At 71.3% G+C, this 56421-nt stretch carries 52 protein-coding genes (2 of these 52 cut by a window edge); 29 read left to right on the top strand and 23 right to left on the bottom strand.

Going from position 1 to position 56421, the window contains the following annotated elements:
- The 4 genes from ABD978_RS12445 to ABD978_RS12460 form a co-directional block, all read left to right on the top strand.
- Positions 1-368, top strand: partial view of a TadE/TadG family type IV pilus assembly protein gene (locus ABD978_RS12445; protein WP_345353204.1) — the 3' portion only. Its footprint begins 55 nt before the window's first position; the window shows 368 of its 423 coding nt (coding positions 56-423); the start codon falls outside the window, past its left edge; its stop codon occupies positions 366-368.
- A gap of 71 nt (positions 369-439) precedes the next feature.
- A complete protein-coding gene (locus ABD978_RS12450; protein ID WP_345353206.1) occupies positions 440-901 on the top strand; it encodes a TadE family protein in 462 nt (153 codons plus the stop codon).
- The gene (locus ABD978_RS12455; protein ID WP_345353208.1) at positions 898-1338 is read left to right on the top strand and encodes a TadE/TadG family type IV pilus assembly protein; all 441 of its coding nucleotides are present in this window, start codon (positions 898-900) and stop codon (positions 1336-1338) included. The genes ABD978_RS12450 and ABD978_RS12455 overlap by 4 nt, the downstream gene beginning before the upstream one ends.
- Before the next feature lie 143 nt (positions 1339-1481).
- Positions 1482-4535, top strand: coding sequence for a BTAD domain-containing putative transcriptional regulator (locus ABD978_RS12460; RefSeq protein WP_345353210.1), 3054 nt, complete (start codon positions 1482-1484; stop codon positions 4533-4535).
- Positions 4536-4654: 119 nt separating this feature from the next.
- Here the strand turns inward: ABD978_RS12460 and ABD978_RS12465 are convergent, their stop codons facing one another.
- The 5 genes from ABD978_RS12465 to ABD978_RS12485 form a co-directional block, all read right to left on the bottom strand.
- Positions 4655-5764, bottom strand: coding sequence for a YncE family protein (locus ABD978_RS12465; protein WP_345353212.1), 1110 nt, complete (start codon positions 5762-5764; stop codon positions 4655-4657).
- A 135-nt stretch (positions 5765-5899) separates the two neighbouring features.
- Positions 5900-6328, bottom strand: a complete 429-nt coding sequence (locus ABD978_RS12470; RefSeq protein ID WP_345353214.1) for a type II toxin-antitoxin system VapC family toxin — start codon at positions 6326-6328, stop codon at positions 5900-5902.
- 5 nt (positions 6329-6333) lie between these two features.
- Positions 6334-6627 (bottom strand): type II toxin-antitoxin system Phd/YefM family antitoxin, encoded by a 294-nt coding sequence (locus ABD978_RS12475; RefSeq protein ID WP_345353216.1) that lies wholly within the window; start codon positions 6625-6627, stop codon positions 6334-6336.
- Between the two features lie 77 nt (positions 6628-6704).
- A complete protein-coding gene (locus ABD978_RS12480) occupies positions 6705-6920 on the bottom strand; it encodes an acyl-CoA carboxylase subunit epsilon (RefSeq protein WP_345353218.1) in 216 nt (71 codons plus the stop codon).
- 11 nt (positions 6921-6931) lie between these two features.
- Positions 6932-8536: an acyl-CoA carboxylase subunit beta gene (locus ABD978_RS12485; protein ID WP_345353220.1), complete on the bottom strand. Its 1605-nt coding sequence runs from the start codon at positions 8534-8536 to the stop codon at positions 6932-6934.
- Between the two features lie 155 nt (positions 8537-8691).
- Between ABD978_RS12485 and ABD978_RS12490 the strand changes: the two genes are divergently transcribed.
- Both ABD978_RS12490 and ABD978_RS12495 read left to right on the top strand, forming a co-directional pair.
- A complete protein-coding gene (locus tag ABD978_RS12490; protein WP_345353691.1) occupies positions 8692-11268 on the top strand; it encodes a phosphoenolpyruvate carboxylase in 2577 nt (858 codons plus the stop codon).
- A gap of 311 nt (positions 11269-11579) precedes the next feature.
- The gene (locus tag ABD978_RS12495; RefSeq protein WP_345353222.1) at positions 11580-12041 is read left to right on the top strand and encodes a GNAT family N-acetyltransferase; all 462 of its coding nucleotides are present in this window, start codon (positions 11580-11582) and stop codon (positions 12039-12041) included.
- Positions 12042-12115: 74 nt separating this feature from the next.
- On the opposite strand, the gene cydC is transcribed toward ABD978_RS12495, so the two are convergent.
- Genes cydC through ABD978_RS12515 form a run of 4 tightly spaced genes read right to left on the bottom strand, consistent with a single transcriptional unit; the run spans position 12116 to position 18015 of the window.
- Positions 12116-13870, bottom strand: coding sequence for a thiol reductant ABC exporter subunit CydC (gene cydC, locus ABD978_RS12500; RefSeq protein ID WP_345353224.1), 1755 nt, complete (start codon positions 13868-13870; stop codon positions 12116-12118).
- Between the two features lie 11 nt (positions 13871-13881).
- Positions 13882-15540, bottom strand: a complete 1659-nt coding sequence (gene cydD / locus ABD978_RS12505) for a thiol reductant ABC exporter subunit CydD (protein WP_345353226.1) — start codon at positions 15538-15540, stop codon at positions 13882-13884.
- The gene (cydB, locus tag ABD978_RS12510) at positions 15537-16583 is read right to left on the bottom strand and encodes a cytochrome d ubiquinol oxidase subunit II (RefSeq protein WP_345353228.1); all 1047 of its coding nucleotides are present in this window, start codon (positions 16581-16583) and stop codon (positions 15537-15539) included. The genes cydD and cydB overlap by 4 nt, the downstream gene beginning before the upstream one ends.
- Positions 16584-16605: 22 nt before the next feature.
- Positions 16606-18015: a cytochrome ubiquinol oxidase subunit I gene (locus ABD978_RS12515; RefSeq protein WP_345353230.1), complete on the bottom strand. Its 1410-nt coding sequence runs from the start codon at positions 18013-18015 to the stop codon at positions 16606-16608.
- A gap of 264 nt (positions 18016-18279) precedes the next feature.
- On the opposite strand from ABD978_RS12515, the gene ABD978_RS12520 reads away from it, so the two are divergent.
- Positions 18280-19260, top strand: coding sequence for an NYN domain-containing protein (locus tag ABD978_RS12520; RefSeq protein WP_345353232.1), 981 nt, complete (start codon positions 18280-18282; stop codon positions 19258-19260).
- Between the two features lie 16 nt (positions 19261-19276).
- On the opposite strand, the gene ABD978_RS12525 is transcribed toward ABD978_RS12520, so the two are convergent.
- Positions 19277-20044 (bottom strand): SDR family oxidoreductase, encoded by a 768-nt coding sequence (locus ABD978_RS12525; RefSeq protein WP_345353234.1) that lies wholly within the window; start codon positions 20042-20044, stop codon positions 19277-19279.
- A 74-nt stretch (positions 20045-20118) separates the two neighbouring features.
- On the opposite strand from ABD978_RS12525, the gene ABD978_RS12530 reads away from it, so the two are divergent.
- The 8 genes from ABD978_RS12530 (at position 20119) to ABD978_RS12565 (ending at position 28337) form a co-directional block, all read left to right on the top strand.
- Positions 20119-20994, top strand: a complete 876-nt coding sequence (locus ABD978_RS12530; protein ID WP_345353236.1) for a sigma-70 family RNA polymerase sigma factor — start codon at positions 20119-20121, stop codon at positions 20992-20994.
- A gap of 200 nt (positions 20995-21194) precedes the next feature.
- Positions 21195-22181: a hypothetical protein gene (locus ABD978_RS12535; RefSeq protein ID WP_345353238.1), complete on the top strand. Its 987-nt coding sequence runs from the start codon at positions 21195-21197 to the stop codon at positions 22179-22181.
- Positions 22182-22300: 119 nt separating this feature from the next.
- Positions 22301-23158: a biotin--[acetyl-CoA-carboxylase] ligase gene (locus tag ABD978_RS12540; protein ID WP_345353240.1), complete on the top strand. Its 858-nt coding sequence runs from the start codon at positions 22301-22303 to the stop codon at positions 23156-23158.
- 104 nt (positions 23159-23262) lie between these two features.
- Entirely contained in the window at positions 23263-23523 is a 261-nt protein-coding gene (locus ABD978_RS12545; RefSeq protein ID WP_345353242.1) for a hypothetical protein, read from the top strand.
- Positions 23524-23601: 78 nt separating this feature from the next.
- Positions 23602-26151, top strand: coding sequence for an FtsK/SpoIIIE domain-containing protein (locus tag ABD978_RS12550; RefSeq protein ID WP_345353244.1), 2550 nt, complete (start codon positions 23602-23604; stop codon positions 26149-26151).
- Positions 26152-26164: 13 nt separating this feature from the next.
- Positions 26165-26797, top strand: a complete 633-nt coding sequence (locus tag ABD978_RS12555; RefSeq protein WP_345353246.1) for a hypothetical protein — start codon at positions 26165-26167, stop codon at positions 26795-26797.
- Between the two features lie 49 nt (positions 26798-26846).
- A complete protein-coding gene (locus ABD978_RS12560) occupies positions 26847-27356 on the top strand; it encodes a PH domain-containing protein (RefSeq protein ID WP_345353248.1) in 510 nt (169 codons plus the stop codon).
- Positions 27357-28337: an adenylate/guanylate cyclase domain-containing protein gene (locus tag ABD978_RS12565; RefSeq protein WP_345353250.1), complete on the top strand. Its 981-nt coding sequence runs from the start codon at positions 27357-27359 to the stop codon at positions 28335-28337.
- Positions 28338-28414: 77 nt separating this feature from the next.
- Here ABD978_RS12565 and ABD978_RS12570 read toward each other — a convergent pair whose 3' ends face one another.
- On the bottom strand, positions 28415-28948 hold the full coding sequence (locus ABD978_RS12570; protein WP_345353252.1) for a YbhB/YbcL family Raf kinase inhibitor-like protein: 534 nt from the start codon (positions 28946-28948) through the stop codon (positions 28415-28417).
- A 93-nt stretch (positions 28949-29041) separates the two neighbouring features.
- Between ABD978_RS12570 and ABD978_RS12575 the strand changes: the two genes are divergently transcribed.
- From ABD978_RS12575 to ABD978_RS12585, 3 genes are all read left to right on the top strand, one after another.
- On the top strand, positions 29042-29746 hold the full coding sequence (locus ABD978_RS12575; RefSeq protein ID WP_345353254.1) for a GntR family transcriptional regulator: 705 nt from the start codon (positions 29042-29044) through the stop codon (positions 29744-29746).
- Positions 29747-29858: 112 nt separating this feature from the next.
- Positions 29859-31928 (top strand): RNA degradosome polyphosphate kinase, encoded by a 2070-nt coding sequence (locus ABD978_RS12580; RefSeq protein WP_345353256.1) that lies wholly within the window; start codon positions 29859-29861, stop codon positions 31926-31928.
- Positions 31918-32796 (top strand): NUDIX hydrolase, encoded by an 879-nt coding sequence (locus ABD978_RS12585; protein ID WP_345353258.1) that lies wholly within the window; start codon positions 31918-31920, stop codon positions 32794-32796. The genes ABD978_RS12580 and ABD978_RS12585 overlap by 11 nt, the downstream gene beginning before the upstream one ends.
- Before the next feature lie 10 nt (positions 32797-32806).
- Here ABD978_RS12585 and ABD978_RS12590 read toward each other — a convergent pair whose 3' ends face one another.
- Positions 32807-34282 carry an MDR family MFS transporter gene (locus ABD978_RS12590; protein ID WP_345353260.1) on the bottom strand — a complete coding sequence of 492 codons (1476 nt, stop codon included), beginning with the start codon at positions 34280-34282 and terminating at the stop codon, positions 32807-32809.
- Positions 34283-34396: 114 nt separating this feature from the next.
- On the opposite strand from ABD978_RS12590, the gene ABD978_RS12595 reads away from it, so the two are divergent.
- Together ABD978_RS12595 and ABD978_RS12600 are read left to right on the top strand one after the other, a co-directional pair.
- Positions 34397-35143 carry a TetR/AcrR family transcriptional regulator C-terminal domain-containing protein gene (locus ABD978_RS12595; protein WP_345353262.1) on the top strand — a complete coding sequence of 249 codons (747 nt, stop codon included), beginning with the start codon at positions 34397-34399 and terminating at the stop codon, positions 35141-35143.
- Positions 35144-35353: 210 nt separating this feature from the next.
- The gene (locus ABD978_RS12600; RefSeq protein ID WP_345353264.1) at positions 35354-35530 is read left to right on the top strand and encodes a hypothetical protein; all 177 of its coding nucleotides are present in this window, start codon (positions 35354-35356) and stop codon (positions 35528-35530) included.
- A 339-nt stretch (positions 35531-35869) separates the two neighbouring features.
- On the opposite strand, the gene ABD978_RS12605 is transcribed toward ABD978_RS12600, so the two are convergent.
- Positions 35870-36724, bottom strand: coding sequence for a helix-turn-helix domain-containing protein (locus ABD978_RS12605; protein ID WP_345353266.1), 855 nt, complete (start codon positions 36722-36724; stop codon positions 35870-35872).
- A gap of 175 nt (positions 36725-36899) precedes the next feature.
- Between ABD978_RS12605 and ABD978_RS12610 the strand changes: the two genes are divergently transcribed.
- Both ABD978_RS12610 and ABD978_RS12615 read left to right on the top strand, forming a co-directional pair.
- The gene (locus ABD978_RS12610; protein ID WP_345353268.1) at positions 36900-37397 is read left to right on the top strand and encodes an ATP-binding protein; all 498 of its coding nucleotides are present in this window, start codon (positions 36900-36902) and stop codon (positions 37395-37397) included.
- Complete coding sequence (locus ABD978_RS12615; protein ID WP_345353270.1) at positions 37394-37675, top strand: hypothetical protein; 282 nt, start codon at positions 37394-37396, stop codon at positions 37673-37675. The genes ABD978_RS12610 and ABD978_RS12615 overlap by 4 nt, the downstream gene beginning before the upstream one ends.
- Before the next feature lie 311 nt (positions 37676-37986).
- Here the strand turns inward: ABD978_RS12615 and ABD978_RS12620 are convergent, their stop codons facing one another.
- Positions 37987-38658 carry a class I SAM-dependent methyltransferase gene (locus ABD978_RS12620; protein WP_345353272.1) on the bottom strand — a complete coding sequence of 224 codons (672 nt, stop codon included), beginning with the start codon at positions 38656-38658 and terminating at the stop codon, positions 37987-37989.
- A 223-nt stretch (positions 38659-38881) separates the two neighbouring features.
- Between ABD978_RS12620 and ABD978_RS12625 the strand changes: the two genes are divergently transcribed.
- Positions 38882-39448: a pentapeptide repeat-containing protein gene (locus tag ABD978_RS12625; protein WP_345353274.1), complete on the top strand. Its 567-nt coding sequence runs from the start codon at positions 38882-38884 to the stop codon at positions 39446-39448.
- A 25-nt stretch (positions 39449-39473) separates the two neighbouring features.
- Here the strand turns inward: ABD978_RS12625 and ABD978_RS12630 are convergent, their stop codons facing one another.
- From ABD978_RS12630 to ABD978_RS12645, 4 genes are read right to left on the bottom strand one after another with little or no spacing between them, the layout of a single operon-like run.
- Positions 39474-39902, bottom strand: coding sequence for a hypothetical protein (locus ABD978_RS12630; RefSeq protein WP_345353276.1), 429 nt, complete (start codon positions 39900-39902; stop codon positions 39474-39476).
- A 49-nt stretch (positions 39903-39951) separates the two neighbouring features.
- Positions 39952-41139 carry a DUF2786 domain-containing protein gene (locus ABD978_RS12635; protein WP_345353278.1) on the bottom strand — a complete coding sequence of 396 codons (1188 nt, stop codon included), beginning with the start codon at positions 41137-41139 and terminating at the stop codon, positions 39952-39954.
- On the bottom strand, positions 41136-41615 hold the full coding sequence (gene bfr, locus ABD978_RS12640; RefSeq protein ID WP_345353280.1) for a bacterioferritin: 480 nt from the start codon (positions 41613-41615) through the stop codon (positions 41136-41138). Before bfr ends, ABD978_RS12635 begins: the two co-directional genes overlap by 4 nt.
- A 52-nt stretch (positions 41616-41667) precedes the next feature.
- A complete protein-coding gene (locus tag ABD978_RS12645) occupies positions 41668-41871 on the bottom strand; it encodes a (2Fe-2S)-binding protein (protein ID WP_345353282.1) in 204 nt (67 codons plus the stop codon).
- Positions 41872-42028: 157 nt separating this feature from the next.
- Here ABD978_RS12645 and glgX point away from each other — a divergent pair, with 157 nt between their 5' ends.
- From glgX to treZ, 3 genes are read left to right on the top strand one after another with little or no spacing between them, the layout of a single operon-like run.
- A complete protein-coding gene (gene glgX / locus ABD978_RS12650; protein ID WP_345353283.1) occupies positions 42029-44122 on the top strand; it encodes a glycogen debranching protein GlgX in 2094 nt (697 codons plus the stop codon).
- Entirely contained in the window at positions 44115-46388 is a 2274-nt protein-coding gene (gene treY, locus ABD978_RS12655) for a malto-oligosyltrehalose synthase (protein WP_345353284.1), read from the top strand. The genes glgX and treY overlap by 8 nt, the downstream gene beginning before the upstream one ends.
- Positions 46385-48109: a malto-oligosyltrehalose trehalohydrolase gene (gene treZ, locus ABD978_RS12660; protein WP_345353285.1), complete on the top strand. Its 1725-nt coding sequence runs from the start codon at positions 46385-46387 to the stop codon at positions 48107-48109. Before treY ends, treZ begins: the two co-directional genes overlap by 4 nt.
- Positions 48110-48122: 13 nt before the next feature.
- Here the strand turns inward: treZ and ABD978_RS12665 are convergent, their stop codons facing one another.
- From ABD978_RS12665 to ABD978_RS12670, 3 genes are all read right to left on the bottom strand, one after another.
- Entirely contained in the window at positions 48123-48593 is a 471-nt protein-coding gene (locus ABD978_RS12665) for a hypothetical protein (protein WP_345353286.1), read from the bottom strand.
- A 338-nt stretch (positions 48594-48931) separates the two neighbouring features.
- The gene (locus tag ABD978_RS43855) at positions 48932-49216 is read right to left on the bottom strand and encodes a GntR family transcriptional regulator (RefSeq protein WP_364407665.1); all 285 of its coding nucleotides are present in this window, start codon (positions 49214-49216) and stop codon (positions 48932-48934) included.
- Positions 49213-49578, bottom strand: coding sequence for a hypothetical protein (locus ABD978_RS12670; RefSeq protein ID WP_345353287.1), 366 nt, complete (start codon positions 49576-49578; stop codon positions 49213-49215). Before ABD978_RS12670 ends, ABD978_RS43855 begins: the two co-directional genes overlap by 4 nt.
- A 244-nt stretch (positions 49579-49822) precedes the next feature.
- Between ABD978_RS12670 and ABD978_RS12675 the strand changes: the two genes are divergently transcribed.
- Together ABD978_RS12675 and ABD978_RS12680 are read left to right on the top strand one after the other, a co-directional pair.
- Positions 49823-51271 carry an NsdA family TPR-like regulatory protein gene (locus ABD978_RS12675; RefSeq protein WP_345353288.1) on the top strand — a complete coding sequence of 483 codons (1449 nt, stop codon included), beginning with the start codon at positions 49823-49825 and terminating at the stop codon, positions 51269-51271.
- A gap of 150 nt (positions 51272-51421) precedes the next feature.
- Positions 51422-51844 (top strand): NUDIX domain-containing protein, encoded by a 423-nt coding sequence (locus ABD978_RS12680; RefSeq protein WP_345353692.1) that lies wholly within the window; start codon positions 51422-51424, stop codon positions 51842-51844.
- Positions 51845-52204: 360 nt separating this feature from the next.
- Here ABD978_RS12680 and ABD978_RS12685 read toward each other — a convergent pair whose 3' ends face one another.
- Positions 52205-52828 carry a hypothetical protein gene (locus ABD978_RS12685; protein WP_345353289.1) on the bottom strand — a complete coding sequence of 208 codons (624 nt, stop codon included), beginning with the start codon at positions 52826-52828 and terminating at the stop codon, positions 52205-52207.
- A 508-nt stretch (positions 52829-53336) separates the two neighbouring features.
- Between ABD978_RS12685 and ABD978_RS12690 the strand changes: the two genes are divergently transcribed.
- A complete protein-coding gene (locus ABD978_RS12690; RefSeq protein WP_345353291.1) occupies positions 53337-55709 on the top strand; it encodes an ATP-binding protein in 2373 nt (790 codons plus the stop codon).
- Here the strand turns inward: ABD978_RS12690 and ABD978_RS12695 are convergent, their stop codons facing one another.
- Positions 55710-56421, bottom strand: the 3' portion of a protein-coding gene (locus ABD978_RS12695; RefSeq protein ID WP_345353293.1) for a GlxA family transcriptional regulator. Its footprint extends 260 nt past the window's final position; only the last 712 of its 972 coding nucleotides appear in the window; the start codon falls outside the window, past its right edge; it ends in the stop codon at positions 55710-55712. It lies immediately after the preceding gene.

Below are 56421 nucleotides of genomic sequence, written 5' to 3' on the forward strand. Positions count from 1 at the left end.
CGGTCCTTCTTCTCGTCATCCTGCTGGTGGTGCAGTTCGCGATGGTCTACCACGCCCGGCACGTCGCGCTCGCCGCCGCGCAGTCCGGCGCGCGGGTCGCGCGCGAGAGCGGGACCGGGAGCTGGAAGGAACAGGCGGAGGCGAAGGCGCGCGAGTACGTCCAGCAGATCGGGCCGGAGCTGCTGAGCGGGGTGACCCCGCAGGCCGACGGCGACCAGAACCAACGGTGGGTCACCGTCACCGGCACGGCCGTACGCGTCGTGCCCTTCCTGACGTTCCACGTCAGCCAGCGCTCCGGCGGGCCCATCGAGTGCTACCGGCCCGACGTCGGCGCCGGCGCCACCTGCGGGGGCGGGCCGCAGCCATGAGCCCGCGCACCGCAACGAATCCCCGCGGGCCGCGGGCCGTCGCCTCGAGCCCCGGCACCGCGACGAATCCCGTGGAGCCGCGGGCCGTCGCCTCGAGTCCGCGCACCGCGACCGATCCCGTGGGGCGGCGGGCCGACGCGGGCACGATGTCGCTGGAGCTCGTGCTGCTCACGCCGGTCCTCGTGGCGTTCATGATGCTGATGGTCGGGCTCGGCCGGATCGTGGAGGCGCAGAGCCAGGTCGACGGTGCCGCCCGCGACGCCGCCCGGTCCGCCTCGGTCTCCCGCGACCGTGGCAGCGCGCGGGTCGCCGCGGACGACGCGGCGAAGGCGACCATGAGCGGGACCAAGTGGTGCCGGGGCGGGCCGCGCACCGACCCGGACTTCCGCGACTGGCGCCAGGGCGGCCAGGTCACGGTCACGGTGCGCTGCGACATCGACCTGGGCGGCCTGTCACTGATCGGGCTGGGCGCTTCCAAGACGATGGTCGGTACGGCGACCGCTCCCCTCGACACGCTGCGGAGGATCGATTGACGCGGTGGCATCGGGCGGTGGCCGAAGGCCGCGACCGGGGGACGGTCGCGATGTTCACCACGATCTTCGCCCTGTTCGTGATCGTGCTGGCCGGGCTGGTCGTCGACGGCGGGCTGGCGATCCACGCCCGCCAGCGCGCGGCGGACATCGCCGAACAGGGCGCCCGCGCCGCGGCCGACGACATCGACCAGGACGTCCTGCGGCAGACGGGGCAGGCCCGGATCACCGACCCGCGGGCCGCCTGCACCCGCGCCGAGCGCCTCGTCGCCGCCTACCCCGAGGTGACGGGACGGGCCAAGTGCCAGATCGAGGGCGGCCGTACCGCACGGGTCGTCGTGCAGATCAAGGTCCGGCTGCAGCTGCTCGCCATCGTCCCCGGCTTCAGCGACTTCACCATGACGTCCGCGGCGACCGCCCACCCCCAGGAGGGGATCTGATGACGAGGGAGGCCGCGTGAGCGAGCGAGCCATGGACGCAGCGTTTCTGGGCACTCCTCCGGCGAAGGAGGGCGCGTGAGCGAGCGGAGCGAGCGAGCCATCAGCGCAGTGTCTCTGGGCACTCCTCCGACGAAGGAGGGCGCGTGAGTACTTTTCGGCGGCAGCCCGTGCGGATCGACCGCGGACGCGGGCCCGGTGACGTGGCCGTCGGCGTGCTCGCGCTCGCCGCCCTCGCCGCGCTGCTGGTCGGTGTGCCGTTCGCGCTGGTCACCTTCTTCGGCTCGCCGATTCCCAGCAGGCCTCCGTCGATGGAGACGCTGACGCAGCGGCTGGACACCACGGCGCTGATGCGCATCCTCGTCATCGTCGTATGGCTGGCCTGGCTGCAACTGGCCGTCTGTGTGCTCGTCGAGGTGTACGCCGGGATCCGCGGCGTCGGCGTACCGGCCCGGGTGCCGTTCGCGGGCGGTCCGCAGGCGGTGGCGCACCGGCTCGTCGTCGCCGCGCTGCTGCTGTTCACCGCCACCACGGTGGTGGTGCCCGCCCTGACGGCGCCCCGCGCGACGCACGTCCAGGTCAAGGACCCGCCGCGGCAGCAGCAACAGCCGAGGCCGGCCGCCGAACACGCCGAGGCGCCCGCCACCCGGCAGGCCCCTTTGGAAGAGGACGCCGGGCCGGCGGCACCCATGGACCAGAACGCCGTCCGCAAGATCTACCGGGTCCGGCCACCGGAGGGACGGCACCACGAGAGCCTCTGGGAGATCGCCGAGAAGTGCCTCGGCGACGGCCGCCGGTACCGCGAGATCTACGCGCTGAACAAGGGCAAGGTGCAGCCGGACGGTACCCGGCTGACCATGGCGAGCCTGATCCGGCCCGGCTGGGTGCTCGACATGCCGGCCGACGCGACGCACGTCGAGGTGGTCCACCGGGGCCCGCACGACGGGCAGCACGAGCACGGCGTGCCGCACTCCCAGGTGCCCGGAGGCGTACACCACAGCGGCTCCGTCAACACGGAGAAGCAGGCCGTGGAGGCGGCCCGGCGGGCGGCCCAGGAGGAGGCACGGCAGCACCAGGCCGGTCACGAGGCCGGCCAGGGCACCCAGGGTTCCGATCGGCAGGGTGGGTCCGAGGCGGCTCGGCCGCCGGCCGCGCAGTCACCGCACGCGACCGCGCCCGATACGGCTCCGTCGGGACGGCCGTCCGCCCAGGCGTCGCCGCGGGCCGCGCACCCCACGCCGGCGCGGCCGGAGCACTCCGGGCACCCGTCCGAGCAGCAGCGGCCGCCCGCCGAGCAGCACCGGCCCGCCGAGCGGCAACCGGTCCACCTGCCGGCGTTCGGCTGGCCGGAGGAGCTGGCGGTGGCGTCGCTGCTCGCCGCCGGAGTCCTCGCCGTACTCGGCCGCCGGCGGCGCGAGCAGCTGTGGCGGCGGGCGTTCGGCACCAGGATCGCCCGGCCGGACGGCGAGGCCGCGCTCGCCGAGCAGGCGCTGCGCATCGGCGCGGACACCGACGCCACCCGCCTGCTCGACCTCGGTCTCCGGCAGATGTCCCAGGCTCTCGCGGCCGAGGGGCGCACGCTGCCCACCGTGTACGGCGTGCACCTCGGCGCCGACAGCCTCGACCTGTGGATCGCGCCCGCCGACCGTAACCCGCCGGCGCCGTGGGAGGAGTACGACAACGGGCAGGTCTGGCGCCTGAACGCCGGCGCCCTCGACGAGGTGGCCACCGCCGACCTCGCCGACGTCCTGGCGCCGTACCCGGGGCTCGTCTCGATCGGCACGAACGACACCGGCCGGATCCTCGTCGACCTGGAGACCGCGCACGGGCTGATCTCCCTGCAGGGGCCCGACGAGGCCCGCCGCGCCGTGCTCGCCGCGGTGGCGGTCGAGCTGGCGACCAACCGCTGGTCCGACCACATGCGGATCACGCTCGTCGGCTTCGGCGAGGAGCTCTCGCTGATCGCCCCGGACCGCATCCGTACCGTCGCGACGCTCGCCGAGGCCCTGCCGGAGCTGGAGAGCCGGACCGAGGAGGTGCGGCAGGCCCTCGCCGCGTCGGGCGTGGACTCGGTGCTCACCGGCCGCTGCCGCGGCGTGTTCGGCGAGGCGTGGATGCCGCACTACCTGATCATGGCCGATCCGCCGACGCCCGAGGAGGCCGAACGCCTGGTCGCCTTGGCCCGCACCGGTCAGCGGATGGCGGCCGGGTACATCGTCGCGGGCGAGACGCCGGGCGCCACCTGGACCTGGGACGTCACGGCCGACGGGCGGCTCCGCGCCGGGGTCCTCGGCTTCGACGTCGAGGCTCAGCTCGTGCCCGAGCGGCACTACCGGGCCGTCCTCGAGCTCTTCCGTACCGCCGGGCGGGCGGACGGCGTTCCGTACGGCGGGATCGACGAGGAGCCGGTGGCGCCACCCGCGATGGGCGAGGTACGGCCGGCCGTCGACATCCGGATCCTGGGGCCCGTCGAGGTGGACGCGCCCGGCGTCGTGGAGGAGAGCCGCCGGGCGCTGTGCACCGAGGTGCTCGTCTACCTGGCCACGCACCCCGAGGGCGTGCACCCGACCGTGCTGGGCGGCGCGGTGTGGCCGCGCGGGGTGTCGGCGCCGGTGCGCGACGCGACCGTCGCCCGCGTCGCCGACTGGCTCGGGCGTGATTCGCGCGGCCGCCCCAACCTGTACCACGACGAGCGCGGCCGGATCCGGCTGGGATCGGAGGTCCGGGTCGACTGGGAGATGTTCCGCTGGCTCGTCTGGCGGTCCGCCGCCGAACCCGCCTCCGAGACGGCCTACCTGTCCTACGCCCTGGACCTCGTACGGGGTCCGCTGCTGGCCGGCCGCCCGCGCGGCCGGTACTCCTGGCTGGCCGCCGAGGACCTGGAGTACGAGGCGACCGCGCGCGTCGCGGACGTGGCGCACCGGCTCGTGCTGATGCGCCTCGACGACGGTGACGCCCGCGACGCGGTCTCGGCGGCCCGTGCCGGGCTGCGGCTGGCGGTGGACGACGAGGGCCTGTGGCGCGACCTGCTGCGCGCCACCCACGCCACGGGCGACCAGGCCTCGGTCCACGGCGTCGTCGACGAGCTGAGCGACCGTGTCAGCGCCGACCCGTTCGCCGCGCAACTGCAGCCGGAGACCGAGGCCCTGGTCGAGGAACTGGTCCCCCAGTGGCGCGGCGTCGCCGAGGGCGCCGGCTGAGCCCACGACGGAGCGTCGCCGAGGCAGCACGTCCGTGAGGTGCCATGATCCCTGGCGTTCACTGCGCTCTAAGAGCAGTGAACGCCAGGGAATCGCACCGGAGGCCGGAAGAACGCGTCCTAGCGGTAGATGCCGGTGTGGCCCAGGGAGAACCGGCCGGGCTGCGGGAAGACGCACAGGCCGTGCGGGGCGGGTCCGGCGGGCAGCCGCCGGATGATCCGTCCGGTGTCCGTCGAGACGGCGAAGACCGTGCCGGCCTGCCGGGCGGACAGCCACAGCACCCGGCCGTCCGCCGACACCCCGCCCATGTCGGGTACGGCCGGGAGCCGCCACCGGTCGGTCACGCGGTGCTCGGCGACGGAGATCAGGGAGACGGCCCGCGCGGCACCGTCGGTGACGTAGAGGGTCCCGGCGTCGCGGCTGAGGTACAGGCCGTGCGCGCCGCGTCCGGTGGCGATGAAGTCGGTCGGCCGGAGGTCCGTCGCGCCGACCAGCCACACGCCGCCGCGACCGGCGTCGGCGACGTAGAAGGTCGATCCGTCCGGGGCCAGCCGGACGTCCTGGGGTCGCGTGTTCTCGGCGAGCCGGGCCGTCTCAGTGGCCGACCGCCGCGCGAGGTCGACGCGGACCAGCCGCCCGCCGGCGCACCCCACGACCATCGTCGATCCGTCGGCCGACAGGTCGGCCGCGGCCGGGTCGGGGCAGGGCAGGCGGATGGTCGACCGGAGCCGCAGGGTGCGCGGGTCGCGGATCTGCAGGCGTCCCGGCCGCGCGCCCAGGACCAGGGAGTACCGGCCGTCGAGGGTGAAGTACAGATCGACGGGATCGGGGAACGGCACCGCACGGCCGACCGCGCCGGTCCGCGCGTCGACCGGCACCAGACCGGCCGCCTCGGTGACCCACAGCGTCCGCAGATCCCACGACGGGACGACCTGCCGTGGCGCCTGGCCGACCGGAATCCGGCGGATGGGCCGGTACGTCCGGGCATCGACGACCTGGACCGCGGTGCCCCCGCTGACCGGGACGTACACCCGCGGCGGCAGGCGCCGGGCGACCGGACCGAGCATGCCGGCCCGCGTCGCGGCGTAGACGCCGGGCCGCCGGTCGGGCGACCTGACGGGTCGGCTGAGCGGAGGAGGCGGCGGCGTCGCGGACGGCCGGACGTACGGCGCCGGCCCGCCGAGCGCCAGCACCGGCGAGTCGGGTCCCGGCCGGCCCCGGAACGGCACCGACTGACACCCGCAGAGCACTACGCATCCGACGGCCAACGTCACGACGACTGCGAAGCTGCGGCGCGACGCCGGTCTGCACCCCTCCATAGCCGCCGGACTCTAGTCGCCCGAGGGCGGATCGTGAGCGGATAATTACGAAGAGGTTGCCATCGGCTCGAACGGGTTGAGCGTGCGCACCCCGGTCCGCTCGACGTCCTTGACGTTCCGGGTGACGAACGTCCAGTCGTTGAGGTATGCCGTCGCCGCCATCAGCCCGTCGGCGACGGGCATCGGGGACGCCGCTTGCCATCGTCCCCAGATGATCGCCGTCGCCGTGTCGACCGGGACGATGCGCGAGGCGTAATGCTCCTTGATCCCGGTCAGCCAGGCAGCGAGCCTGGTCGCCTTCGGAAGGTCGCGCTTACCGAGCTGATGGACGCCGCGAGTGAGCTCTCCGATGACGAGTGAGCTGAGGTACTTGGTGGAGCCTTGGGTGGAGTCGTACCAGGCACGTACGCTCGGGTCGGAGTTGCGCCCCTTCCGGAGCTCGGAGACGACGTTGGTGTCGAGAAGGTAGGACACTCCCCTCACTCCTCGAAGAGGAACGACACGTCGCGCCCGTAGTCCTCGTCGCGCTTGATGAGGTCGTCGAAGTCGTCCGGGAACGAGGGTCCGGACAGCAGGTAGTCGTGGAAGCTCATCTTCCTCACCTGCGTGTGACGGTATTCGCTCATGTCGATGACCACCGCCACCTCTTCCCCGTGCCTCGTGATGATCTGGGGGCCTTCGTCGTGGGCCCGACGCAGGACCTCACTGAAGCGCTGCTTCGCCTCCTGGACCTGCCAGTGCTGCACTGGCTCGCCGTCGTGTGCCGTGGTCATACGACCCCCTCCTCTGTCCAGACAGTCTAGACCAGGGAAGCGTCGTGTGTTCGCTCGAATACCGAACGTGTCGGTTCCTACGGCAGGGCGCTGGTGCGCCAGGCTCCCGGGCCGTGGGGGAGGGGGCGGCGGAGTTGCCGGGAGCGGTCGGCCCAGGCCGAGCGACGGGCCGGGGGCGTCGTCCGGACCGCCGAGGCGGCCCGGGCCCGGGCGGTCAGCACCGCGACCAGGGCGGCGATCTCCTCCGGCGTCGCGTCTCCGCGCACCACCTGCAGGAAGGGGCGCTCGCTCATGTGGTCCTCTCCTACAGGGGGATGTTGCCGTGCTTCTTGGGCGGCAGCGTCTTGCGCTTGTCGCGGAGCGCGCGCAGCGCCTTCACGACCTGACCGCGTGTCTCGGACGGCTTGATCACGGCGTCGACGTAGCCGCGCGAGGCGGCGATGTAGGGGTTGGCGAGGGTGTCCTCGTACTCGGTGATGAGCTCCGCCCGCCGCGTGTCCGGGTCCTCGGCGGCGGCCAGCTCGCGGCGGTACAGGATGTTCACCGCGCCCTGCGCGCCCATGACGGCGATCTGCGCCGTCGGCCACGCCAGGTTGATGTCCGCGCCGAGGTGCTTGGAGCCCATGACGTCGTACGCCCCGCCGTACGCCTTGCGGGTGATCACGGTGACGAGCGGCACGGTGGCCTCGGCGTAGGCGTACAGCAGCTTGGCGCCGTGCCGGATGATGCCGTTCCACTCCTGGTCGGTGCCGGGCAGGAAGCCGGGGACGTCGACGAAGGTCAGCACCGGGATGTTGAACGCGTCGCAGGTGCGGACGAACCGTGCGGCCTTCTCCGACGCCTCGATGTCCAGCGTGCCGGCGAAGTGCATCGGCTGGTTGGCGACGATCCCGACCGAGCGGCCCTCGACGCGGCCGAAGCCGCAGACCATGTTCGGCGCGAACAGCGCGTGGACCTCGAGGAACTCCTCGTCGTCGAGGACGTGCTCGATGACGGTGTGCATGTCGTACGGCTGGTTCGGCGAGTCCGGGATCAGCGTGTCGAGCTCGAGGTCCTCGTCCGTGATCTCCAGCGCCGCGGCGGCGTCGTACGCGGGCGGGTCGGACAGGTTGTTCGACGGCAGGTAGGACAGCAGCGCCTTGACGTACTCGAGCGCGTCCTGTTCGTCCGACGCCTGGTAGTGCGCGACGCCGGACTTGGTGTTGTGGGTGTGCGCGCCGCCGAGGTCCTCGAACGTCACCTCCTCGCCGGTGACCGTCTTGATGACGTCCGGCCCGGTGATGAACATGTGCGAGGTCTGGTCGACCATGACGATGAAGTCGGTGAGGGCGGGGGAGTACACCGCGCCGCCCGCGCAGGGGCCCATGATCAGGGAGATCTGCGGGATCACGCCCGAGGCGTGGGTGTTGCGCTTGAAGATCTCGGCGTACAGGCCGAGCGCGACCACGCCCTCCTGGATGCGCGCGCCACCGGAGTCGTTGATGCCGATGACCGGGCAGCCGGTCTTCAGTGCGTGGTCCATGACCTTGACGATCTTCTCGCCGAACACCTCGCCGAGCGAGCCGCCCGCGACCGTGAAGTCCTGGGAGAAGATCGCCACGGGCCGGCCGTCCACCGTGCCGTGGCCGGTGACGACGCCGTCGCCGTACGGGCGGTTCTTCTCGACGCCGAAGCCGTGCGCGCGGTGCTGGGCCAGTTCGTCGAACTCGACGAAGGACCCTTCATCGAGGAACGCGTCGATCCGCTCCCGGGCGGTCATCTTGCCCTTGGCGTGCTGCTTCTCGACCGCACGCGCGGAACCGGCGTGGACCGCCTCGTACCGGCGGCGCTCCAGGTCGGCGATCTTGCCCGCCGTGGTGTGGATGTCGATCTCGTCCGCGGGCAGCGGCTCAGGAGCTTGCGTGGCCATGAAGGCCAGGTTAGCCAGCGCCCGGAACCGCGTGCCAGGAGGGGCACGATCTTAGCGTCGGCTGCGGCTTCTCAGCAGGCGAGACGGACTCGGATCGCCTTGCGGGACGAACTACCCTGAGGTGCGTGTCGACACGAAACTCCGCTCGGCAGGAGATGCCCGAGCCACTGCGCCGTGACGTCCGGTTGCTCGGTTCCCTCCTGGGCAACGTTCTCGTCGAATACGGCGGGCAGAGCCTGCTCGACGACGTCGAGGCCCTACGGCACGCGGTCATCGCCGCGCGCCGGGGCGAGACCTCCGTCGATGACGTCGCCGCGATCGTCGGCGGCTGGACGATCGACCGCGCGGAACTGGTGGCCCGCGCGTTCACCGTGTACTTCCACCTGACCAACCTCGCCGAGGAGCACCAGCGCATCCGTACGTTGCGGGAGCGGGACACCGGCGAGACGCCGCAGCGCGAGTCCGTCGCCGCCGCGGTCGCCGAGATCGGCGCGGACCGCGTCCGCGAGCTGCTGGACGATCTGGAGCTGCGCCCGGTCCTGACCGCGCACCCGACGGAGGCGCGCCGCCGCGCGGTCGTCACCGCGATCCTGCGGATCAGCGGGCTGCTCACCGAGCTGAACGACCCGCGCGCGGCCGCCGGGGAGCGCGAGGAGCTCATCCGCCGGCTGGTCGAGGAGATCGACCTGCTCTGGCGCACCTCGCAGCTGCGCCGCACGAAGCCGGACCCGCTCGACGAGGTCCGCACCGCCATGGCCATGTTCGACGAGACGATCTTCCGCGTGGTCCCGGCGATCTACCGCTCGCTCGACGCCGCGCTGGCGCCCGGCACGGGCGAGCGCGCGCCGCTGGCCCGGCCGTTCCTGCACTACGGCAGCTGGATCGGCGGCGACCGGGACGGCAACCCGTACGTCACCGCGCAGATCACGCGGGAGGCCATCGGCGTCCAGTCCGACCACATCCTGCGCGCGCTGGCCAACGCCTGCGTCCGGATCGGCCGCACGCTGACCGTGCACGAGACGACGACCCCGCCGTCGGAGGCGCTGCGGGGCGCGCTCGCCGCCGCCCGCGCCGCCCAGCCCGAGCAGGTCGCCGAGATCGCCAAGCGCTCGCCGGGCGAGCCGCACCGCCAGTTCCTGCTGTACGCCGCCGAGCGGATCCAGGCGACCCGGCTGCGCCATGCCGACATGGCGTACCGCAGCCCCGCCGACCTGCTGGCCGACCTGCGCCTCGTCCAGGACTCCCTGGTGGCGGCGGGGGCGCGGCGCCAGGCGTACGGCGAGCTGCAGCACCTGGTCTGGCAGGTCGAGACCTTCGGGTTCCACCTGGCCGAGCTGGAGGTCCGCCAGCACTCCGCGGTGCACGAGAAGGCCCTCGCCGAGGTCCGCGCCGGCGGCCCGCTCAGCGAGCAGACCGAGGAGGTCCTGGACACCCTGCGGGTGATCGCGTGGGTGCAGGAGCGGTTCGGCGTGAACGCCTGCCGCCGCTACGTCATCTCCTTCACCCGCACCGCCGACGACGTGGCCGCCGTGTACGAGCTGGCCGAGGCCGCCGCGCTCGGCGGCCGGGCGCCGGTGCTCGACGTCGTGCCGCTGTTCGAGACCGGCGAGGACCTCGACCGGTCCCCGGCCGTGCTGGACGGCATGCTGCACCTCGCGCCGGTGCGCCGCCGCCTGCTGGAGACCGGCCGCCGCATGGAGGTCATGCTCGGCTACTCCGACTCGGCCAAGCAGCTCGGTCCGACGACGGCGACCCTCAAGCTGTACGACACGCAGGCCGCGCTCGCGGCATGGGCGGACCGGCACGATGTGAAGCTGACGATGTTCCACGGGCGCGGTGGCGCGCTCGGGCGCGGTGGCGGCCCGGCCAACCGCGCGGTGCTGGCGCAGGCGCCGGGCTCGGTCGCCGGCCGGTTCAAGGTGACCGAGCAGGGTGAGGTCATCTTCGCGCGCTACGGCCACGCGGAGATCGCCCAGCGCCACGTCGAGCAGGTCGCGAACGCCGTCCTGCTCGCCTCCACTCCGGCGGTGCAGGAGCACGCGCTGGCCGCCGCCGAGCGGTTCCGGCCGCTCGCCGACAAGATCAGCGCGGCCGCCGAGCGGACGTTCCGGTCGCTGGTGGAGTCGCCGGGCTTCCCGGAGTGGTTCGCCCACGTCAGCCCGCTGAACGAGCTGGGCAACCTGCGGCTCGGCTCCCGGCCGTCCCGCCGCAAGGCGACGACCTCGCTGGACGACCTGCGGGCGATTCCCTGGGTGTTCTCCTGGACGCAGACGCGGGTCAACCTGCCGGGCTGGTACGGCCTGGGCAGCGGCCTGGCCGCCGCCGAGGACCTGGACGCCCTGCGCGAGGCGTACGGCTCGTGGCCGCTGTTCGCCGCGCTGCTGGACAACGCCGAGATGAGCCTGGCCAAGACGGACCGCGCGATCGCCGAGCGCTACCTCGCCCTCGGTGACCGGCCGGAGCTGGCCGAGACGGTGCTGGCCGAGTACGACCGCACGAGCTCCCTGGTCCTGGAGATCACCGGGCACACCCGGCTCCTGGAGAACCGCCGGGTGCTGTCCCGCGCGGTCGAGCTGCGCAACCCGTACGTCGACGCGCTGTCCCACCTCCAGCTGCGCGCGCTGCAGGAGCTGCGGGCCGGGATCGAGGACGACGCGGAGCGCGAGCGGATCGAGGACCTGCTGCTCCTCGCCGCCGGCGGCGTCGCGGCGGGCCTCCAGAACACCGGCTGATCCGCAAGACCCGACGAACGCCGCCGGTCCGGTTCCCCGGGCCGGCGGCGTTCGCCGTGTCCGGGGCGTCGCCCCTGCCCGACGGAGGACGTCCACCCACGATCTGCTGCTTCGCCGTCGCTGTGGTCACTTCGCCGCCGCTGTGGCCAGGCTTCGTCCCGATCACGGGTTTTGTCCCGTCAACGCCGACGGCAAGGCCACAGTGCCGAATCAGCCGACCGCGCGCCGGACTACGACGGTGCGATCCGATCTTGCGAGTCGCGTCGGGTAGATTCGGATGATTCTCGTCGATCTGACGGTTAGGGAAGGGCATGGGCATCAGGCTGGCCGAAGCCGTCGACCAGGACGCGGTAGAGGCGATCGTCAAGGTGGCGTACGACCCGTGGATCCCGGTGATCGGCGTGGAACCCCTGCCGCTCGTCGCGGACTACGGGGAGCTGATCTCTGAGGGGCGCGTGTACGTGCTCGAGTACGACGAGGTCGACGGGTTGATCGTCCTTGTCCCCGAGAACGGGACGCTCCTCGTGGAGAATGTCGCGGTCCGCCCCGACCGCCAGGGTCGGGGGCTGGGGCACCGGCTTCTGGCCTTCGCCGAGTTCCGCGCCCGGTCGCTCGGGCTGCCCGCGGTGCGGCTCTACACCAACGAGAAGATGACCTCCAACATCGGCCTGTACGAGTCCCTCGGCTACCGGCAGACGGGCCGGGAGAGCATCGACGGCCGGAGCGCCGTCCACATGCGCAAGGACCTGCGCCCGGAATTCGACCGCGTCTGACGCGGCGGCGCCCGCGCCCGGCCTGACGCCGGGCCCCGGGCCTGCCCCGAAGGCCACGGGCCGGCGCCGGTCGCTCAGCAGAGTGCGTGGTCGTGCCGGCGCTCGCGGTCCCACATCGCGCGGTACGGTCCCGGCCGGGCCAGCAGGTCCGCGTGGCCGCCGCGCTGGACCACCCGGCCGCCGTCGAGCACCACGATCTCGTCGACGGCGTCCAGCCCGGCCAGGCGGTGGGTGACGAGCAGGGTGGTGCGGCCCTCGGTGGCAGCCAGCAGGTCGGCGGTGAGCTCGTCGGCGGTCGAGACGTCGAGGTGCTCGGCGGGCTCGTCGAGCAGCAGCACGGGGAAGTCGGCCAGCAGCGCGCGGGCCAGCGCGATGCGCTGCCGCTGCCCGCCGGAGACCTGGGCGCCCTCCTCCCCGACGCGGGTGTCCAGCCCACGTGGCAGCGTCTCCACCCAGTCCAGCAGCCGGGCCCGGCGCAGCGCGTCGCGGATCTCCCCGTCGGTGGCGGACCGCCGGGCGAGCCGGAGGTTCTCCCCGATCGTCGTGTCGAACAGGTGTGCGTCCTGGCCGCACAGCCCGACCAGGCGGCGCACGTCGTCCCCGGCCAGTTCGCTCAGCTCGACGCCGTTCAGCGTCACCAGGCCCGACTCGTGGCTGAGGAACCGCAGCAGCACGGCGGTCAGCGTGGTCTTGCCCGACCCGCTCGGCCCGACCAGCGCGCACCGCCGGCCCGGCGTGAGGTCCAGGGAGACGCCGTCGAGGGCGTACGGCCCGTCGGGCGTCCACCGGGCGCGCACGTCGGTGACCCGTAGGGTGCACGGCGGCTCGGGGAGCGTGATCGGCGCGGCGGGGTCGCGCACCGGCTCCTCGCGGTCGAGCACGGCGAAGACGCGGGCGGCCGACCGGCGGACCCGCTGCAACTGCTGCGCCGCGAGCGGCAGACCCGCCACCACCTCGAACGCCGCCAGAGGGAGCAGGGCGAGCACGGCGAGCAGCGTCCCGTCGAGGTGCCCGGACCGCACGGCCGGGATGCCGACGACGAGGGCGCCCCAGACGGCGAGCCCGCCGGCCAGCGCCGTGACGGCCGCGCCCGCCCCCGCCGTCGCGGAGGACCGGGCCGCCGCACGTGTGAGGCCGTCGTCCAGGCGTGCGGCCGTCGCGAGCCGGTCGGCGGCGGCACCATAGGCCACGAGCTCCGGCGCCCCGTGCAGCACGTCGACCACGTGCGCGGTCAGCTCGCCGCGCAGATCGGCCGTCCGGTGCTCCGCCCGCCGCGCCACGGCGGCCGACAGCCACGGGGCGACGACGCCCGCCAGCAGCAGGCCGGCCAGCAGCAGGACGCCGGCGGACGGCAGCAGGCTCCACGCGAGGCCCACCGACGCCCCGCCGACGAGGACGGCGGCGGCGGAGGGCAGCAGCACGCGCAGGTAGAGGTCCTGGACGGCGTCGACGTCGGCGACGAGCCGGCCGAGCAGGTCGCCGCCGCGCGCCTGCGGCAGCCCGGCCGGCACGAGCCGCTCCAGCCGCTCGTACACCCGGACCCGCAGGTCGGCGAGGATCCGGAACGTCGCGTCGTGCCCGATCAGCCGTTCGGCGTAGCGGAAGACGCCCCGCCCGATCCCGAACGCCCGCACCGCCACGATCGCGACCATCAGCACCAGCACCGGAGGGTGCTGCGCGGCCCGCGAGATCAGCCAGGCCGACGTCGCCATCAACCCGACCCCGCTGCCCAGCGCCAGCGCCCCGCACAGCGCGGCGAGCCCCAGCCTGCCGCCCGCCGGACGGCCCGCCGCGAGCAGCCGCAGCACCGGTCCCCGGCCTTCCCCCATGACAGCGCTCCTCATGCCGCCGCCTCCAGTACTCCTCCGACGCGCACGACGCGGTCGGCGAGGTCGGCCAGGGCCGGTCGGTGCGCGACGAGGACGACCGTGCGTCCGGCCGCCAGCCGCCGTACCGCCTCGATCACGGCCGCCTCGCTCTCGGTGTCCAGGCCGGACGTCGGCTCGTCCAGCAGCAGGATGGGCGCGTCGCGCAGGAACGCCCGCGCCAGGGCGATCCGCTGCCGTTGCCCGGCCGACAGGCCGGTCCCGCGCTCGCCGAGCGGGGTGGCGAACCCCTCCGGCAGCGCGTCGACGAACTCCTCGGCGAAGGCGTCGCGCGCCGCGCGCCGTACCTCGTCGTCGGAGGCGTCGGGGCGGCCCAGCCGGATGTTGTCGGCGACCGTCCCCGCGAACAGGTAGGGCCGCTGGGGGACCCAGGCGATCCGTGACCGCCAGGCGTCCGGGTCGAGGTCGGCCAGGTCGGTCCCGCCGAGGAGGACCCGCCCGGCGTCCGGGCGGACGAAGCCGAGGAGCACCGCGAGCAGCGTCGACTTGCCGGACCCGCTCGGCCCGGTCAGGGCGACGGTCTCGCCGGGGCGTACGACGAGCGAGAAGCCGTCGAGCGCGGGCTCGTCCCGGCCCTCGTACGCGACCGTGACGCCTTCCATGCGGAGCGGCGTGGCCGCCGGGTCGGGGACGTCGGTACGGGCGCCGTGGCGCGGGAGCGGCGTCTCGATCACCTCGAAGATCCGCTGCGCGGCGGTGAGCCCCTCGACGCTGGCGTGGTACTGCGCGCCGACCTGGCGCAGCGGAAGGTACGCCTCCGGCGCGAGGATCAGGACGAGCAGCGCGGTCCGCAGGCCGACCTCCCCGTCGACCAGCCGCAGGCCGATCGAGACGGCGACGAGCGCCACGGAGATCGTCGAGAGCATCTCCAGCACCAGCGCGGACAGGAACGCCACGCGCAGGCTCGCCATGGTCTCCGCGCGGTACCGGCCGGTGACCTCGCGGATCGCGCGTGCCTGCGCCTTGGCCCGGCCGAACACCTTCAGGGTCGGCAGGCCCGCGACGACGTCCAGGAAGTGCCCCGACAGCCGAGACAGCGTGCGCCACTGGCGGTCCATCTTCCGCTGGGCGGCCAGCCCCACGAGGATCGCGAAGATCGGGATGAGCGGGAGCGTCAGCGCGATGATCAGCGCGGACGACCAGTCGCCGAACAGGATCCGCGCGCCCACCGCCGCCGGGACGAGCACGGCGAGCACGAGCTGCGGCAGGTAGCGGGAGAAGTAGGCGTCCAGCGCGTCGATCCCCCGGGTGGCGAGGGTGGCGAGCTCACCGCTGCGCTCGCCGGACAGCCACCGCGGGCCGAGTGCCACCGCCCGTTCGAGCAGCAGCCCGCGCAGTCGCGACTTCACGGCGGCGGACGTGCGGTGCGCGGCCACCTCCTGCAGCCAGGCGACCAGCGCCCGGCCGGCGACGACGGCGAGGAGGAGCAGCAACGGCGTACGGGACGCGGCGAGCGTGGCGCCGCCGAGGAACGCGTCGGCGATCAGGCCCGCGAGCAGCGCGGCCTGGGCGATGACCAGGCCGGCGGTGGCGGTGCCGAGGATCACCGACAGGGCCAGGTACGCCCGCGTCGTGCGGGCGTACCGCAGCAGCCGGGGGTCGAAGGGTCTCATCTCGCCGGCTCCGGGTCCTTCGTCGGCTCCGGCTCGGTCCGCCGCGTCGGCTGCGGGATGTGGGAGGCGTCGATGCGCCGCCGGAACACCCAGTACGTCCAGCCCTGGTAGAGCACGACGAGCGGCGTGAACACGACCGCCGAGATCGTCATGATCTTGAGCGTGTACGGGGACGAGGCGGCGTTGGTCGTGGTGAGGCTGTTCGCGGCGGTGATCGTCGACGGCATGACGTCCGGGAACAGCGCGACGAACAGGGTCACGACCGCGAACACGATGGCCGCGCCCGTGCCGATGAACGCCCAGCCGTCGCGACCGCGGGCGACCGCGACCGCCGCGCCGACCAGACCGGCGGCGGCGACCGCCACGGTGGCCCAGGTGACCGGCTTGCCGTGCTGCAGCTGCGTGATGAGCAGGAACGTCCCGCCCACCGCGATGGCGGCGACCACGGCGATCCGGGCGATCCGGACGGCCCGGGCGCGCACGTCCCCCGCCGTCTTGAGCGCCAGGAACACCGCGCCGTGCAGCACGAACAGGGTGAGCGTGGTGAGCCCGCCGAGCAGCGCGTACGGGTTGAGGAGGTCGGTGAGGGTGCCGACGTACTCGTGCCGGGCGTCCAGCGCGACCCCGCGGCTCAGGTTCGCGAAGATCACGCCCCACACGAACGCCGGGACGACGCTGCCCCAGAAGATGGCGCGGTCCCAACGGCGGCGCCAGTGCGGCTCGTCCCGCTTGCCGCGGTACTCGAACGCCACGCCGCGCACGATCAGCGCGAGCAGGATCGCCAGCAGCGGCAGGTAGAAACCGCTGAAGAGGGTGGCGTACCACTCCGGGAACGCGGCGAACGTCCCGGCCCCGGCGACGATGAACCAGACCTCGTTGCCGTCCCAGACCGGTCCGATGGCGTTGAGCAGGACGCGGCGCTCGGTGTCGTCGCGGCCGAGCACCGGTAGCAGGGCGCCGACGCCGAAGTCGAACCCCTCCAGGAAGAAGTAGCCGGTCCACAGGAAGGCGATGGCGACGAACCAGACGGTCGTGGCCTCCATGGCGCAACCCCTTGTCAGTAGGTCAGTAGGCGAAGGTGAGCGACTGTTCGGCGGAGGCGTCGTCGCCGGGCGGGGGCGGCGCGACGTCCTCTTCGGAGGGCGGGCCGGCCTTGACGTAGCGCACCATCAGCCCGGTCTCGATGACGATCAGCACGGCGTACAGCGCGGTCAGCGCGAGGACGGAGATGAGCATCGACGTGGCCGAGACGCCCGGTGAGACGCTCGCGGAGGTCTTCATGACGCCGTAGACGGACCAGGGCTGGCGGCCCATCTCGGTGAAGATCCAGCCGGCGGAGTTGCCGATGAACGGCAGGGCCAGCGACAGCACGCCCGCGCGCCACACCCACCGGTTGCGCGGCAGCCGTCCGCGGCGCATGAGCACCAGGCCCAGGAGGGCGAGGAACGCGGTGAGGAGCCCGATGCCGGCCATGATCCGGAAGTTCCAGTAGGTCACCGGGACGACCGGCCGGTAGTCGCCCGGACCGTATTTCGCCTGCTCGGCGGCCTGCACGTCGTCGATGCCGTCGACCTTGCCGTCGAAGTCCCCGGTGGCGAGGAACGACAGGACCCGCGGGACCTTGACGCCGAAGACCTCCTTGCGGCCGTCGAGGGTGCCGATGGTGAACAGGGAGAACGACGCGGGCTGTGCCGTCTTGTACAGGGCCTCCGCCGCGGCCATCTTCATCGGCTGCTGCTTCGTCATGACCTTGCCCTGCAGGTCACCGGTGACGGCGACGCCGATCGAGGCGATCAGCGTGACGGCCAGGGCGATCTTCATCGACGGCCGGAAGACCTCGACGTGCCGGCGCCGGGCCAGGTGCCACGCGCTGATGCCGACCATGAACAGGCCCGCCGTGACGAAGGCCGCGGTGATCGTGTGCGGGAAGGTGACGAGCATCGTCGAGTTGGTCAGCACGGCCCAGAAGTCGGTCAGCCGGGCGCGTCCGGTCGCCGGGTCGAGGTGGTAGCCGACCGGGTGCTGCATCCAGGAGTTGGCGGCGAGGATGAAGTACGCCGACAGCAGCGTTCCGACGGAGACGATCCAGATGCAGGCCAGGTGGATCTTCTTCGGTAGCTTGTCCCAGCCGAAGATCCACAGGCCGAGGAAGGTCGACTCGAGGAAGAAGGCGAGCAGTCCCTCCAAGGCCAGCGGCGCGCCGAACACGTCACCGACGAACCGGGAGTAGGCGCTCCAGTTCATCCCGAACTGGAACTCCTGCACGATGCCGGTGACGATCCCCATCGCGAAGTTGATCAGGAGGAGCTTCCCCCAGAACTTCGTCGCGCGGAGGTAGCCCGTGGCCCCGGTCCGCACCCAGGCCGTCTGCAGACCCGCCACGAGCGCGGACAGGCCGATCGTCAGTGGTACGAACAGGAAGTGGTAGACGGTCGTGATCCCGAACTGCCACCGGGCGATGTCGAGCGGGTTCATCCCCGCGGCCCTCCGTTCATCTACTACATCTCGTAGTACTACCTCTCGTAGTAGATCCTATGGTGCGTCGTCCCCGGGTGCTCCGTTACGTCGATCACAGTGCTGCGCGCGGATAACGGGCCGTACCGATTCCGGGATACCGCGCGACCGGACGGCGGCGTGTCGGCGGTCGGTGTGCCGTTCACGTGCGAAAGCGCCGCTGAGCGGCCAGAAAGGCGGCACAACCGAGGACGGGAGGCTGATCTTCACCTAAAGTCATAGGTGATGACTGTTCGCGAGTCCGTGTCTCAACCGTCGCCGCTGCCGCGCTACGCGATCCTCGTAGACGTGGGGTATCTCTACGCCGCGGCGGGTGACCTCCTGTTCGGCGTCTCCTCCCGCCGCTCCTACCGGGTGGACGCCGAGGGCCTCATCAAGGCCCTCCAGGATCGAGCGGGCACCTGCATGCGTGAGAAAGAGCTGCTGCGCATCTACTGGTTCGACGCCGCTCGCGACCGCGTGCCGACGATCGACCAGCGGGTCGTCGCGCCGCTGCCCCAGGTGAAGCTCCGGCTCGGCAACCTCAACAAGCACAACCAGCAGAAGGGCGTCGACGCCCAGATCCGCGAGGACCTGGAAACGCTCGCCCGGCACGGCGCCGTCACCGACGCCATCCTGCTGGCCGGCGACGAGGACATGCTCCCGGCCGTGGAGGCCGCGCAGACCTATGGGGTCCTCATCCACCTGTGGGGCGTCGAGCCGCCGTACGGCACCAACCAGGCCGAGCGGCTGATCTGGGAGTCCGACACCGTCGACGTGGTGAACGCCGACTTCGTCAAGCCGTACTTCACGCTCGACACCTCCCGCGAGACGGCCCCGGAGCCGCCCGTCGCGCCGCCGATCCCGTCGCCCACCGCGGTCTTCGGCGCCCGGCCGCCGAAGCCGGCCCCGCCGCCGGTCCGCCCGGCGCAGCCGAGCCCGGTCGCCAAACTGGGCCCCAGCCGCGACCGCGTCGAGGAGATCGGCGAGCACATCGCGCACAAGTGGATCCTCACCCGTGGCCGGGACAACATCCGCGACCTGCTGCCCGGCCCGATCCTGCCCACGGTCATCGACAAGGAGTTGCTGATCGAGGGCGAGAAGGAGCTCGGCCACTCGCTGCGCCCCTACAAGGAGGCCCGCGACTGGCTGCGGGAGGGCTTCTGGGCGCGCGTCTACCGCGAGTTCGACTTCGGCGTCGGCATCTCCGGCAAGGCCCCCCGCTGACGGCCCCCTTCGCTGCTCACGCGCCGGTGGTCTGGGCGGTCAGGAACCGCTCCCAGGTGTCGCTGCCGGTAGGCGCGTCCAGGGTGAGGTTGGCCCCCGACCGGTAGGCCTTGCCGACCTTGCCCGGGACGCGGATCGGCAGCCGCATCCGGCGCTTGCCCACGGCGGCCAGGTAACCGCGCTGCAGCTCCTCCAGGGTGTAGACGCGCGGTCCGGCCAGGTCGGGGACGCGGCCCGCCGGGGTGCCCAGGGTCAGCTCGGCCAGCCGGGCCGCCACCTCGCCGGAGGCGACCGGCTGCCAGCGGATCCCGCCGGGCGCCGGCAGGACCGGCGCCTTCGCCATGGCCCGGACCGTCTTCAGCGCCAGCTCGTGGAACTGCGCGGCGCGCAGGATCGTGTACGGGATGCCGGAGGCGGCCACGATCCGCTCGGCCTCCGCCTTACGGGCGAAGTAGCCGATCGGCACGGCGTCCGCGCCGATGACCGAGATGAGCACCAGGTGTTCCACGGTGCCCGCACGCTTGGCGGCCTGGACCAGGTTCCGGGTGCCAACATCGTCGCCCTTGGGCCCGCCGGCCAGGTGCAACACGATCCGCACCCCGCCGAGCGCCTCGTCGAGGCCGTCCCCGGTCAGCAGGTCGACGGCCACGTACTCCACGCCGTCGCCCGGCTGCCGGTCGTGGCGGCTCAGCACCCGGACCTCGTGCCCGGCCCGCCGGAGGAGCGGAACCACCTGCGAGCCGAGAAGCCCCGTGCCGCCGGTGACCAGAATGGTGTTGGACATCCCTTGATCTCCCTGCTGTGTAGATTTGCGGTGCAACACGGCTACGACCCGGCCGGGCTCAGGAATGTGACACGGTGATCCAGGATTTTTTGTCGCTCGACACGTTCGAGGCAGAACGGCCCCGGCTGCGGGCGCTCGCGTACCGGATGCTCGGCTCCGGCGCCGAGGCGGACGACGCGGTCCAGGAGGCCTGGCTGCGGTTCGACCGGACCGACCTGTCACAGATCGAGAACCTGGCGGCCTGGCTGACGACCGTGGTCAGCCGCGTCTGCCTCAACCTGCTCCGGGCGCGCCAGACCCGGCGCGAGGAGTCCCTGGAAAACTTCACCGCCGACTGGCTCGGCGCGGCCGACGAGGACCGGATACCGCAGGAGGAGGCCGAACTGGCCGACTCGGTCGGGCTGGCGATGCTGGTCGTGCTCGACCGGCTGAGCCCGGCGGAGCGGATCGCGTTCGTCCTGCACGACATGTTCGACGTGGCCTTCGACGACATCGCGCACATGATGGAGCGCAGCCCCGCCGCCGTCCGGCAGCTCGCCAGCCGAGCCCGCGCCAAGGTGCGCGGTACCGGGACGCAGACCGCGGATCCGGCCCGCCGGCGGCACGCCGTCGAGGCCTACCTGGCGGCGACGCGGACCGGGGACTTCGAGGCACTGCTGACCCTGCTCGACCCCGAGGTCGAGCTCCGCGCCGACGCGGCGGTCACCGCCGCCGCCAGACCCCTCACCCTGCAAGGCGCCCTGGCCGTCGCCCGAAGCGCCGTCGCCGCGACCCCCCGCGCCCGCTTCACCGCCCTGGCCCTGGTCGACGGAGGCCCGGCCCTCGTCATGGCGCCGCTCGGCCGGCTCTCGGTGGTCATCCGGTTCGCCTTCGCCGGGAGCGCGATCACCGCCATCGACGTCATCGCCGACCCGGCCCGCCTCCGAACCCTCGACATCACCCTGGACTGACGGCTCGGCGCCGTTCCCGGCCCCTGGGCCGGGGCGGTCCAGGTCTCGTCGTGGTTCATGGTTGCGCGAGGAACCGCAGGCCGCACGGTGTGATTCAGGGGTTGCGCCGCAAGCCGGCGGCGCGACACAAGACCCTGCCGGCACCGTCGCTCAACGCGGTGCAACACAGACCAGAGACCATAACGACAAGGGGCTTCACCATGGACTCCCGCACCACCTATGACCTCGTCGTCTTCGCCGGCGAGGACGTCAAGCTCAAGATGATCACCGGCAGTGTCGCCGTCAAGGCCGGCGGCACACTTCGGGCCGAGACCGTCACCGGCCACGTCAAGGTCGACGGCGGTACCCTCCGAACCGAGATCGTCACCGGCCACGTCGAGGTCGACGGCGGTACCCTCCGGGCCGAGACCGTCACCGGTCGTGTCGACGTCCTCAACGGCAAGGCCACCATCGACAAGGTTTCGGGCACGAGTGACGAGGACGTCCTCCTCCGCCTCGCGCGCGACGAGGACTTCGACGAGGGCAACGTCGTCGTTCACAGCGACGGCAGGGCCACCATCGGCGAGGTCTCCGAAAACGGCTGTGTCCTCATCACGTACAGCTACAAGCCCGACGGCGACGACGGCATGGCCACCATCGGCACGGTCGCCGACCGGAGCCACGTCGTCCTCTACCACGGCGGCACGGCCGGCATCGGCACGGTCTCCGGCCAGAGCCACGTCGTCCTCCACCACGGCGGCACGGCCAGCATCACCGAGGTATCCGGCGAAGGCCGCGTCACCGCCCAATACAGTGGCATTGTCACCATCGGCAGGGCCACCGGACAGAGCCAGGTCTGGGTCGGCAAGGGCGCCACGGCCGCCCTCAGCGAGGCCCTCGACCAGAGCCAGGTCTGGGTCGGCGAGGGCGCCACGGCCGCCCTCAGCGAGGCCCTCGACCAGAGCAAGGCCGAGGTCTGGTACGGCGGCAGGCTCACCCTCGGCGAGGCCTCCGAAGAGAGCCGCGTCGAGGCCCGCTCCGGCGGCAAGCTCACCATCGGCGATGCCTCCGACCAGCAGGTCTCCGTCGAGGACGGCGGCAGCCTCACCAAGGGCGAGGCCTTCACCCCCGCTCCCCGCAAGGTCTACGTTCCCGGGGAGGGGGCCCCACGGCGGATCCGGCCGGTACGCAACAGGCGATCTTCGTAAGGGTCGCTTCGCACCCAGGAGGAGGGTCTGGCAACAGCAGCCAGGCCCTCCTTTCGCGTTGCGGGGCCGAGGACCACCGCGCCCTCTCCGGTACGGCGCCGGCCCCCTAGGCTGGGCAGGTGAGCCCTTCGCCGTACACCGATCTGGATCGTCCGCCGCTGAACGAGCGGGCGCTGAACCGCGCGCTCGTCCATCCCGACGGGCTGTGGCGGCGGATCCGGGTGGTCGCCGAGACCGGCTCGACCAACGCCGACCTGGCGGAGCAGGCCCGTGCCGGCGCGGAGGAGGGCCTGGTCCTCGTCGCCGAGGCGCAGACGGCCGGGCGCGGCCGCCTCGACCGGGCGTGGACCGCCCCGCCGCGTTCGGGGCTGGCCTTCTCGGTGCTGCTGCGGCCTCCCGTGCCGGTCGCCCGGCTCGGCTGGCTGCCGCTCGTGGCCGGCGTGGCGGTGGTGCGCGCCCTGCGCGGGTTCGCCGAGATCGAGGGAACGTCGCGTGGCGGGATGGCCGACGCGGCGCTGAAGTGGCCGAACGACGTGCTGATCCACGGCCGCAAGCTCGCCGGGATCCTCGCCGAGCGCGCGGGCGACGCCGTCGTGCTCGGCGTCGGGCTGAACGTCAGCCTGCGCGCCGACGAGCTGCCGGTGCCCACCGCGACCTCGCTCACGTTGGAGGACGCCCCCGCCGACCGCGACCCGGTGCTTCGCGCGATCCTGCGCGAGCTGGCGGGCCGGTACCTCGAGTTCTGCGGGGAGTGGGCCGAGGGGACGCTGCGGGACGCGTACCGCGAGGTGTGCGCGACGCTCGGCCGTCAGGTGCGCGTGCAGCTGCCCGGCGGCGCCCCGGGCGCGCCGGACGGCGTCCTGACCGGGGAGGCCGTGGACGTCGACGAGAACGGGTGCCTGGTCGTCCGCGCGGCCGACGGCGACCACGCGCTCAGCGCCGGCGACGTCGTCCACGTCCGCGGTCAGTACAACTAGGGCCGTCCGGTGATCCACCGGACACTCTGTGAGCCCGACTCAACTGGACCGGTCCGCGACACGCCGGTTTAATTGGGCTATCCCCATCCTCCGGAGGTCGTTGCATGGCCAGTGTGGCTGAGCTCAAGGGCGCCATCGCCCAGGCCGGCGAAGAGGCCGAGCAGGCCGTGCAGCTGCTCGTCCAGGCGGGCGGCCGAGCCGAGTCGGCGCTGCAGTACCTCATCGCCGTGGCGCAGGGGAGCGAGCACGATGCCCTGAGCGGTGCGCTGGGCGCGATGGGGCAGGCGGTCGAGAGCATCGAGGAGTGCCAGAAGCAGATCGCCGCCGCGATCGAAGAGGCGAACGCCTACGCAGAGGGGCTCTGAGGCGACCGCACACCAGCACGTCCCCGACCGAGGTCCATCGCCCACCGCCCTCTGCGTGAAAGCCGCAGGAACCCCCACATGACGCTCAAGCCCGGCGATCTCGTTGCCGCCGTGCGCAAGGACATCCGGCAGGCGCGTGGTGCCATCCGCGCCCGCAGGAGCAGGCTCGACGAAGAGATCGCCCAGGCCGAGGCCGCGGTCGAGCAGAGCCGCCGGGACGTCGCGGCGACCAGCGGCCCGGAGACCGCGATGGCGGTCGCCGGCTGGCGGGAGCTGGCCGCCGAGGCCGCGCCCGGCGCCGCGTCCGCGCCCTGGACCGACTGGCCGGCCGAGCCGGAGCCGGCCGACTCCGGGCCGTGCCTGTACCGCGTCGGCACGGCCGCCGGTGAGGTTCCCGCCCTCGTCCCGCTGCTGGACTCCGGCCACCTGAGGATCACCGGGGGCCAGACGCCGGTCGCCGACGCCGTCGTCGACGCGCTGCTCGTCCGGATCGTCGCCACGACGCGGCCCGGCTCCGTACGGGTGAGCCTGTACGACCCGCGGCGCCTCGGGGCGGGGCTCGGCGGCTTCCACGCGCTGTCCCGGCCGGGGCTGCTCACCGTGTACGGCGTCGAAGAGTTCAAGGACCTCCTCGGCTCGCTGGACCGCGACATCCGGCGCATCCAGCGCGACGTGCTCGGCGGCGGGCACTCCTCGCTCGCGGAGCTGGCCGCGGCCACCGGCCGGCGGCCCGAGCCGTGGCAGGTCGTGATCGTGCAGAGCCCGGTGCGCGGCCTCCGCGACGACGAGGTCGCCCACCTGACCAGCGTGATGCACGCCGGCGCGGCCTGCGGCATCCACGTGATCTGCCGCGACGTGCCGGTCGAGGACGCGCCGGGCATCGAGGCGGTCGACATCACGGCGGACGGCCGCGTCACCACCTCGATGACCGGCGAGCTGGAGGTGACGGTCGAGCCGCCGCCGCCCGAGCTGGTCCGCGCGGTGTGCGAGCGCGCCGCCCGCTGGGCGGGCATCGAACGCGACCCGCCGCGCTTCGCCGAGCTCGTCCCGCACCGGATGTGGAGCGAGTCGTCGGCGGCCGGCGTGCGCGCCCCGATCGGCGAGGACGTCGACCGGTACGAGCCGGTGGAGGTCTTCCTCGGCGACGACCCGGTGCACGCGCTCGTCGGCGGTCCGCCCGGCTCCGGCAAGACGAACTTCCTCTACGCCATGATCGGGTCGATGGCCGCGCGGTACTCACCCGACGAGCTGGAGTTCTACCTGCTGGATTTCAAGGAGGGCGTGTCGTTCGCCCGCCTGGCCAGCGGCCGTACCGACAAGACGTGGCTGCCGCACGCCCGGCTCATCGGCGTGAACATCAACAACGACCGGGAGTTCGGCCTGGCGCTGCTGCGCTTCCTGGCCCGCGAGCTCGAGCGCCGGGGCGCCGCCGCCCGCGAGCACGAGGTCACCAAGCTGGAGGAGCTGCGGGCCGTCGACCCGGACGGGCACTGGCCGCGCATCGTCGCGGTGATCGACGAGTTCCAGGTGCTGATCCAGCAGCAGGACAAGATCACCGACGAGTCGCTGTACCTCCTCAACGACCTGGCCCGCCGGGGCCGGTCCCAGGGCATCCACCTCGTCCTGGCCAGCCAGAACGTCAGCGGTGTGCAGTCGCTGTGGGGACGCGGGGCCATCCTCGACCAGTTCACGCTGCGGATCGCGCTGCCCAAGGCGCGCCGCATCCTCGCCGACGACAACTTCGCCGCGTCGCAGGTCGCGCGCTTCTGCGCGGTCGTGAACGCCGAGTCGGGCGCGCGGCAGGCCAACCGCATCGCCCGGCTGCCGGACGCCGGCGTCGCGGGCACGTTCGACGCGCTGCAGCGGGAGCTGTGGCAGCGCCGCCCCGAGCACCTCGCGCCGCCCCGCATCTTCGACGGCGCGCACGTGCCCGAGCTGATGACCGCGCCGGTCCTGCCGCCGGGCGAGAGCGCGGTCGGCCAGCTCATCGACCTGGCCGGCAGCCCGGCGACCGTGCGCTTCGACCGCGCGCCCGGCCGCAACCTCGCGGTGGTCGGCACCCGTGCCGACGAGGCGTACGACGTGCTGGCCTCGGCGGTGCTGTCGCTGTCCCGCGGGCACGCGCCCGGGTCGGCGGTCTTCCGGCTGTACGCGCTGGACGGGCAGCTCGAGCCACGGGTCGGGCTGCTGGCCCGGCGGCTGGCCGACGACGGCCACGAGGTGACGCTCGGCGGCGACCTGCCCGAGCCCGCCGACCGGGACGTGCCCGAGTACCTCGCGCTGTTCGCGGTGGACGCCGGGACCGGTCGCTCGGACGACCTGCGCCGGGCGATCCGCCGCCTCGTCGAGCACGGCCCGGAACGCCGGATGCACGTGCTCGGCTGGTGGCGGACGACGGACCGGCTCAAGGCCGACGTCGTCGAGCGCGTCGGGTCGGTCCGCAACATGGACGCGTGGGTCGCCCTGGACGTACGGGACAGTGAGCTGTCGCCGCTGCCGGGCGGTCAGCTGCTGAGCTGGAGCCCGCGTCACCGGCGGGCGCTGTTCCATGACCAGCGCACCGGCGTGCCGCCCCAGCCGATCATCCCGTTCGAGGTGATGAGCGAGTCCGGGGACGGTGCCGGGTGAGGGCGGAGGGCTGATGACGGACCCGCAGGCGGCACGGCGCGCGTACAAGGAGTACGCGGCCGAGGCCGGCCGGAGGCTGCTGGCCGCGGAGGGGGCCCGGCGCGGCCTGGCGGAGGCCGAGGAGCGGCGGACGGCGGCGTACGCCTCCGTCGAACAGGAGTGGGCGCGCCTCGACGGTCTGGAGGAGCGGGCCGCCGGCGTCTGGCGGGAGCTGACCACCCGCTTCGGATCGCACACGGTCGGCCCGCTTCCGGAGCCCGCCGACGACGTACGGCCCGACCAGGCCGCCGCCGAGCTGGTGGGGGAGGCGCACCGGCGCGTGCGCGAGCCGGTGCACTATCCCCTCACCGGCCGCTACATCCAGATGGCGGTGCTGGGCTTCGTGGTGGCCGTGGTCGTCACCGCCGTCGGCTTCGAGCTCGCCGAGAGCCTGCGCGGCCTGGGGCAGGTGCGGCTGGTCCTGGTGTACGGGCCGGTGCTGGCGGCGCCCTGGCTCGGGCAGCTCGCGGCGGGCGGCTGGATCCGGCTCCGTACGTCGCACGAGGAGCGCGAGTACGCCGTCGACACCGCGACCGGCGGTCTGGTCGGCGGCGGCGGGGTGTGGCTCATCGCCCTCATCGTCATCGTCATGCACTTCGTAACCTGATCAGCACTCTGATCGTCGTAGACCGTCGGTTTCTGTCAGGATTGCGGCCATGGGTCTTGCGAAGAGCTCGTTGGGCGGGGACGAGGAGATCGTCCTCGAGTTCCACCCGCACTGGTCGACACTGGTCGGCACGATCTTCTGGTCGGTCGTGACGGTGGTCGTGGCCGCGGTCGCCATCTTCTTCATCCCGGGCGGCGGCGCACAGACGATCATCCGCCTGATCATCGCGGCGGTCGCGGTCGTCGTGATCCTCGTCTTCGGGCTGGTCCCCTTCCTGCGCTGGGTGACCACCTCCTACACGCTCACGAATCGGCGGTTCGTGCTGCGGCACGGCATCCTGTCCCGCTCCGGGCGTGACATCCCGCTCACCCGGGTCAACGACGTGTCGTTCGAGCACAACCTCATCCAGCGGATGCTGGGCACCGGCACGCTGATCGTCGAGTCGGGCGGTGAGCACGGCCAGCTCGTCCTGAAGAACATCCCCCGCGTCGAGTACGCCCAGAACCAGCTCTACCGGATCGTCGAGGAGCTGACCGACGGCGACGGCGTCAAGCCGTAGATGAGCGACGCGCCGGAGCCCAGGGAGATCGAGGAGCTCCTCCTCGGCGGCGAGCTGAGGTTCACCCGGGTCGACGCGATCGAACGCGCCGGGGTGTCGCAGGAGTTCACCCAGCGGCTGTGGCGGGCCTTCGGCTTCCCGCACCTCGCCGACGACACGGTCGCCTTCACCGAGGGCGACCTCGACGCGCTCGTCCGGATCAAGGACATCCTCGGCGAGGGCGTGCTGGACGCGGAGATGGTCCTGCGGATGGTCCGCGCCGTCGGCCAGACGATGGCGCGGCTCGCCGAGTGGCAGGTCGACATCATCGTCGGCGCGCTCGCCGACCCCCTGCAGCCGCCCTCGCCGGACGTCGTCCGTCTCATCGTGGACCACGCCGAGAGCCACGTCGCAGCGCTGGAACCGCTCCTCGTCCACGCGTGGCGACGGCAGCTCGCCGCCGCCGGCACCCGCGCGCTGACCGCGTCGGCGGCGGAGGACGCCGTGCCGGGACGCCTCCGGGTCGCGGTGGGCTTCGCCGACATCGTGGGGTTCACCGCGACCAGCCGGAACCTCGGCGAGCTGGAGCTGGCCGAGCTGGTCGAACGCTTCGAGGAGACCGCCTCCGACGTCGTGGCCGAGCACGGCGGCCGGATCGTCAAGACCCTGGGCGACGAGGTCCTCTACACCGCCGACACCCCCACGCTGGGCGCGGAGATCGGGCTGCGCATCGCCGAGGCGGTACGCGCCGGGGGCGATATGGACGTGCGGGTCGGCATGGCGTACGGCCTGGTGCTCTCGCTGATGGGCGACGTGTTCGGCACGACCGTGAACCTCGCCAGCCGGCTCACCTCGATCGCCCGGCCCGGCACCGTCCTGGCCGACGCCGGTCTGGCGGACGGCCTGCGCGACGACGGCGCGTACGAACTGGTCCGCATCGGCCGCCGCCCGGCCCGCGGCCTCGGCGTCATCCAGCCGTACGTCGTCCGCCGCGCCCGCTAGCGACGCCGAGCGGCGGTCGCCGCAACGAGGATGGCCCTCGACCACGATCGTGGTCGAGGGCCATCCTCGTTCTGATCTCAGGCGGGGGTTTCGGCGGTGGCGGTCAGGACCGCGCGGCCGAGGATGTGACCGGCCATGGTGAAGCCGAGGAGGGCCGGCGTGGCGTCGGCCGGAACGCCGATGGACTCGACGTCGAGGGCGTGCACCACGAGGAAGTAGCGGTGCGGGCCGTGCCCGGCCGGCGGGGCGGCGCCGATGTAGCGGGCCACGCGGGCGTCGTTGGGCAGTTGGAAGGCGCCTTCGGGTAGGCCCGAGCCGGTGTCGTCGCCGGCGCCCTCGGGCAGTTCGGTGACGGTGGCGGGGATGTCGGCGACCGCCCAGTGCCAGAACCCGGACCCGGTGGGGGCGTCGGGGTCGTAGACGGTGACGGCGTAGCTCTTGGTGCCTTCCGGAGCGCCGCTCCAGGACAGGTGCGGGGAGACGTCCTTCCCGCCGGGGACGCCGGAGGACCACTGCTCGGGCGACCAGGCGGCGCCGTCCGTGACGTTGGTGCTGGTGACGGTGAAGGAGGCCGCCTCGGGGAGGCGGGCGAAGGGGTCGTTGACGCTCATCGCGTCCTGCCTTTCCGGCTGTGCTGGAGACGATCGATGAATCGACGATAGCACGAATAATCGATTATCTATCCGATCGTCTATCCTGCAGGCATGAGCCAGACGACCCAGACCCCGCCCTCGCCGGGGAAGCAGATGCTCTCCGAGCAGGTCTACGAACACCTGCGGGACGCGATCATGCGCGGGGACTACGCCCCCGGTGACGCCCTCAAACCGCAGGACCTCGCCAAGGAACAGGGCGTGAGCCTGGCCATCGTGCGCGAGGCGCTCGTGCGGGTGGTCGGCGAGGGGCTCGCCGACCGGCTGCCCAACCGCGGGTTCGCCGTTCCCGCCTTCTCCGACCGCCGCTGGCAGGAGATCGCGGAGGCCCGCCGGACCATCGAACCGGTCGTGCTGCGCATGTCCATCGAGCGCGGTGACGTCGACTGGGAGGCCCGCGTACGAGCCGCCCACCACCGCCTGGTCCGTACCCCGGAGTACGCGCCGGAGGAGGGCGAGTACTACACCAGCGCCTGGTCCGAGGCCCACCGGCTCTTCCACCGCACCCTGCTGGAGGGGTGCGGCAACCCCGTCCTGCTGGAGACCTTCGACCGGATGTGGACCGCGAGCGAGTTGGCGCGCCGCTGGTCGGCGCAGCGCAACCCCGACCGGGACGGGATCGCCGAGCACCGCCGGCTGGAGGAGGCGGCGCTGGCCCGCGACGCCGACACCGCGGCCGAGGTGCTGGCCCGGCATCTCACTCTGACCGCCGCCGGACTGGCCGGTCGTATCGGCCGGGAACCCGCCGAGGAGGCCTGACGCGCGTCACCGACCTGGCCGGGTCTTTGCCGGTCAGCGGGGTGACGGGGGAAATCGGACCGGCAACATCTCGTTCGCTTTCCGTTCACCAAAAATGGGGACCATATACCTCATGAGTGTTGAACCAGGGCATTTTGCTCGTTCCGCGGACGGGCTGCCGGAGGATCGGTTTCTTGATCGAGAAGAGAGCTGGCTCCGGTTCAACCAGCGCGTCCTGGACCTGGCCGCCGACCCGTCGCTGCCGCTGCTCGAGCGCGTACGGTTCCTGTCGATCTTCGCGACCAACCTGGACGAGTTCTTCATGGTGCGGGTCGCCGGGCTGACCCGGCGCATGGCCACCGGAATCGCCGTGCAGAGCGCCAGCGGCCGCCAGCCCCGCGAGGTGCTCGCGCACACCTCCGAGGTCGCGCGCGAGCTGATGCTCGAGCACGCCGCCCTCTTCCGCGAGGAGATCCTGCCGGCCCTCGCCAAGGAGGGGATCGAGGTCCTGCGCTGGGACGAGCTGGCCGACACCGAGAAGGAGAGCCTGAACCGCCTGTTCCGGCGGCAGATCTACCCCGTGCTGACGCCCCTGGTGGTCGACCCGGCGCACCCCTTCCCGTACATCTCCGGGCAGTCCCTCAACCTGGCGGTGCTGGTCCGCGATCCGGAGATCGGCACGACCATGTTCGCGCGCGTCAAGGTCCCGCCGCTGCTGCCGCGGTTCCTGGAGGCGTCGCCGTCGCGGTTCGTGCCGCTGGAGGACGTGATCGCCGAGAACCTGCCGGCGCTGTTCACCGGGACCGAGATCCTCGAGCACCACGCCTTCCGGGTCACCCGCAACCAGGACCTGGAGGTCGACGAGGACATCGCCGAGGACCTCCTGCAGGCCCTCGAACGCGAGCTGCTGCGCCGCAGGTTCGGGCCCGTCGTACGCCTGGAGGTCGAGGAGTCGATCACCCCGGAGGTCCTCGACCTGCTGATGACCGAGCTGGAGGTCGACGAGCGCGCTGTGTACCGCGTGCCCGGCCCGCTCGACCTCGGTGGCATGTCCGCCATCGCGGACCTGGACCGCAGCGAGCTGAAGTACCCGCCGTTCGTCCCGTCCGAGGCGGCGCTGCCGCACGACACCGACATCTTCGCCACCCTGCGCGACCACGACGTCCTCGTCCAGCACCCGTACGACTCCTTCACCACGAGCGTCGAGCGCCTCATCGAGGACGCCGCCGCCGACCCGCAGGTCCTGGCGATCAAGCAGACGCTGTACCGCACGAGCGGTGACTCGCCGATCATCGACGCCCTCATCGACGCCGCCGAGGCGGGTAAGCAGGTCGTCGTGGTCGTCGAGATCAAGGCGCGGTTCGACGAGCAGGCGAACATCACCTGGGCGCGCAAGCTGGAGCGCGCCGGCTGTCACGTGGTGTACGGCTTCGTCGGCCTCAAGACCCACTGCAAGGTCGCGCTGGTCGTCCGGCAGGAGTCCGACGGCTCGCTGCGCCGCTACTGCCACATCGGCACCGGCAACTACAACCCCAAGACGGCCCGGATCTACGAGGACTACGGCCTGCTGACCGCCGACCCCGAGGTCGGGCAGGACGTCAGCGCCCTGTTCAACCACCTGACCGGCTACTCGCGGGACACCGACTACCGGCGGCTCCTGGTCGCCCCCGACTCCCTGCGGGCCGGGCTGGTCGAGCGCATCGAGCGGGAGATCGAGCACCACGAGCAGGGCCGGCCCGCGCGCATCCGATTCAAGTGCAACGCCCTGGTCGACGAGGTGCTCATCGACGCCCTCTACCGGGCGTCGCAGGAGGGCGTCCCGATCGACGTGTGGGTCCGCGGCATCTGCGCGCTCCGCCCCGGTGTGCCCGGCATGTCGGAGACGATCCAGGTCCGCAGCATCCTCGGCCGGTTCCTCGAGCACTCCCGGGTGTACGCCTTCGAGAACGGCGGCGAGCACGAGGTCTGGATCGGCAGCGCCGACCTCATGCACCGCAACCTGGACCGCCGGGTCGAGACGCTCGTGCGCGTCACCGACCCGGCCCACTGCGCGGACCTCGTCGGCCGCTTCGACCTCGCGATGGGCCCGAACACCAAGTGCTGGATCCTCGGCGAGAGCGGCGTCTGGACCCGCCACGGGGGAGACATCGACGTGCAGACCAACCTGATGCGGGCACGCCGCTGGAGGACCGTTGAATCCTGATCCCCCGGGGACGATCCGCGCCGCCGGCGCGGTCCTGTGGCGGCCCGGCCCGGACGGCCGGCCGCTCGTCGCACTGATCCACCGCCCCCGGTACGACGACTGGTCCTTCCCGAAGGGCAAGGTCGACCGCGACGAGCACGTCGTACGCGCCGCCGCCCGCGAGGTCTGGGAGGAGACCGGCGTCTGGCCGGTGCTCGGCCGCCGGCTGCGCACGGTCCGCTATGCGGTGCGAGGCCGCCCGAAGCGGGTCGACTACTGGGCGGCGACCGGGGAGGAGGCCCGGTTCGTCCCGAGTGAAGAGGTCGACCGGATCGAGTGGCTGCCGATCGCCGAGGCGGAGCGGTGTCTCAGCCACGACCACGACCGCGACGTGCTGCGAGAGTTCGCCGCCGGTCCCTTGCGCACCACGCCGTACATCGTCCTCCGGCACGCCGCCGCCGGGCAGAAGCGGGACTGGGAGGACGACGACCTGCTGCGCCCCCTCGACCAGGAGGGACGCGCGCAGGCCCAGCGGCTCGACGACGTGCTCGTCTGTTACGGCCCGGCGCGGGTGATCAGCTCGGCGACGGCCCGCTGCCTCGAGACGGTCCTGCCCTACGCCGCCCGGACCGCCGCGGACGTCCGCACCGACTGGGCCGTCACCGTCGGCACCGCCAAGGCCCCGGGCGACCGCCTCGCCGAACTCCTCGCCGACGGCGTCCCCGTGGTGATCTGCACCCACGGGGAACTCGTGCCCGACCTGATCACCCGGGCCTGTGAGGAACTCGGCGCCCGGCCCCCGGAGGATCCCAAGCTCCCGAAGGGCGGCTTCTGGGTCCTCCAGGTCGCCGATCGTGCCCTTGCCTCCATCGAACATCACACCTGCTGATCCCGACGGTTCATGCGGCGCCGCGCCTGCGCGGAACCAGCAGCACGGGGACCAGCGTGACCGCCAGGAGCGCCGCCGCCCACCAGAACGTGTCCGTGAACGCCGAGGTGAGCTGCGCGGGCGTCTGCGCGGTGCGGTGGGTCACGGCGTCCTTGAGGTTGCCGGTCGCGCCCGGCACCTCGGCGCGGATCATGATCTGGAGGAGGATCGTGAGGATCGCGGTGCCGAACGAGCTGCCGACCCGGATGAGGATGCTGGCGCCGGTCGTCGCGGCGGGCACCGACTCACGCGGGATCCCCTGGTAGGCGGCCGCCATCAGGACCGGGGACACGGCGCCGTGCCCCAGGCCGATCACCAGTATCAGGGCCATCAGTGTCGGATGGCCGGTGGACGGGTCGATCCGGGTCAGGACCAGCGTCCCGGCCAGCACCAGCGCCACCCCGGCGGTCGCGATCCATCGCGCCCCGTACCGGTCGGTCATCCTCCCCGCCACCGTCATCGTGATCATCGCGCCGAGGCCGAGCGGGGAGATCAGCCATCCCGCGTCCATCGGTGACTCACCCCGCACGACCTGGGAGAACAGCGGCAGTAGCACCGTCAGGCCGAACATCGGAACGCAGTAGACGAACAGCCCGCCGGTCGCGGCGGCGAACGAGCGGTCGCGCAGCAGCCGCACATCGATCAGCGCTCCCGCCCCCTTGCGCAGCGCGTGCGCCACGAACGCCGCGACCAGCATGATGCCGGCCACGACACCGGTCAGGAAGCGGGGGTTCGACAGCCCCGCGCCCTTGCCGGTCTCGGCCAGGCCGTACACCAGCGCGGCCAGGCCGGGGGACAGCAGCAGCATGCCGACGAGGTCCAGCGGCGCGCCCGGGTCGCGCTCGGTGTCGCGGGGCATCATGCGCAGCGCGGCGGCGAGCGCCAGCGCGCAGAACGGGATGTTGATGAAGAACAGCCAGCGCCAGCTGACGCTGTCGAGGATCACGCCGCCGAGCAGCGGGCCGAGCACGGGCGCGAGCATGGCCGGCACCGAGACGATGGTCATCACCCGGCCCATCCGATCGGGCCCGGCGGCCCGGGCCAGTACGGTCTGGCCGATCGGCATCAGCATGCCGCCGCCGACGCCCTGCAGGATCCGGAAGGCGATCAGGGCGGGTACCGACCAGGCCAGTCCGCACAGCAGCGAGCCGGAGATGAACAGCACGAGCGAGGTCAGCCACATCGTGCGCGCGCCGAAGCGGCGGACCGACCAGCCGGTGAGTGGAATGGCCATGGACAGGGCCAGCGTGTAGCCGGTCATCACCCACTGGATCGACGACAACGAGGCGTCGAAGTCCTTGCCGAGGGTGGTGACGGCGACGTTCACGATCGTGGTGTCGAGGATCGTCATGATCGTCCCGAGCAGCACGACGATCGCCAGCCGACGCAGCTCGGGATCGATGCCGCGCCGGTCGGCGGCGGGTTCGCGGGTGGGTGCGGTGGTCATCCGGTCTTCTCTCGGTGAGGTTTCCGTACGCTGTATCGCTAAGACCGTACAGCGTATCGCTCAATACGTACACCGTCTCGGTAGCGCCGTACGATGTACGGGTAGGATTCGGGTATGACCATCGATGGGGACCGGCCGTCCGGGACACCCGAGCGCTACCAGCGCGCCGGCGACCGCAAACGCGCCACCGAGCCGGTGTGGTCCCGCCCTCGCGGTGGGCGCCGGCCCAAGCTCAGCCGGGAGGCGATCGTGGCTGCCGCCATCGCGATCGCCGACGCCGAGGGACTGGACGCCGTCTCGATCCGGCGCATCGCGAGCGAGCTCGGCGTGCGTGCCATGAGCCTCTACACGCACATCGACGCCAAGGAGGACCTCCTCGACCTCATGCACGACGAGGTGGCCGCCGAGGTGCTGATCGAGGGAGAGTTGCCCGCCGACTGGCGCGAGGCGCTCCGGCGGATCGCCGACAAGGAACGGGAGACCGGACTGCGGCACCCGTGGCTGTTCCAACTCGTGGGGCGTTCGCCACGGGTCGGGCCCAACGGGCTTATGCACGCCGAGCAGGTCTTCGCGGCCGCGAGTCGGCTCACCGACGATCCGCGCGAGATGCTGGCCATCGTGACGGCCATCGACCATTACATGCTCGGCTATACGCTCCGCGCGCACCACAGCCCGGAAGGCGAAACGGGCGCCCTGGGCGGCATCGAGGAACAGCCCTATGTGCGAAGCCTCCTGGCCGACGGGCGGTTCCCGCACCTGAAGCCGGTGCTCGATGCGGGGATCCACGCCCAGGAGGACTTCCAGCAGGGCCTTACCTGGATCCTGGACGGCATCGAACGCGAGTACGGCGGACGCCGCTAGCAATGAATGGCCGGCCTGCCTTTGAGACAGGCCCTAGGTCGGTCGTCATGGCTCGCGGCGACCGGCGTCACCCCGAAAGCGCGGCCGGAGAACGCAGGCGGCAACGCCTTCGTCGTGCAGGGCGCCGCCGGAAACGTGCTCATCGATTCGCCACGGTTCACCGCGGCACTGCGTGGTTGGATCCAACATGATCTCGGCGCGGAGCCGTACATGTGCTGGTACTCATGGACCGTCCAGGTCGACTCACTCGAACGGCTCAGCCGCCACGCGTTCACGCGGGTCGTGCCCACTCACGGCACGATCAGCCCCACGCTCGAACCGAGCGACATGCGCCAGCGGCTGCAGGCGCTGGTCACCCGCCTCCGCCACGACCTGACAGACGAATAGCCCCGGAGCCCTCCCCGCTCGACGCGAAATCGCGTGCAGGCTCCCCGTCATCCAGTCGTGCTGATCACTGGCGGATGCTGCTGCTAGAACGCAGTATTCGCCAGGGATCGCATCGTGACATCGATCCTGCAGGGGCGACATGCCTTCGTCGGTGAGTCGAGTTAGGCCGCAGAGAGCCCCCGGCCGACGGCGCGGGGGCTTCCTCGCTGCTCAGCTGTTGACGACGGCGACTTCGACGCAGGCGTCTTGCTGCTGCGAGCGCAACGCCTTGCGCCAGTCGATCTCGTGGGTCACGTCTCGGGGTGAGTCCATGGGCGCACGTTCTCTAGTAGTGGGCGGTCAGGTTCCGGCTACCTCGGTGGCCAGCTTCGAGATCGTAGCCTCTGGGCTCAGAGCCTTCCCGATGAGACGACGGAAGACACGTTCGTACCGCTTCACGTCCTTTGCTTCCTCGATGAGAAGCTCGCCCGCGATCGTCGGGACGTAGACGGCGGCGGGATCGCCCTCGAAGGACAGGATCGTGAAAGGTCCCCCGGTGCCCGGGTGCGGGCCGGCGTCGTACGGCAGGAGCTGGACGATCACGTGCGGGAGGTTCGCCAGCTCGATCAGCCGCTGGATCTGCTCACGCATGACCTTCGGGCCGCCCACCGGTCGATGCAGAGCCGCCTCATCGATGACCATCTGCAGGCTCACTGGATCGTCGGCGATCAGAATTTGCTGGCGTTCGACCCGAATCTCAACGCGTTTCTCGATCTCCGCCTTGTCGATCTCAGCTGGCCCTTCCTTGATGAGAGCGCGGGCGTACGCCTCGGTCTGCGCCAGGCCGGGGATGACCGCCAGCTCGAAGGTGAGCACCTCGGCCGCTTCGGCCTCGAGACCGATGTAGGTGGAGTACCGCTCGGACAGCATCTCGCGGTAGGCGTGCCACCAGCCTTTCTGGCGGCCTTCGCGCGCCCAGCGCAGGAGTTCCTCGCGCTCGCGGGTGTCGGTGACGCCGTAGATGTCGAGCAGGTCCTGAACGTCGCGCGGGTTGGGCCGCACCCACTGAGCGTCTTCGATCCAGCGTTGTTTCGCCTCGGACCAGTTCGCCTGCTCGGCGACCTCGATGACGCTCAGGCTTTTCTCTGCGCGTAGGCGTCTGAGCTCGGCGGACAGGCGACGTCGGCGCAGAGTCGGGCTGCGACGTTCTGGCATGGGGGCGATGGTATCGACCGTCATTCCGCCCCCTCTCGTGAAACGGCCATACGCCTCAAACTATGAAGCTTAAGGAATGGGCTTGAAACTTTAGGCCCTAAGGTTCAGTGTAGGGCTACCTACTCAGCCCGTCGGGCCTGCCCGCCCCGGCATGACTACGGAGAGTTGATCTCCCGTGACACCTGATCCCGCGGTCATCGCCGACCGCTCCCCATATCCCCCCGCCCCGGCGCCCGCGTATCTTTCACTCCATGTCCGGCGCGACGCCGTACGCGATGCCCGGCGCTTCGCCGCCGACGCGGTGGCCGGGCACCCCTACGACCCGTACGAGGTCGCGCTGCTGGCGTCGGAGCTGACGACCAACGCCGTGCGCGCAGCCGAGGCCATGCACCCCTCCTGGCCGGATGACATCCGGCCGATCGGCGTCGAGGTGACCGTCACCGACCGGTACGCGCACCTGGCCGTCAGCGACCCCGACACCGAGCCCCTGCCCGCCCAGCAGCACGGCGGCCTGCTCGCCGAACGCGGGCGCGGCCTGGCCATCGTCGACCAGCACGCCGCCGCCCGATGGATCATCTACACCGATCACGGCAAGACCGTGCACGCCCTCATCACCGCCCCCGGCGTCATCCTGACGACCGTCGAACTGGCCGAGATTCGGGAGGCGTCGTGATCCGGCGGCTCCTCGCCTCCCTCGGGATCCTGATCACCAAGCCCGACCGATCCGCCTGGCCGCCGCCACGCCGACCTGAGCCGGCGGACCCGTCCCCGGCCCAGCTCGCCGAGGTCCAGGACCTGTGCTCGCAGTGGCTGGTGATGTGGTGCTGGTACCGCCGCGAGTACGCCGCCATCGCGCGATTCGGCCCCGAGTCGACGATCATTTACGACCGCGACCCGCGGCGGTTAGTGTTCCGATGCCGCGCAGCCGAACTGGCGATGCCGATCCCATGAGCCTCGAAATCGAGCAGTCGTTCGCCGCCGTGGGCACGGTGCCGTCGTCGTGGTCACCTTGCCGTCGACCGTGACGGATCGATGACCGGTTTGCCGGACCTGTCACATCACTTTCGACGTCACAGTGGCTGATCGATCCGGCAGAGGACTCCGCGGCCCGGATGGGACAGGCTCCATGCAGCTCGGGGCGGGCGTAACGCTCGGCGAAAGTTCGTGCTGGCGAGTGGTTCGTCCCGGTAAGAGGCCCGTGCTCATGGGGTTCACCGAGCCCTCAACGCCGATCACATGGCCGTACGTATCGCGGAGGTTCGTCAAACACGACTTTCGGAGAGCCGGGCGATCAGGGCGTAGCGCTCGTCGGTCACCGGGGCGCCCCACAGGTCCGCGTGTGCGCTGAGAGGCTCGATTCGCAGGTCGGCGACGAGGGGGCGTACGGCGGCGGCCAGGTCGTGCGCGCCGATCCCGCCGTTCCACGGCAGGAACTCCGCTCCGCTCACGTACGGCGTTCCACGCTGCCCGGACTCACGCCACCGGCCCTCGATCAGTACCAGCTGGCCACCGGGCCGCAGCCGTTTCACCCATTCACGCAGCGCGGCCTCGGGGTCGGGCAGCGTCCACACCAGGTGGCGCGACAGCACGACGTCGAAGACCTCGCCGCCGGTCGGCGGTGCGGCCGCGTCGCCCACCAGGAACCGGCCCGGCAGGCCGGCGGCCTTCAGCTTCTCATGGGCTTGCGAGACCATCCCGGATGCCAGGTCCACGCCTGTTACACGATGCCCGGTCTGCGCCAGCAGCAGGGACAGTGAGCCGGTCCCACACCCGACGTCGAGGACGTCGACCGGGCAGGGCGGCATCCACGTGCGCAGGAGCCGCATCCACGCCGTACGGGTCCGTTCGTCCCTCAGCCCGTGATCCGGCTCGTCGTCGAAGGTCGGTGCGGCCGCGTCCCAATACTCCGCGATGGCAGCGGTGTCGTCGCCCATGACCGGCATCCTCGCAGCCGGCACCGACAGGCCCGGGGCACCGCACTCCGGGGTCGCCTGGGCGGAGCGGACGCCGGTCCGCGTCGGGGACGACGTTCGTCGGTACGCTCGGGCGATGCCGAACTCCCGTCCTCCGACTCGGCTTCGCGAGCCGGCCGCTCCCAGGCTCCCGAGCCGGCTGACACGCGTCGCCGTACCTGACCAACCGCTCGGAGACGACCAGGTGCTGTTGTCCCTGGAGTTGTACGACGGAGGCTGGGCCGGGACGCAGGCCGAGGACGTTGAGGTGAACCGGTGCCGGTTCGCCGATGCTCAGATCCCCGGTGTGGTTCTGCCTCGTGCCAGGCTCGAGGACGTCGAGATGACCCGCTCCGATCTGGCCAACCTGCAGATCATCGATGGCCGAATGTTCACCACCCGCCTGGCGAACTCCAGGCTCACCGGTCTGGCATGGATCGACTGCAGCCTGCGCGACATGGTGTTCACCGACTGCCGCGCCAACCTCGCCCGGTTCCGGATGTCGACACTGCGGGATGTGATCTTCCGCGACTGCGACCTAACGGAGGCCAGCTTCCAGGCCGCCACTCTCAACGGCGTCCTCTTCGAGAACTGCCGCCTGACCGGCACCCAGTTCTCTCAGGCGAAGGTCATCGACGCCCGGTTCAAGGATTGCGATCTGTCAGGCGTGGGCGGGGTCGAGAGTCTTCGCGGTGCGACCGTGTCGTCCGCCGACGCGCAGAGCCTCGTGTGGGCTCTGGCGTCCGCGTTCGGTATCAGGATCGAGGACTAGGAGCAGTGATGGAGCGCCGGTCCGGTCAGGAGTCCGGGAAGAGCCAGAGGTCCTGGGCGGCGGTGGCGTGGAGGAACTGGGCGAGCGCCTCGATGCCGCTCAACGGGACGGTGGTGTCGTCATCGAGCTGGACCTTGTCGACGCCGGAGGTGCGGAGGTCGGCCAGCCAGTGGTCGAGACGGTCGGCGAGCTCGCGGACCTGCGCCGGGTCGAGCAGTTCGTACAGGTTAAACCCGAGCGTGCGGTTGATCCACTCCCGGTAGACCTGGCCGCGGAACCCGGTGAAGTCGCCGTCGGAGGGCCAGAACAGGCCCTCGGGGAAGTCCCGGGGGACGTCCTCGAACGGATCGAGGTCCGCAGGCCCCTCCCACTCCCACGTCACGGGCGTCTGCAGCGTGTCGTGGCCTTTCACCGCCGGGTCTCCCGGGCGGACCGCATAGACATCGAGTCCCATAGCGCTGATCGTCGCACATCGTGATCAGATGTGCCGATAAATGACACGGTCATCGGACCGGTCTGCGGGCACTGAGGTCGGCCTGGTCGGCGGCGGCCTGGCCGGACAGCCAGCCCGCCCGGTCGCTGACGCTCATCCGATGGCCGGTGAGCCGCGGGAACATCGCGGTCATCGCGTCGTCGACGGCCCGGTCGCGGGCGGCGAGGACCGGGAGGAGGTCCGTGCCCGGCGCCTCGGCCGCGGCCTGGTGCTCGGCCGCCTCGGCGGCCTCGGCGAGGCGTTCGCCGATCCGGACGGCGTAGGACGCCAGGAACGACCGGCGGAAGGCGCGGGTGCGGGAGCGGTCGCCGTCCTCGTGGACCAGCGCCGACGTCGCCTGCGCCAGGAGGGACGTGAACAGCAGCTCGACGGCGTCCAGGTCGGCGGGGAAGCCCAGCACGGTCCCGAAACCGAGCGACCTGCTCCAGGCGACGCGGCACCGGTTGGCGTCGGCGACGGCGCCCAGCAGCAGGGCCTTGGGCGCCTCGTACGGGCTGTCGATCGGCAGGCGGCGGCCGATGGGTCCGTCGTCGGCCCATCCGGTCCGCGCGGCGAGGAGCGCGTCGTCGACGCGGTGCCGGGCCATCAGCTCCTGGGCCCGCGCGGTCAGCGCCTCCGCCTCGTCGGGGAACTCGGTCGACTCGGCCTTGGCCAGCAGCGCCTGGATCCGGTCGAGCATCCGCCGGTCGGCGGGGCCGCCGCCCGAAGCGGGCCGGGCGTCGGCCGGGAAGGGCCCAGCGCCGCCCGAAGAGCGGCGGGCGTCACCTGGGGAGGCCCCGGCGCAGCCCGCGAGGGGCCGGGCGTCGCCCGGCGGCGGGCAGAGCATCTCGAGGCGGGGGAGGGTGCGCAGCAGCGCGGTCAGCCACAGGGCGCACTGGACGGCTGTGGCGTGGTCGGTGCCGTTGCGGGTCGTCCACTCGGCGAGGTAGGTGTCGTCGTCCCGCCACCAGGTGGCCGCCCCGAGCGCCGCCAACTGGCCGGACCATCGCTCGTCCACGGTCGCCGCCGCGTACGCGCGCATCTCGGCGGCGATCGCGTCGGTCATCATCCGGCCGGCCCGCCTCCCGTGCGTACGGGTCGCGTGGCGCACGAGGTCGGCCGGCTGCCAGCCCAGCCGCCAGGCCGCCGTGACACCGGCCGTCACGGCGTCCGGCAGCGCGCGGGCCGCTCCGGGTGTCTCTCGGGGCGACCGGATCAATCGCCCGGAGGCTCGGCGAAGCGCTGGAGGTAGAGCGGCTCGCCGAGCTTCTCCAGCAGGTCCAGCTCCATCTCCAGGTAGTCGATGTGCTCCTCCTCGTCCGCCAGGATCTCCTCGAAGATCCGGGCGGACGTGACGTCACCGCGTGAGCGCATGAGGTCGATGCCCGGGCGCAGGCGGTCGACGGCCTCCATCTCGATGGCGAGGTCCGAGCGGAGCTGCTCGGGCACGCTCTGGCCGATGCGCAGCGGGCTCAGGCGCTGGTAGTTCGGCAGGCCCTCGAGAAAGAGGATGCGGTCGGTCAGGCGTTCGGCGTGCCGCATCTCGTCGAACGACTCGGCGCGCGTGTGTTCGGCGAGCTTCGTGAAGCCCCAGTGCTCCTGCATCTTGGCGTGGAGGAAGTACTGGTTGATGGCCGTCAGCTCGGCGGTGAGCTGCTCGTTCAGCAGCCCGATGATCTCCCTGTCACCTTCCATACTTCACCATCGTGGCATGGGAAAGCGCCGAGGGAGCCGACCGACCCGCCGGTCAGGCCGCCGCGGTGGTGAGCGCCTCGCCGCGCTCGTCGGCGGCGAAGTGCTGCTCGATCAGGTCGCGAATCCGGTTGACGCACGAGCCGCAGCCGGGGCGCATGCCGCAGGCCGTGCGGACCTCCTTGGCCGAGCAGGCTCCCGCCGCCACATGATCGCGCACGTCATCGTCGGTGACGGCGTGGCAGACACATGCGTACATCGGGGGAGAACCTCTCGGTTGATCCATTAGGTAAGGCTCTCCTAAGATAACGCTCCGTGCGTGACCAGGCAATACGGGGTGCCGTGCGTGCCTGTTCCGTTACAAACCGACATGAACATCCGCGTGTGAGGCGATCACGGCAGGGAAGCTCACCCATGTGACACGCGTATGGCCGGGTGACCCCTACCCCCTCGGCGCCCACTACGACGGCGCCGGCACGAACTTCGCACTCTTCTCCGAAGCGGCCACCCGGGTCGAGCTCTGCCTGTTCGACGACGAGGGCGAGGAGACTCGGCTCGACCTCCCCGAGACGTCAGGGTTCGTCTGGCACGGGTACCTGCCGACGGTCGGCCCCGGGCAGCGGTACGGCTACCGGGTGCACGGCCCGTACGACCCGCGCGGCGGGCAGCGCTGCAACCCCGCGAAGCTGCTGCTCGATCCGTACGCCAAGGCGGTCGACGGCGAGGTCGACTGGGACGAGTCGCTGTTCTCCTACCGGTTCGGCGACACGTCCGCCCGCAATGACGACGACAGCGCCCGCCACATGCCGAAGTCCGTGGTGATCAACCCGTACTTCGACTGGATGTCCGACCGCCATCCCCGGACCCCGTACCACGAGACGGTCATCTACGAGGCCCACGTCAAGGGCCTGACCAAGCTGAACCCGAACATCCCGGAGGAGCAGCGCGGCACGTACGCGGGGCTGGCGCACCCGGCGATGGTCGACTACTTCAAGGATCTCGGGATCACCGCCGTCGAGCTGATGCCGGTGCACCAGTTGGTGCACGACGACGTCCTGCTCCAGCGGGGCCTGTCGAACTACTGGGGCTACAACACGATCGGCTTCTTCGCCCCGCACAACGGATACTCCTCCACCGGGCAGCTCGGCGAGCAGGTGCAGGAGTTCAAGCTGATGGTGCGGACCCTGCACGAGGCGGGCATCGAGGTGATCCTCGACGTGGTCTACAACCACACCGCCGAGGGCAACCATCTGGGCCCGACCCTGAGCTTCCGGGGCATCGACAACGCCAACTACTACCGGCTCGTCGACGGCGCGCCGGAGTACTACCTGGACACGACCGGCACCGGCAACAGCCTCAACGTCCGCCAGCCGCACGCGCTTCAGTTGATCATGGACTCGCTGCGGTACTGGGTGACCGAGATGCACGTGGACGGGTTCCGGTTCGACCTCGCCTCGGCGCTGGCGCGGGAATTCCACGAGGTGGACCGGCTGTCGGCGTTCTTCGACCTGGTGCAGCAGGACCCGATCGTCTCGCAGGTCAAGCTGATCGCCGAGCCCTGGGACGTCGGCGAGGGCGGCTACCAGGTCGGCAACTTCCCACCGCTGTGGACGGAGTGGAACGGCAAGTACCGCGACACCATGCGCGACTACTGGCGGGGTGTGGAAGGGCGGCTGCCCGAGTTCGGCAGCCGGTTCACCGGCTCCAGCGACCTGTACGCCGACGACGGACGGCACCCGATCGCCTCGGTCAACTTCGTGACCTGCCACGACGGGTTCACGCTGCACGACCTCGTCTCCTACGACGGCAAGCACAACGAGGCGAACGGCGAGGACAACCGGGACGGCGCCGACGACAACCGCTCCTGGAACCATGGAGTCGAGGGCGAGACCGACGACCCGGAGATCATCGCGCTGCGCGAGCGGCAGAAGCGGAACATGCTGACCACGCTCCTGCTGTCCCAGGGCGTGCCGATGATCTCCCACGGCGACGAGGCGGGCCGCACCCAGCGGGGCAACAACAACGTCTACTGCCAGGACAACGAGCTGTCCTGGATGGACTGGTCCGACTCCCCGACGAACGAGGTCCTGCGGGCGTTCGTACGGCGGGTGACCGAGCTGCGCCGGGAGCACTCGGTGTTCCGGCGCCGCCGCTTCCCGACCGGCGAGGGGGACGTCCTCTGGTACGCCACCTCCGGCCGGCCGATGTCCGACGCCGACTGGCAGACCCCGTACGCGAAGGCGGTGACGGTCTTCCTCGACGGCGACCGCATCGCCGAGCCGGACCGGCGCGGCGAGCCGGTCCGCGACGACTCGTTCCTGCTGCTGTTCAACGCGGCCGACGTCGACCTGGACTTCGTGCTGCCCGATACCGGCGGAGGGATGTGGACCGGCGTGCTCGACACGGCGACCCCCATCGAGGTGTACGAGGACCACGAGCGGCCGGTGGACCGCGGCGGCGAGAAGGTACGGGTCGAGTCCCGCTCCATCCAGGTGCTGCGTCGTGTCTAGGCGACCGACCGGGACCTACCGGTTGCAGCTGCGCAGGGGCTTCGGATTCGCCGAGGCCGGCGAACTGGCCGGCTACCTCGCGGCGCTCGGCGTCTCGCACGTGTACCTGTCGCCGATCCTGCAGGCGACCCCCGGCTCCGCGCACGGCTACGACGTGGTCGACCACGCGCGGATCTCCGACGACCTCGGCGGCGAGGGGGCCTTCCGGGCGATGGCGGCCCGGATGCGCGCGCACGGCCTGTCGATCATCGTGGACATCGTGCCGAACCACATGGCGGTCCCCGCGCCGGAGAACCTGAACAAGCAGTTCTGGGACGTCCTGCGGCAGGGGCCGGACTCCCCGTACGCCCGCTGGTTCGACATCGACTGGTCGCAGGGTGCCGTCATGGTCCCCGTGCTCGGCTCGCCCGACGACGAGCCGCGCCCGGACGGCGACGTGCTGCGCTACCACGACCACGTCTTCCCGCGCCAGGGCCGCTACCGGGCGGTGCACTGGCGCGAACCGGACCTGAACTACCGCCGCTTCTTCGACATCTCCTCCCTGATCGGGCTGCGGGTCGAGGACCCGAAAGTGTTCGACGCGACCCACGACGTGATCCTGCGGCTGGTCGACCAGGGCCTCATCGACGGCCTGCGGATCGACCACCCGGACGGGCTCGCGGACCCGCGCGGGTACCTGCGGCGGCTGGAGCGGCCGCGCGGCTGGGTGGTCGTGGAGAAGATCCTCACCGGCGACGAGCCGCTCCCCGCCGACTGGCCCTGCGCGGGCACCACCGGGTACGACGCGCTCGGCATGGTCGGCGGGCTGTTCGTCGACCCGGCGGGCGAGAAGCCGCTGACCGAGGCGTACACCGCGCTGACCGGCGGCCCCGCCGACTTCACCGAGGTCGAGCGCGCCGCCCGGCGATTCGCGGCCGACCGGATCCTCGTCCCCGAGGTGCGCCGCCTGACCGCGCTGTTGGCGCGGATCCTGCCGGAGGAGGACCCCGGAGCGTTGCGCGAGGTCCTGGTCGAGCTGCTGGTCGCGATGCCGGTCTACCGCGCCTACATGGTGCCCGGCGAGGAGCCGCCGGCCCAGGCCCTGGAGATCGTCGCCCAGGCCGCGGCCGAGGCCCGCGCCGTCCTCCCGGACGGCGACCTGCTCGACAGGGTCATCCCGCTGGTGTTGGGCCTGGGCGGCCGGGACGAGACGCGGGACGAGTTCGTCGTACGGTTCCAGCAGACGTCCGCGCCGATGACCGCCAAGGGCGTCGAGGACACCGCGTTCTACCGCTGGTCGCGGCTGGCCGCGCTGAACGAGGTGGGCGGCGACCCGGCGAGGTTCGCGGTGTCGCCGGAGGAGTTCCACGCCTACTGCGCGCGGATCGCCGCCGACTGGCCGCGCACCCTGACCACGCTGTCGACGCACGACACCAAACGGCAGGAGGACGTACGGGCGCGGCTGGCCGTCCTGTCGGAGCTGCCGGACGAGTGGGTCGCCGCCGTCGGCCGCTGGCGGTCCCGGGCGCCGGAGAGTCCCCTGGAACCCGACCTGGACTACCTGATGTGGCAGACGGTCGTCGGCGCGTGGCCGCTGCCGCCCGACCGGCTCAAGGAGTACCTCACCAAGGCGATGCGCGAGGCGAAGACCCGCACGTCCTGGACCGATGGGGACCCGGGGTACGAGGGGGCGGTGCTGGCCCACGCCGACGCGGTGCTGTCCGATCCGACGCTGACCAGGGAGGTCGAACGGTTCGTCCGGCGGATCGCCCCGTACGCCCGCGTGAACTCGCTCGGCCAGAAACTGGTGCAGCTCGCCATGCCGGGCGTACCGGACGTGTACCAGGGCTGCGAGCTGACCGGCCTGTCCCTCGTCGACCCCGACAACCGGCGCCCGGTCGACTACGCCCGCCGCCGTGAGCTGCTCGCCGACCTCGACGCCGGGACCACCCCGGCCGACCTGGACGGCGAGAAGCTCCTCCTGACGTCCCGCCTGCTCCGGATGCGGGAGGAGCACCCGGACTGGTTCGACGGGGAGTACGCGCCGGTGCCCGTGACCGGCTCGGCGGCCGCCCACGCCGTGGCGTTCCGGCGCGGCGGCGCGGTGATCGTCGCGACGCGGCTGCCCGCCGGGCTCGAGCGCCGCGGCGGCTGGAGCGACACCCACCTCGACCTGCCCGGCGGCTCCTGGCACGACGTCCTCACCGACCAGTCCTACCCCTCCGGCCTGGAGCTCGACGGGGTCCTCCGGCTGCTCCCGGTCGCCGTCCTGATCGAGGCCGCATGAGGTACGAGGTATGGGCGCCGGCCGCCGAGACCGTCGAGGTGGAGACCGGCGGGGCCCGGCACGCGATGACGCGCGCCGAGCGGCCCGGCTGGTGGACGGCGGACGTCGGCGCCGGGACCGGTGAGCCGGACTACGGCTTCGTGCTCGACGGCGATGGACCGTTCCCGGACCCGCGCTCGCCCTGGCAGCCGGACGGCGTGCACGGACTGAGCCGCGCGTACGACCATGATCGCTTCAAGTGGTCGGACGAGGGCTGGCGGGGACGGCCCCTGGCAGGCTCCGTCCTGTACGAGCTGCACGTCGGGACCTTCACCCCGGAGGGCACGTTCGACGCCGCCGCCGAGCGCCTCGACCACCTCGTCGCCCTCGGCGTCGACGCCGTCGAACTGCTCCCGGTGGCCGCCTTCCCCGGCCGGCACGGCTGGGGGTACGACGGCGTCCACCTGTGGGCGGTGCACGGCCCGTACGGCGGCCCGGACGGGCTGAAGCGGTTCGTGGACGCGGCCCACCGGCGCGGCCTCGCGGTCGTCCTCGACGTCGTCTACAACCACCTCGGCCCGAGCGGCAACCACCTGGGGAGGTACGGCCCGTACTTCACCGACGCGCACCAGACGCCCTGGGGCCCGGCGGTCAACGTCGACCAGGCCGGCTCCGACGAGGTCCGCGCGTACATCCTCGGCAACGCGCTGATGTGGCTGCGCGACTACCACCTCGACGGCCTGCGGCTCGACGCCGTCCACGCCATCCGGGACCAGCGCGCCCTGCACCTCCTGGAGGAGCTGGCCGCGTCCGTGTCCCGGCTGAGCGCGCGGACGGGCCGGGAGATGTTCCTCATCGCCGAGTCCGACCTGAACGACCCCCGCCTGGTCACCTCGCGCGAGGCGGGCGGGTACGGCCTGGACGCGCAGTGGAGCGACGACTTCCACCACGCCCTGCACACCCTGCTCACCGGTGAGCGGCAGGGCTACTACGCCGACTTCGGCTCACCCGCGGTGCTCGCCAAGACGCTGACCCGGGTCTTCCTGCACGACGGGACGTGGTCGTCGTTCCGGGGCCGCACGCACGGCCGGCCGGTCGACACGCACCGGACCCCGGCCCACCGCTTCCTCGGCTTCCTGCAGAACCACGACCAGGTCGGCAACCGCGCCACCGGCGACCGGATCTCCGCGAGCCTGTCCCCGGGGCTGCGCAAGGTCGGGGCGGGGCTGCTGCTGACCGCGCCGTTCACGCCCATGCTGTTCATGGGGGAGGAGTGGGGCGCCGGCACGCCGTGGCGGTACTTCAGCGACCATCAGGAGCCCGAACTGGCCCGGGCCGTCAGCGAGGGCCGCCGCCGGGAGTTCGCCGACCACGGCTGGGCGTCGGAGGACGTCCCCGACCCCCAGGACCCCGAGACGTACCGCGCCTCGATCCTGAACTGGAGCGAACTCGACGAACCGGGCCACCGGGAGCTGTACGAGTGGTACCGCGCGCTGATCGCGCTCCGGCGGGCCGAGCCCGAGCTCACCGACCCCCGCCTCACCGAGGTCGCGGTCGAGCACGGCGAGTCGTGGTTCGTGATCCACCGGGGAGACCTGCGGGTCGCGGTCAACCTGGGCCCGGAACCGCTGCCGCTCCCGGACGGCGACGTGCTCCTCGCCTCCTCGACCGAGGTGGACGGGAGCGGGCTCCCCGGCGAGTCCGTCGTCATCCTGCGAACGCCCGGGCGGGGCCGGACGTGACCCTGCGACCTCGTTACCGCTTGGCCTTGGCCAGCAGGACCAAGCCGATGATCATCCGGATGCCGCCGAACAGCATCGGGCCCCAGGCGACGACGTAGACCCCGCCGCCGCTCCCGGACGCGTGCGAGTACGTGAGCACGGTGATCAGCAACCCGATCACGAAGAACGCCGCGCCGATGCCGATGGCACGGGTGGCCCTGCGGCGCTCCCCGTCATCCACCCCCTGATAGGGCGAGCCCTGGAACGGCGCGTTCTGGTACGGCCCGTTCTGGGGCGGACCCTGATACGGCTGCTGGGCGTTCGGATAGGGCTGGTTCGGATACTGCGGGTTCTGTTGGTAGGGGCCCTGGTGCGGCGCGTTCTGGTACGGCGCCTGGAACCCGCCGCCACCCTGCTGCGGAGCGCCCTGGTAGGGGGCGGCGGGAGGAGGAGTCTGCGGGTGGTTCGGCGAGGGCGGTACGGCCCCGGGATATTGCTCTGTCATCTCTTCCGCTCACTCGACGCGGCAGGGTCGTCCTGATCAGGACGCCTGCCACCGTAGTGGAGCGATCGTCGGCCCTACGTGCTGTTTGACCAAGAAGACCAGATAGAGCCTGATACGTCCCCCGTCGAGAAGACCGAGGGACGAACCCCGCTGTCGGCACACGCCGCACAGGCTTGAGCGCGATGCTGGGTGAACGCGGGCCCGCTGCCGGTTCTTGCGGCTTTCGCCCCCCTCGGAGACCACGTTCACCGAGCATTCAGCACGGCACGAGAACCCGGATCGTGAGGGAAGCGCCTTCGCAGGTTCGCCAGGGCGCAGGAGATCGTCTCGTCGTCCATTCACGACTCCGACGGCTCGGGATCCAGCCAGTGCTCTGGTGGGCGGGCGTAACTGCCTTTGTGTGGGAGCGTCCATACGTAACGCCGCTCGCGGAGGTCGGCGACCGCCTTCGCGATGGTGCGGCCAGACGTGTGGAACTCCGCCGCGAGTTCCGCCTGCGATGGAAGGCGTCGTCGCGCCTCGTACTCACCGAGCACGATTCGAGCGCGGATGGTCTCCGCGACTCTTCGTGCGGTCGATGCAGTCGACGGACGGTCGACGGGGAAGTGGTGATACGGGCTCATACGTCTGCCAGCGATACGACGTTCCGCAGCCGGCGGGCGACCTCGCCGATCTTCTCCATCGGAACGATCGGCTCGAACTCGAGGCCCTCGCGTTCGGGCCCGCCCCACACCCAGCACCACCAGACCTGGCCCTCGATGCTCCGGAGGGTGACCAGTTGGGAGAGGGGCCGGGCCATGTTTCGCATCGCGACCGGCATGGGGTCGGAGGCGTCCTCTGGAATTGGTGTCTCGCCCGAGACCAAGAGGGTGACGGGACCGATGACCTCCGTCCTCAGCCCGAGTTCGCTGATCGTTTCGTTGAGTGTTGTGAGCGCCTTATCCAGCGCATCCCGGTGACGATCTCGTTGCTGACCGATACTCATCGATGTGCCCCGTCTCGTACATTTGGTGCCGCTTGCACCTTCCGGTCCGTTGCCGGTATGCGAATAGCCTTGTCGAGCGCACGGGCGAGATCGGCTCCCCTTTTTGTTCCCCATCGGTTGCAGGGCTGAGCTGGAGTGATGTCGCTGGGGATATCGTGAAGTTCGCTTCACCTGCGGCTGGTGCGCGGCGTACCCTCGGCTTGGAAGGGCTGGTCCTTGCGGAAGTCGATGATCAGGAGCGTCGATGAGTTGGGGAGGAAAAGATGCTCCTGGGCGTCAGCAGCGGGCGAGCAGGGCTCATCGGCTTCGCGAACGAGGCTTAACGTGGGAGCAGATCGCCGACGTTTGGGAAGCCGACAATCCTGACATCACTCCACGAGTGGCGTTCCGCTGGACGCATAACCTGACCAACCAAGAGGTGGCCGAGCGCTGGAACCAGATCGGTGTGGGCGAGCCGACAATGACCAAGTCTCGGATCTATGAGTTCGAGGCGTGGCCTAAGAGCGGCCGACGGCCGAGTGTGTCCAACCTGGAAGTTCTGGCGCGGATCTATCAGACCAGCGGGCGACGGCTTCTCACGGTAGATGAATACGCCACCTATGATTCGGATTCGCGTGATGCGATCGCGAAGATAGATCACCGAGCCTTGGACTCGGCGCATCGGCCGTACGTGATCGCGTACGAAACGCGCACTCCTGCGGGGCCTCGTCGGTCGTTCGTGACTCCTGTCCTCTCCTCACCTGCGTCGAACGGTATGCCGATCCCTCATGACATGGATGCTGATCTGGCCGCAGTGCAGGCGTTTCGAGTAACTGACCGACAGACCGGAGGGCGCCATCTCTATTCGGCGGTGACCACATACCTGCAAGCGGTGATCGCTCCACGGATGTTCGGCGGCCGGGATGGCGGCGGCAGTGCGCTCTTTGCCGCCGCCGGCGGTCTGACCGAGATGGCTGGCTGGATGGCACACGATGCGGGTCATGACCGGATGGCGTGGCAACACTTCTCGCGGTCCCTGGAGCTTGCCGCCGCTGCTGATGATCACCAGCTCAAGGCACACGTCTTGGCGAGCATGAGCCATCTCTCGCTTCGGGCGAGCGAAGCCGGTGAGGCCCTTCGCCTCGTACGCGAGGGCCAAATAACACTCGTGTCTGCACCACCGAGTTCCGAGTTGGGCGCCAGGCTGTTCGCCATGGAGGCTCGCGCGCTGGCCGTGTTGCGTCGCGTGCAGGACTGCGAGAAGGCGATCCTCCGTGCTGAGGCGGCGTTGGATGGAGCATCCGCACCGATGCGTTCGCCGTGGGTGAGTCCCTTTGATGAAGCGGCTCTGTCCGGCGAGGTCGCCCGCTGCATGTACGAACTCGGACGCTTCGCCGAGGTTGAGTCGTATGCTCGCCGGGTCATCGAATTGCGTCCGCACTGCCACGTGCGAAGTCGTGCTTTCGCCCAGTTGCTCCTTGCGGCTGCGTTGGTAAGGCAGGGGCGTCCGGAAGAGAGCTGTGCGATCGCCGGAGAGATGATCAGCACGATTCGAGCGCTCGCTTCCTCCCCCGTCATGGATCAGCTCAAAGAGCTTACGGCATCGCTGGCTCCTTATCGTGACGACAAGGTGGTCGCTGACTTCTTGCCGCATCTACGGGGAGCGCTGGCGGATCCGATCGCAGACCGATCGGATTCGGACATGGTCATCTGAGAGGAGAAGCAGCTTGGCCGACGACAAGCCGCTGTACGAACGAGACCCTGTTGCCTGGCACGCGTACCTTGCCGAAGGAAATGCTACGCAGCCACGCAAAAGGGTGGTGCAGACATCCTGCTGCGCGATGAGCATGACCGATTGCTACTGGTGGATCCCGCATACAAACCTGACTGGGATCTGCCGGGAGGCATGAGCGAGGCCAACGAGCCACCCGCCGAAACAGTGAGACGCGAACTGAAGGAAGAACTCGGCTTGGAAGTCATGGTCGGTGACCTGCTGTGCGTCGATTGGGTTTCGCCGCATGGCCCGTGGGACGACTCGCTGATGTTCGTCTTCTCGGGTGGTCGCTTGAGATCTGACGAGATCACCGCCTTGAAGATCACGGACGGAGAGTTGCGTCGGTTCGGATTCTCCACTGAAGCGGAGGCGGCCGTTCGTCTGCGGCCCTACGTCTGGCGTCGGGTGATCAATGCGTTGGCGGCGCTCAGAACCGGGCGGGCCGTGTACTCCCAGGACGGCCATCCGCTGACCTCCTCGCAGACCTGGCTTCGCGGGAACGACGCGCGGTGAACAAGAACCGGTCCGAGAGGGCGATGTTCGTCATGGCGAGCGCGGCAAACTCCAGCGCCGGCGCCCAGGAGGCTCAGCTCGCGCATCGATGCCGGCACGCCGCGTACGAAAGTCTCGGCGACCATCCCCGCCGCCCTCTGCCTTATCGCCCTAAACGAGCATCCGCACGTCCGGTCGAGCCGCGTTCGCCGAGCGTTCCGCACGCCGATCGGCAGGCGCCTCCCGCCGACGGAAGGTGCCGCCGCGACGTTGCCGCCGCTGTTGACCGGAGGAACCCGGCTATCCGGACACCAGACCGGCCACAGCGGCGGCAATCAGGCAACGGCGACGGCTGGGCGCACCCCATATTCACGACCCGATTCAGTGGGGTGGGAGGTGGTGGGCGGTGGTCTCGGCCAGGTTCCGTACGAGGGCGGTCGCGGGGGCGTCGGGGCGGGTGTGGGTGCGCGCCGACACGTCCACCAGGGCGTTGGAGATCCGGAACTGGACGTGCACGTCATAGATCACCGTCTGCCGGAACAGCACCTGGACCGCCAGCGCGTCGACGCGTGCGTACCCTCCCTCGCCCACGTGGACGGGGATGACCGGCCGCTCGGCTCCGGCCTTCCGGGCCCACCCGGCCAGGTTCCGCTCGGCCCGCGCGGCGCCCGAGACATGACCGTTGTGAACCAGGGTCTGGATGCGGAGCCGCACCGTACGGAAGGGGCGGTCCTGACCGGACGGAACGCTGCTCCACTTGCACTCCGACGCGGCGTCGCCACCCCATCCCAGCATCGTCCTCGGCCGTGAGTCGCCGGGCTCCCGGGCGCCGTTCCGCACCAGCGGCGCCAGCGCCTCCGGCGGTGGCAGGACCCGGCAGGCGTCGAGCGGGGCGAACCGCCCGTCCGAGGTGAGCAACCCGACGTACCAGCAGGCCGCGATGGCGAATCCCGCGGCGACGGCGGCGGAGGCACAGGCCAGGATCAGGCGACGGCGAGCGGGCATGGAGGGAAGGATCGCATGCCCGCGGGTTTGCTACGCGCCGCCGGGATTCAGAGGGCGGCGGCCGGCCTGGGGGCGGGAGGCGCGCCGGTCGGGCCGACGGGGAGACGCCGATCCGCGCGCAAGGGCGCCTACCCGCATACCGAGGGGTTGGGGTAGCGAACCGGGTGTTTCCCCGGACGCCGGAGACAGTGGCCGGTCGGCATGCTGGGCAGTGGATGGGACAGATCAATCCCTCGTCCCCCGGATTCCCCCGGGATACGGCCCCGGGCCCGGCGTCCCCCCTCCTACGCCGGGTCCGGGGCCGGGTCACGTGCGGGACCCCAACGGTCGCGTGCGGGACCCCAACGGTCCGGAGCATCCGTTCACGGGGAGGGGGCCGAGCTGCGACGTATCGTGTTACCAGGGGTTTTACGGGTTGACGCCCTCCCGCCGATGGGGCGGCAGGGGACCGAGGGCGACGGGCGGTGCGGCCGCCGGAGACATTGGCCACTGAGCGCGGTGTATCGGGATGGTCACGGGAACCATCAGCGGACGAGATCGGGTGCATGGGCTCCCGGCTGAGAGAACGAGCTTCGTCGGACGTCGGCGGGAGGTCGCCGAGGTCAAGCGGATCCTGGCCGATGCCCGTGTCGTGACGCTGACCGGACCGGGCGGGGTGGGCAAGACCAGATTGGCCTCGCGAGTCGCCCTCACCGTGGGCAGGGCGTTTCCCGACGGTGTGTGGTTGGTCGACCTGGCCGCGTTGCAGAGCCAGGGGATGCTGGCCCGTGCGGTGATCGAGGCATTGGGAATCCGCGACCGCTCCGCCCGAGCCGCGCTGGACGTCCTCGCCGAGCATCTGCGGAACAAGCGGGCGCTCCTCATCCTCGACAACTGCGAGCACGTGGTGGACGAGTGCGCCGCCGTCACGAGGACGGTGCAGATGTCGGCGCCGGATCTGCGGATCCTCGCGACCAGCCGGCAGTCGCTGAGCGTTCCCGGTGAGCAGTTGCTGGAGGTCTCGCCATTGGCGATGCCGGGCCGTACCGGCGGGTGCGTTCATGGTCGCTCGCTTGAACGGTTCGAGGCGGTGCGGTTGTTCGCCGAGCGAGGGGCGGATGTCTCGCCCGGTTTCGCCGTCACCGACGCCAACGGCGACGCGGTGGTCGAGATCTGCCGCCGCCTCGATGGGATGCCCCTCGCCATCGAGCTGGCCGCCGCACAACTACGGATCCTGTCACTCGAGCAGCTGCTCGTGAATCTCGAAGACCGCTTTGAGCTGCTCACCGGCTCGGGGAGGCCGCTGCCTCGTCACCGGACGCTACGTGCCTTGATCGATTGGAGCTACGACCTGTGCACCGCTGAAGAGAGGCTGCTGTGGGCTCGTCTGTCGATCTTCGCGGGGAGCTTCGACCTGGAGACGGCGGAGACCGTGTGCTCGGGCGAAGGGATCGTTCGCCAAGAGGTCGTCGACCTGGTGGGCGGGATGGTCGATAAATCAATCCTGATTCCGCAACGACACGAAGAAGTCGTCCGGTATCGGCTCCTTGAGACCATCCGCCAATACGGCCGACAGAAGCTGGACGAGTCTGGGCGGTCGGCCGCGTTGCGCCGGCGCCATCGCGACCATTACCGGCGGTTGGCGGGCCAGACGCGTGCTCGGGTGGCGGGGCCGGATCAGAGGTCCTGGCTCCTGCGGCTCGGAACCGAGCACCCGAACCTGCGGGTCGCACTCGAGTACTGCTACACCGAGCCGGGGCAGGCCCGGACCGGTCTGGCGATGGCGGCCGACCTGATGTACCACTGGATCAGCGGTGTCTTTCTCGGGGAAGGGCGTGCCTGGCTGGAGCGCGGGCTGGCGGCCGACCCCGAACCCAGCGATGTCCGGGCCCACGCTTTGTGGACGAGCAGCGTGTTGGCCGTCATCCAGGCGGACGCTCCCGCGGCGGAGAGGATGCTCCGGGAATGTCGATCTCTAGGGCATGCTCTCGGGGACACGATGGCTCTCGCCTACACCGTCTTCTGCACGGGAATGCTGGCGCTGGGGCGAGGCGATGTGACGTCGGCGATCCCGTCGCTCGAAGAGGCCCTCCGGCGTTTCCGTCTCATCGGTTATGACATGGGCGTTGTCGAGGTGCTCATTCGGCTTTGCGTCGCTCATTGCCTCACAGGCGATGAATCGCTGGCCATCTCCATTGGCGAGGAGGCCCGGACGATATGCGAGACACGGGGCGAGCGTTGGCGCAAGGCGTATAGCTTGGTCGTCCTCGGTGCCGCGACCTGCCGGCAGGGCGACACCCGGCGGGCCACCGAACTGGTCTCGGAGGCATTGCGGATCAACCGCTCGTTGGACGATCCACGAGGAGTCGGCGTCGATCTGGAGGTGCTGGCCTGGATCGCCGTCACGGAAGGTCGATTCCAGCGGGCCGCCCGGCTGTACGGAATCCTGCAGTCGGTCTGGGAGAAGGTCGGCGAGCCTCCGCTGTCGGGATACGCGTATCCGGCCACCTACCGCGAAGATTCCGAATCCAGAACGTGCCGCGCCATCGGCGAATATCTCTTCGGACTTGAGCTTCGGCGCGGTGCCCGGCTCGATTACGACGATGCGATGGCGTACGCGCTGGAGGAGCAGTCCTCCGGCACCGTTCCACGCGCTGAGTCCGACCGGCTGATGCCGCTCACGCGCAAGGAGACCCAGGTGGCTCGGATGATCCGCAAAGGGATGAGCAACAAGGAGATCGCGACGGCGCTGGTGATCGCCCAGCGAACCGCTGAGAGCCACGTCGAGCACATCCTCGGCAAACTGGGGCTGACTTCTCGTACCCAGATCGCCATCTGGGTCGGGGAGAACGAGCGCGCCCGGGAGCACGCGGGCCCGGGTTCGGAGGGCGGCGCAGGGTGATCAGGCGAGCGCCTCCGGTTGGAAGGTGCGCCGGTAGGCCAGCGGGGAGACGCCGATCGCCGCGTGCAGGTGCTGGCGGAGGGAGACGGCGGTCCCGAAGCCGGCCCGCCGGGCGATCTGGTCCACCGGCAGGTCGGTCGTCTCCAGCAGGTGCCGGGCGAGCTCGACGCGCTGCCGGGCGAGCCAGCGGCCGGGGCTCATGCCGACCTCCTCGTGGAACCGGCGGGTCAGCGTGCGGACGCTCATCCCGGCCCGGGCGGCGAGCTCGGACAGGGAGATCGGCCGGTCGAGGTGCTCCAGCGCCCAGGAACGGGCCGGCGCGGTGCCCGCGTCGTGCGGCTCGGGGACCGGGCGCTCGATGTACTGCGCCTGACCGCCGTCCCGCCACGGTGGTACGACGACCTGGCGGGCCACCCGATTGGCCACCTCGCTGCCGTGGTCGCGGCGCACCAGGTGGAGGCACAGGTCGATGCCCGAGGCCGCCCCGGCGGAGGTCAGCACGTCACCGTCGTCGACGAACAGCACGTCCGGGTCGACCCGGATCCGGGGGTACCGCCGCTGCAACTCGGCCGCTTCGTTCCAGTGGGTCGTCGCCGGCCGCCCGTCGAGGAGGCCGGCGGCCGCCAGCGCGAAGGAGCCGGTGCAGATCGACATGATGCGGGTGCCCGGCCGGATGGGCGCCAGCGCCGCCGCGAGCTCCTCGGAGAGCCGG

It is taken from the genome of Actinoallomurus liliacearum (assembly GCF_039542035.1).
Classification (GTDB): Bacteria; Actinomycetota; Actinomycetes; order Streptosporangiales; family Streptosporangiaceae; genus Actinoallomurus; species Actinoallomurus liliacearum.

Bases quoted from the DNA above. Each gene is read 5' to 3' on its own strand.
- ABD978_RS12495 (WP_345353222.1), top strand. From the start codon at position 11,580: ATGGGCATCAGGCTGGCCGAAGCCGTCGACCAGGACGCGGTAGAGGCG.
- ABD978_RS12520 (WP_345353232.1), top strand. From the start codon at position 18,280: ATGACTGTTCGCGAGTCCGTGTCTCAACCGTCGCCGCTGCCGCGCTAC.
- ABD978_RS12485 (WP_345353220.1), bottom strand. From the start codon at position 8,536: ATGGCCACGCAAGCTCCTGAGCCGCTGCCCGCGGACGAGATCGACATC.
- ABD978_RS12525 (WP_345353234.1), bottom strand. From the start codon at position 20,044: ATGTCCAACACCATTCTGGTCACCGGCGGCACGGGGCTTCTCGGCTCG.
- treZ (WP_345353285.1), top strand. From the start codon at position 46,385: ATGAGGTACGAGGTATGGGCGCCGGCCGCCGAGACCGTCGAGGTGGAG.
- cydB (WP_345353228.1), bottom strand. From the start codon at position 16,583: ATGGAGGCCACGACCGTCTGGTTCGTCGCCATCGCCTTCCTGTGGACC.
- cydC (WP_345353224.1), bottom strand. From the start codon at position 13,870: ATGGGGGAAGGCCGGGGACCGGTGCTGCGGCTGCTCGCGGCGGGCCGT.
- ABD978_RS12670 (WP_345353287.1), bottom strand. From the start codon at position 49,578: ATGAGTATCGGTCAGCAACGAGATCGTCACCGGGATGCGCTGGATAAG.
- ABD978_RS12515 (WP_345353230.1), bottom strand. From the start codon at position 18,015: ATGAACCCGCTCGACATCGCCCGGTGGCAGTTCGGGATCACGACCGTC.
- ABD978_RS12605 (WP_345353266.1), bottom strand. From the start codon at position 36,724: ATGCCAGAACGTCGCAGCCCGACTCTGCGCCGACGTCGCCTGTCCGCC.
- ABD978_RS12690 (WP_345353291.1), top strand. From the start codon at position 53,337: ATGGTCACGGGAACCATCAGCGGACGAGATCGGGTGCATGGGCTCCCG.
- ABD978_RS12645 (WP_345353282.1), bottom strand. From the start codon at position 41,871: ATGTACGCATGTGTCTGCCACGCCGTCACCGACGATGACGTGCGCGAT.
- ABD978_RS12580 (WP_345353256.1), top strand. From the start codon at position 29,859: ATGAGTGTTGAACCAGGGCATTTTGCTCGTTCCGCGGACGGGCTGCCG.
- ABD978_RS43855 (WP_364407665.1), bottom strand. From the start codon at position 49,216: ATGAGCCCGTATCACCACTTCCCCGTCGACCGTCCGTCGACTGCATCG.
- ABD978_RS12570 (WP_345353252.1), bottom strand. From the start codon at position 28,948: ATGAGCGTCAACGACCCCTTCGCCCGCCTCCCCGAGGCGGCCTCCTTC.
- ABD978_RS12665 (WP_345353286.1), bottom strand. From the start codon at position 48,593: ATGACAGAGCAATATCCCGGGGCCGTACCGCCCTCGCCGAACCACCCG.
- ABD978_RS12675 (WP_345353288.1), top strand. From the start codon at position 49,823: ATGAGTTGGGGAGGAAAAGATGCTCCTGGGCGTCAGCAGCGGGCGAGC.
- ABD978_RS12620 (WP_345353272.1), bottom strand. From the start codon at position 38,658: ATGGGCGACGACACCGCTGCCATCGCGGAGTATTGGGACGCGGCCGCA.
- ABD978_RS12475 (WP_345353216.1), bottom strand. From the start codon at position 6,627: ATGACCACGGCACACGACGGCGAGCCAGTGCAGCACTGGCAGGTCCAG.
- ABD978_RS12595 (WP_345353262.1), top strand. From the start codon at position 34,397: ATGACCATCGATGGGGACCGGCCGTCCGGGACACCCGAGCGCTACCAG.
- ABD978_RS12555 (WP_345353246.1), top strand. From the start codon at position 26,165: ATGACGGACCCGCAGGCGGCACGGCGCGCGTACAAGGAGTACGCGGCC.
- ABD978_RS12630 (WP_345353276.1), bottom strand. From the start codon at position 39,902: ATGGGACTCGATGTCTATGCGGTCCGCCCGGGAGACCCGGCGGTGAAA.
- ABD978_RS12550 (WP_345353244.1), top strand. From the start codon at position 23,602: ATGACGCTCAAGCCCGGCGATCTCGTTGCCGCCGTGCGCAAGGACATC.
- ABD978_RS12545 (WP_345353242.1), top strand. From the start codon at position 23,263: ATGGCCAGTGTGGCTGAGCTCAAGGGCGCCATCGCCCAGGCCGGCGAA.
- ABD978_RS12565 (WP_345353250.1), top strand. From the start codon at position 27,357: ATGAGCGACGCGCCGGAGCCCAGGGAGATCGAGGAGCTCCTCCTCGGC.
- ABD978_RS12600 (WP_345353264.1), top strand. From the start codon at position 35,354: ATGTGCTGGTACTCATGGACCGTCCAGGTCGACTCACTCGAACGGCTC.
- ABD978_RS12490 (WP_345353691.1), top strand. From the start codon at position 8,692: ATGCCCGAGCCACTGCGCCGTGACGTCCGGTTGCTCGGTTCCCTCCTG.
- ABD978_RS12535 (WP_345353238.1), top strand. From the start codon at position 21,195: ATGGACTCCCGCACCACCTATGACCTCGTCGTCTTCGCCGGCGAGGAC.
- bfr (WP_345353280.1), bottom strand. From the start codon at position 41,615: ATGGAAGGTGACAGGGAGATCATCGGGCTGCTGAACGAGCAGCTCACC.
- ABD978_RS12685 (WP_345353289.1), bottom strand. From the start codon at position 52,828: ATGCCCGCTCGCCGTCGCCTGATCCTGGCCTGTGCCTCCGCCGCCGTC.
- ABD978_RS12560 (WP_345353248.1), top strand. From the start codon at position 26,847: ATGGGTCTTGCGAAGAGCTCGTTGGGCGGGGACGAGGAGATCGTCCTC.
- ABD978_RS12590 (WP_345353260.1), bottom strand. From the start codon at position 34,282: ATGACCACCGCACCCACCCGCGAACCCGCCGCCGACCGGCGCGGCATC.
- ABD978_RS12480 (WP_345353218.1), bottom strand. From the start codon at position 6,920: ATGAGCGAGCGCCCCTTCCTGCAGGTGGTGCGCGGAGACGCGACGCCG.
- cydD (WP_345353226.1), bottom strand. From the start codon at position 15,540: ATGAGACCCTTCGACCCCCGGCTGCTGCGGTACGCCCGCACGACGCGG.
- ABD978_RS12575 (WP_345353254.1), top strand. From the start codon at position 29,042: ATGAGCCAGACGACCCAGACCCCGCCCTCGCCGGGGAAGCAGATGCTC.